Raw genomic sequence first — 41,712 nt, 5'->3', positions numbered from 1 at the left:
GCTTTGAATCGCGCTCATAGGCGATCTGCGCGTTTGTCGCCGATGCCTGGTATTGCTGTAGCGTTGCAATCTGCTGATCGGCAAGCAGCTGGACGATGAGATCGCCTTTCTTGACATCCTGGCCGTCTTGAAAGCCGATCTTCTGGACGATGCCCTGGACCTGGGCCGAGAGATTGGCGCCTTCGACCGCATTGAAGCTGCCTATCGATTGCAGCGTGGTTTGCCATGGGCTCGTTGCCGCCGTAATTGTGGAGACCGTCTGCGGTGGTGCCTTGAGATTAGCCAGATACGCCGCGATCATGCGGTTCTTGAAGGCCTGGAAGCCGAAAATCCCGCCCAGGATCAGGCCTATGACGATCAGCATGATCACCATGCGTTTTATCATGACTGGTAACTCTATTTTTCGGGAACAGGTCGCTGGGAATTCTGATTGCGTCGGCTCTGGCGAGGTTTACGAGGGACCCTTCCGCGCCAAAGTTGTCGCATCCTTACCGGCGCCTGCGATCGGCGCCTGCTTTGAAAGCGATTTTGTTCGGAATTGGTGGGATCGCAGGGAACAATACCCTTACGGCAATGACCACCACTGAACGACGCCTTTCGGCCGCCGGGGGCAGCATCGACTTCTTCATGATTGAAGCTGGTGGCGTCCAAATCGGCCGTCCTCAGCAAACAGACCAGTCAAACGTCATTCGCACGCCTCTGCTTCTGATTCAGCACGAGTTTTTACGATCCGAATTCCGATAGCCAATTTGCTATGTCCGAACCATATTTAGTAGAGTCCTGAATAAAGGCAATAATGGTACCGAAACAATCATCGCCCGGACGCAAGGGCGTGCGGCCTTTTCTCATGGCCCACGGCGACTTGTATATAACAGCATGGTTGAGATGTGAACATATTCGCGCCACTGCCCGGTGAGTGCATGAAAGCACGGCATCTATCGTTGACAACTCTTTTATGCCTGGATATTTAGGCAAAAAGCAAGATATCTAGGCATACGGCTAGATATCAAGGCAACCAACCAGGTGCGGAGGCAAAGATTGGCCCGTTCGGAACGAGAGAGCGCGATACGCAACCCTCTTACCGCCATGCTCGGTGTCGATTCGAATATCAGGGTTCTCCGCGTTCTGTCGCAGCATGGAGGAATGCTGGCATCTTCTGAAATCGTCCGGGGAAGCCGACTATCTCGTGAAAGCGTCCGGGCCGGACTTCTCGCGCTCGAGGTTCTTGGGATTGTCTCCTCAATGGGGTCGGGGCGTTCGAAGGTGTACCGCTTTAATGACAGCCACTATCTCGCTCCAACGCTGTCGGCGCTGTTCAAAGCAGAGAGCGAGCGCTTTGCGGCAATCCTGGAGACTTTGCGTCAGAGTGCCGCCAAAAGGCCTGTCTTCAGTCTTTTCGTATACGGCAGCGCCGCCCGAGGAGACGACGGACCGGACAGTGATCTCGACATCGGCATCATCGCCCGAGCAGACCATCTGGCAGGAGTAGTGGAAGGCCTTCGAGAGGAGCTTAGGGATGCGGCGGAGAAATTGGCCTTCTTCCCCAACGTGGTCGGGCTGGATTTTGATGATGTCGGACGACTTGCTGAAAGCGATGATCCGTGGTGGAAAAACGTAAAGCAGGACGCGATCGTCATTTCCGGGAAGCGCCCCGAGGACGCAGTGCCGCTTCAGAGGGCGACGCATGGCTAGGATTGGATCTACCAAAAAGAAAGACGCCGCTTTTGCTACCGGTAGACTCCTGATCGCCCGCGGGTTTCTTAAAGACGCGCGCAACAGCAACCTCGTCGCCGATCCAGGCGACATCGGGAACCCGTCTATGTCGACGGTTATCAACTGTGCGATAGCGTATTCCGACGCCTTGACGGCCAAGTTTCGCGGGGAAATCAACCAGGGAGACCATCAGGCTGTCATCAAACTCTTGCGGGCAGCTCTGGGTAAAGCCCTACCTGCGAAGCAGGAGGCAAATCTGCGTGCACTTCTCGAGCAAAAGGACGAAGTGCAGTACGGATCGAGGGCCAAGACACGAAATGACGCTGAAAGGGCGCTGGAACGCCTGGAAGAATTCGCTGCATGGGCTGAGCAACAATTCATTCTTTGAGATGTGCGGCAACGCGAATTTGCGAATTGCGGACATTTCTATGTGCCGGTTGACGCCGCGAGTTCTAGAGCAATTCCAGGAAAAGTGCGCAGCGGTTTTCCGTCCGGAATGCGTAGCAAAACAATAAGATAGGGCGTTTTCGCGATTCGAAGAAAAGCGGAAATGCTCTAGCGAAACTTCCCAGTCGGTGCAGCAGAAAGTCGATCCTATCTTATCAGACCGAGCCGAATGGCGATCGCGATGGCATTGGTTGTATTTTTTGCTTCAAGCTTATCGCGAACCGAGCGCAGATGCTTTTCGGCACCGTGATGGGTGATGCCCATCCTCACCGCGATCTCATGATCCCGCAAGCCATCCGCTGCCAATTGCAGCGCACGTCTTTCCCTGAGCGTGACACCTTTCAGCAACGGAAGCTGATCCAGCTCCTTGAGTTGGAGGGCACGATCCACGGCAAAGGTCGCCAGCAATTGCAGACCGCCGCGCTCCTGCTCCCTGATCTCGAGATGCTCGCCGCCGATGGAAAAGCCTATCAGGGTCCCATCGAAAGTTTGCAGGGCGATGGTGAAACCCTCGCGCAAACCAAACTCTCCGGCCTCCCCCATGACATCGCGCGCCATCACGTTCTGCAGTCTCTGGCCCTCTATGTCCCGCCAGAAAAAGGGCGCATGCCGCTCCTTGACCATGTGTATCGTCGGATCGTGGCGCAGATAGTCGTTGCTGAAATAACGGGAGATCCAATCGGTCGGCCATGCATTGAGAAGAATATGGCCGACCTGCTGCCGCTTCGTGTCGCCGATCGGCGGCATTGTGCCCGCCAGCACATGTGTCGCGCCGAAGCGGCCGATATAGACAAGCACCAGCCGCAGGATATCGGCTTCGGTCTGTGCTGCCTCCATGGCCGCTATCAAGGCCGTCGTTTCTTCAAGCAGATGCGGTGGCATCGTTTCCGCGGAAGGTGACGAGGAATGCGTCTTCATACTGATCTCACAGACTGTTCGAAAGCTGAGAAGGATTGTTTATATTAAACATTCCTCATTGATTATGAATGCCTCAAGGGAGGGGAAATTGGAAGGGCCAAACCTGTCTTCGATACCTCCCGATATGCAGCAATTCACTGCAGAACGGGCGATGCCAGCGGGATGCGTCAGGCGCTCCAGCACGACGCTGAGCGGCCGTGCTGGAGGGCTATTTTATAGGGGAATGAGGCTGCATATCGAATAGCCGATGTGCGCATGCCGCTAAAGCATCCGATGGCATTCCATCTAAGCCGCGCGACGGCGCAGGTCCGTCTTCAGGGAACGAAGCTTCGCCAGTGTGCGCTCATCGAACGATGCGGTGACAGCGACGACATCCTCTCCTGAAATCGACTGCGGTAATCCGAGCGCGCTGACCCGGAAATGAAGCTGCAGTAGCCGAAGGATCCAAAGCGGCTGCATTTCGATGATCACGGTATTGATATTGTTTTCCAAACCCCATTCGACAAAACCCGAAAGCAGCGTGTTGGAAACCGCGCTCAGGGCACGTCCATGTTCTCTGTAGGCCGGCTCGACACAATAGCGCGTCCATTCCCATATGTGCCGGCCGACAGGCCTCTCCTGTTCGCAAAGCTGCGGCAATACCTCGGACAGGAGGTGGGGTTTGATGGAGGGCAGCATTCGCTGATATCCAAGAACCTCGCCTTCATTGATGAAAAGCATATGCACGGCGTCCGCCGTATCGAATTGGTCGGTCTCGCGACCATCGGCACGCGTCAGATCACTCCATCCGCGCTCCTCGACGAATACGCGGTGCCGCAGGCGAAATGCCTGATCCATCTCGTCCTGATAGTCGTGCATGTTCCGGTCGGTGATAATATGAAGCATCTCTACAGCTCTCCTGTTTGGGCAAGCTGATCATCGAACCGTTTCACGATCACCACAGGTACGGAAAAGCGTACCTCACGAAATCAGACCCTTTCGCAGAGCAACGGCAATAGCGTGATTGGTATTGCGCGAACCAAGCTTTTCACGGCAGGAGCGCATGTACTTGTCGATGGCGTGATCCGTGATTCCGAGGCGCGAGGCGATCTGCCGCTCTTTCCAGCCTTCGGCCGCCAGCTGAAGAACCTCACGTTCCCGTGCCGTCAATTTAAGGACGCTGCTGTTTTGCTGAGTGCGTCGGATCCGCAAGGCGCGATAGACCGCAAAATTCGCAACAAGCGCCAGATTCTTCTTGTTTTCCGGCGCGAGCTGCAGCCGCTCGCCGGCAATCGAAAAGCCGACATGTTCAGGCCCCAGGCTCGGAAGCGTCATGGTGAACCCCTCGGCAAGGCCGAACTCCTTGGCTTCGCCCATGACCCGCATACCGGACCGAAGTCCGGCGACTTCGTCCTCATCCCAGAAAAAGCTTTCAAGCCCTTCACGTACCAGCGTGATCGTCGGATCCTTGAAGAGATAGTTCTGAGAAAAATAGCGAGCCGACCAATCATTCGGCCATGCATTGATCAGGACATGGCCTATCTGCTGGCGTTTGGTCGCGCCAATCTGGGGCATGGTGCCGACCAGAACATTGGTCGCGCCGAACGGCTCCACATATCGAATGACGACCTCGGCCAACTCCTCCTGAGTTGTGCAGGCCTCGAGCTCGGCCAGAAAATACTGTGTTTCCTCAAGAGTGCGAGCCGGAAAAATTGGATTGCCGGGCAATATCCAGTGGTTTGACATAATGACAATCTTCGAAGTTTCACGATGAAGCAAGAAACATGGCCACGACACCGGCCAGAAACTTCGGGCAGTGTATTGGTGATTATTTGTTCGTATATTCAACAATATGGTCTTATCAACGCGACCATGACAAGATGGCGTCACGCAACGCGCCTGACGCAGCTAGGCCGAAGTACTTACTATACACTTCGTACGGTCGCTTGGCGACCGGCGCCGATGCAAATGAGACATGCGTCGAACCCGGAGAACGACATCGGCTCTCCCTATTTGAATTCGCGCTAGGCATCCTTCCATTTGGAAAATGTGGCGGCCTGCCCGCGCAAATTCCCATCGCGATCCACAAGCTGCCAGACGATGCCGTCCTCGATCCAAAAACGACGCCCGGATTTTGCGATCCGCAGCCCGCGATAGTCGGAAATAAAGCCGTCGCGCGTCACCGCGTCCAACAGCCGTTGGCGCTCCGCACGATCGGGAAGCTCCGCCGAAAGCCGCGAGGGGAGCGTCACGAACTCGTCCCACGGATATTCGAAGCAATTCTGCGCAGCCTTGTTAGCGTAAACGAAACGGGGGTCGGCATCCCTATTGTGGGCGAGGACCACGAAAGGTGCGTCACGATAGAGCCAATCCGGCCCGGCCCCTTCATCCACAAGGGCAACACCGACGATGCGGCGAAAACTGTCCGTTAGAAGGTCAAAGAACGCATCATCGACCGACAAATCCACGGCCTTGTCTTCAGTTTCGCCTGCCATCAATCCCATCCTGTCACTCGGTGCATCGACGGTGCGATACTTAGCAAAATACCATGAAGATCAAGGGGTGAGAGCCGGTCCTTTATGGGCCGGCTTGTGGATTGTTAGCGCAGGTCGCTCAGGGGCAGACGGAACGCCGACAGAAATCGGTGACGACATCGACCAGTTTCTGCCGGTCGACGGTCGATCCCTCGGCCAGACAGTCATCGACGGCGCTGTGCATGGCATTGAACTGCATGACGGCCGAGAGCCGGGCGTCAATGAAGGAGAAGGCTTTAGCTTCCTGCCCTTCGAGCAGGAAGGATGAAAGGCGGGCGACCAGCGGGTTGGCGCGTTTCATGCCTCGTTTGGCCGGATGGAATTCATGGAAAACCAGATCGTGCAGCGCGACCTCGTCGAGATAGCCGACCACACATGACCCTATCCAGACATCGAGCCGATGCATCCAGCTGCCGGAGGACGCAGCCGCGGCAGCCGCGTCGATCTTTTCGCAAAAGCGCTCGATGAAGCGCGCCTTCAGAGCGGCAAGAACGTCTTCCTTCGTCTGGAAATAGAGATAGAAAGTGCCCTTGGCGACATCGGCGGCCTCGACGATTTCCGCAACGCTGGTCGCAGCAAAGCCCTGCTCCAGGAACAGGCGCTGCGCGGCGTCCATCAGTTCCTCCCGGCGGATTTCCGGGGGCTTGGTGCGCGGGCGCGGGCGTTCTGTGGTGGTCACAGGCTTTTCCTCATCTACAGTCTATCGATGGCAAGGCCCGCCGGCCGAAGAATGGAACTGCATAGCCATTCCGCAGCGGGCGCAGCCTTGTTGAAGATTTCTAGCGGCATATGAAGCGGAAGACGAGCAAGACTTTGCCGCACGCCGTCAGCCGTCGCCGCCGGAACGACGACGGCAATGCCGAGAAGAAACTGATGAAGGGCGTCGCGGGCAATCCCGATCCGCTGCACCGCCATAGCCAGAATGGCCGTATCATCCGCAAGCAGCGGTCCGTATGCCGAGATCAACAGAAGGGCGAACGGCTTTTCGTATCCCAGCCAGCGCTCGAGGGTATCGAAGCCCGATCCCACCCCAGCGGCGTCCAGCTTCGCCTCCGCGATCACAATCGCCAGCGGCCAATGCGTCTCGTCACAATCGGGTAATAGCGTTTTGAATGCCATCATGACGGCCTGCACAAATCGGTCAGGCTCCGCAGCACACGTCCCATGCTCACCGGCCTTCTTTGCGCCGCGGAAACGGAGGCGAGCCACATCGTCGCCTCGTTGACCTCATCGAAGATCTGCGCGGGGACGCCATAGAGCTTTTCGGCATTCATCCGGCTCATCTCCTCCGCGGCATCGCCGGGCACGACGGTCGCCATGCCGATCACCAGCCGCTTGATCCGCTCGCCGTTGGATTGAAGCCAGACCTTTGCCTGCCTTGCACCGCCCTCGGGGCGCTGGATTGCATCGGCATCCGTGAAGACGTGCAGGGTCGAAAAGGGTTCGCCGCGGTCAAGCCACGACGTCCAGTCGGAGAGGAACGCAAGCTGTTCTTCGGGCGACATCGAACCACGGGCGGCAGACAGCACAAGCGGCCATTGGCTAAGATCGTGACGGATCATGACGCGGATTTTTCCTAAGCGATGAGGGAGGACAGGCGCCACTCCGCGCCGACGCTCCCAACCCATGAACAACGACTACCATTCGAACCTCTCCAGATTCCGATAGTGAAGATTTATGACTGACCGTCGGTCATTTGTAAAGAGCGTGGTTGGACGACTGCCAATTTCTTAGGATTTTTCCCTCTGTGGTTGTCCATGCAGCGAGCGGTCAAGGCGACTAAAGGCTATGTATGCCGCGCGACTATGCGGGGACGTATGTCAACCTGATCACGTCTTTGCCAATGCGATCGCTCGCCACAAGGCGGAGCGGCGGCCGCGGGCCGGCGAAGAACGGCTTGCCTCGGCCAAGCACGACGGGATGGAGGTACAGTCGATATTCGTCAACGAGACCAAGGTCGGTCAGACTTCGTGCGAGCTCAGGTCCGGCAACTTCGATCTCCCCATTCAGTCGAGCCTTCAGCCCGCGTATCGTCACCTCGATGTCTTCAGCGACAAGAGTGGCGTTTGAGCCGACTGATTTCAGCGAGCGTGACACGACCCATTTCGGCCGGCTCCGCCACGCTGCCGCATAGTCGCGTTGTTCCTCGTCCCATTCGGAATGATCTTCATCCCAATACCGCATCACCTCGTACATGCGGCGACCATACACAATGCCGGCAAGGCCGCGCACGTCGTCGATGAAATGACGAAAGAGCGTGGCGTCGGGCGCAAATTCCGTGTGGTCGACATAGCCGTCCAGGGACTGGTTCAAAGCGAACACCAGCTTTGCCATGCCGCAAGACCTCCCCCGAACTCCTCACAAGGCTCGGGCCGATGCTACGTAGAAATAGAATCGGTTACAATCTATAGGGCTCCGCTTTCCAGCTTCTACCAAGGGCCGTGCTGCCAATCATTACTTTTATAATTGATTGACCGGTCGGTTTATGCAAGAATTTTGCAGTTGCCGTGGGAAGGCGACGGGGAGGAAACATGTCCGATTCCGACACCATTCTGTCGGCACTTGCCGATGGCGTTTTGAGCCTCACGCTCAATCGACCCGACAAACTCAATTCCTTCAATGAGGAAATGCACCTTGCGCTGCGCGCCGGTTTCGAGCGCGGGCACAAGGATGCGGAGGTACGTGCGGTTCTCCTGACGGGAGCGGGCCGCGGCTTCTCGGCAGGCCAGGACCTTGGCGACCGCGACCCGCGCAAGGGAACGCCGGATCTCGGCCACACGATCGAAACCTTCTACAATCCGCTGCTCCGCCTCATCCGCAGCCTGGAAAAACCTGTCGTCTGCGCAGTCAACGGCGTGGCGGCCGGCGCCGGCGCCAATATCGCCTTTGCCTGCGACATCACGCTTGCGGCACGCTCGGCCCGCTTCATCCAGGCTTTCGCGAAAATCGGCCTCGTGCCGGATTCCGGCGGCACCTGGAACCTGCCGCGCCTTGTCGGCGAGGCGCGCGCCAAGGCGCTGGCGCTGACCGCCGAGCCTCTGGACGCGGAAACGGCGGCCAGCTGGGGCCTGATCTGGCGCGCGGTGGACGACGACAAGCTGATGGAGGAGGCAAAGGCTCTCGCCCTCCGGCTCGCCGCCGGCCCGACCAAAGGCCTGGGCCTGACGAAGCGCGCCATCCAGGCGGCGGCAACCAATTCGCTTGACGAACAGCTCGATCTTGAGCGCGACCTGCAGCGCGAGGCCGGCCGCAGCGCCGACTATGCCGAGGGCGTCGCCGCCTTCCTCGAAAAGCGCAAGCCGGAGTTCAAGGGGCAATGAGCGCGGCTGGCAGCATTTCGCCGCAGTCGCTTGCGGAAGCCTGCGCCAGGGCCATGTGGGACGAAGACAACGCCACCCGTCACCTCGGCATGGAGCTGCTTGCCGTAGCCCCCGGTAAAGCGAGCCTTTCGATGGCGATTACCGAGGCGATGACGAACGGCCACGGCACCTGCCATGGCGGCTACATCTTCACCTTGGCCGACTCGACCTTCGCCTTCGCCTGCAACACCTATAACCAGCGCACCGTCGCCCTGCACTGTTCGGTGACCTACATCGCGCCGGCTTTCAAGGGAGACTGGTTGACGGCGACGGCACGGGAGGTGTCGCGCCGCGGGCGAGGCGGCATCTACGACATCGCGGTTACCAATCAGGAGGGCGAGCAGATCGCGGAGTTCCGCGGTCACTCGCGAACGGTCAAGGGCGCACTTTTGCCGGAATAGAGCAATTCCAGGAAAAGTGCGCAGCGGTTTTCCGTCCGGAATTGCGGGAAAACAAGGAGATAGAGCGTTTTCGCGATTCGAAGAAAAGCGGAAATGCTCTGAGGTTCGCGGCGGCAGCGCCTGGGATTTTTGGAGGAGACATTCATGGAAAACCTTTCGCCACGTCCCGGTGAGCTTGAGGCGATCGAAACCGCCTCGCGCGACGAGATTTCCGCGCTGCAGCTCGAACGCATGAAATGGACGCTCACTCACGCCTACGAGAATTCACCCTTTTATAACAAGCGTTTCGATGAGCTGGGCATACATCCGTCCGATCTCAAGACTCTGTCCGATATCACCAAATTTCCTTTCACAACCAAGAAAGATCTCCGCGACACCTATCCCTTCGGCATGTTCGCCGTTCCGCGCGAAAAGCTTGCCCGCATCCACGCATCCTCCGGCACGACGGGCAAGCCGACCGTTGTCGGCTATACCGCCAAGGACGTCGAAACGTGGGCAAGCCTCGTTGCCCGCTCGATTCGCGCCTCCGGCGGGCGGGCGGGTGACCTGGTGCATATCGCCTATGGCTACGGCCTCTTCACCGGCGGCCTCGGCGCGCATTACGGCGCGGAGAAGCTCGGCTGCACCGTCGTACCGGTGTCGGGCGGCATGACGGAACGGCAGGTCGCGCTGATACAGGATTTCAGACCGCGCATCATCATGGTGACGCCTTCCTACATGCTCTCGATCCTCGACGAATTCCGCCGGCAGGGCCTCGATCCCAGAGAAAGCTCGCTCGCCGTCGGCATCTTCGGCGCCGAGCCATGGACCAATGCCATGCGCGAGGAAATCGAGCACGCCTTCGACATGCACGCCGTCGACATTTACGGCCTGTCGGAAGTCATGGGTCCGGGCGTCGCCAACGAATGCGTCGAGAGCAAGGACGGACTGCACATCTGGGAAGACCATTTCTATCCGGAGATCATCGATCCGGTTACCGGCGAAGCATTGCCTGACGGCGAGATCGGCGAGCTGGTCCTCACCACACTGACCAAGGAAGGCCTACCGATCATCCGCTATCGCACGCGGGACCTGACGCGGCTGCTGCCCGGCACGGCTCGTTCGATGCGCCGCATGGAAAAGGTGACCGGCCGCTCCGACGACATGATGATCCTGCGCGGCGTCAACGTCTTTCCGACGCAGATCGAGGAGCAGATCCTGAAATGCCGCGGGCTCGCGCCGCACTTCCAGATCGAACTGACACGCTCCGGCCGCATGGACGACATGACCGTTCATGTGGAGTGCACGCTGGAGGCGGCGGACGAAACCGCGCGAAATGTTTCGGCAAAGGAACTTACCCACCACATCAAGAGCGTGGTCGGGGTCTCGACGAAGATCACCGTGCATCCGCCGGGCGGCGTCGCGCGCTCCGAAGGCAAGGCGAAACGCATTGTCGACAACCGCCCAAAAGAATAATCGAGACATCCGGCGGGATAGCCTGGCAAGCATTTGATTGTATATGGGAAGGATCGGCCGCTAGACACGGTCACGGGCAATCGGGAATGAGCAGAGCAGGATTACATGGCACGCACGCGCGCAGTTGATTTCGAGGAAAAGCAGCGTGGCATCTTGGCAAGTGCCGCGGCTGTTTTCGCCGAGATGGGCATGGAGAAGGCGTCCATGTCGATGATCGCTTCGCGTGGCAATGTCTCGAAAGCGCTGCTCTACCACTACTACCCCGGCAAGGACGCGCTGATCTTCGACATCGTGCAAACGCATCTGACGGAGCTGGAAAGCGCGATCGAAACGGCGGATCGCACCGATGTTACGCCGCAAGAGCGGCTGCGTCTGCTGGTGAAGGCCGTGCTGAAGAACTATGAAGGTGCCGACAACGAACATAAGGTGCAGCTCAACGGCACGCATGCCCTATCGGAAGAGCAGCTGGCGGAATTGCGGACGATCGAACGGCGTATCGTCAGGCGTTTCTCCACCGTCATCGAGGATCTCAATCCGGATCTCAACAAGAACCGGCCGCTGCTGATGCCGGTCACCATGTCGCTCTTCGGCATGATGAACTGGGTCTATATGTGGTTCAGGCCGAATGGGCCGATCACCCGCGACGAATATGCCGATATTGCCACCACCCTCATCCTCGAAGGGGTCAAGGCCGTCCGTTGAGGCGCCGTTGACGCAGCCGGTCAGTCGCCGAGCTTCATCCTTTCAAGAATAAGCGGATCGTATTCCGGCGCCCGAATGCGGCGGCGATCCGGCTCTGGCGCAGTCAGTGGCTCGATGGCCACCAGCTTCTCCTTCGCCTCCAGCGCTAGGCGCTGATAGATGGAGGTGCCCTGGCGCTTCCAGGCGATCTCTTCCTGCGTCAACTCGCGCACGACACGCGCCGGCGAGCCGACAGCGAGGCTGTTTGCCGGGATTTCGGCGCCGGCCTTCACGAAGGCCATGGCGGCCACGATGGCATTTTCCCCGATGACGGCCTCGTCCATGATGACGGCATTCATGCCGACCATGGCATTGGCGCCGATGCGACAGCCATGCAGCACCGCGCCGTGGCCGATATGCCCCGCCTCGCCAATGACGACCTCGAGATTCGGGAAACTATGGACGACACAGGTCTCTTGCACATTCGAGCCGCGCTCGAGCACGATACGCCCGAAATCACCCCGCAGCACGGCACCCGGCCCGACATAGCAGGCCGGGCCGATGATGACATCGCCGATGACGGTTGCGGCTGGGTGCACGAAGGCTGCCGCATCGATGACCGGGATCACGCCGTCATAGGAATAGATCTGCGCCATTCAGTCGGCTCCCAAACCTTCCACATCGCGACCGGTTTCGGCCACCGCTTCCATCCGTTGCGCGAACTCGCGACGCAAGGTGCGGCGAAGCTGGGCGGCCTTGTGCCGGCGGATATCAACCGGCGTGACTGGCACCAGTTCCGGCACACGCACCGGCCGGCCGGCTTCATCGACGGCAACCATGGTGAAATAACAGGAGTTCGTGTGGCGGCGCTGGCCGGAGCGGATATTCTCCGCTTCCACCCTTATGCCAACCTCCATGGAGGTACGGCCGGTATCGTTGATCGAGGCGCGGAAGGTGACCAACTCGCCGACATTGATCGGCTCCTTGAACAGCACCTGATCGACCGACAGTGTTACCGCATATTGCTTGGAATAGCGCGACGCACAGGAGAAGGCGACGCGATCGAGCAGGTTCAGAAGGGCGCCGCCATGCACCTTGCCGCTGAAATTCGCCATGTCCGGCGTCATCAGCACGGTCATTTCCAGGCGGTGCGGGTCTTGCTCGATTGTCGTCATGCGCTCACTCTCTCGTTTTCGCCACCATCGTCAGAACGTCATATTGCGCGACGACAGCGTCCAGCTGGTTCGTTACCTTGCAATCCCAGCGCACCTCGCCATGTTCGGCATTGATGCGGGGATTGATCTCCTTGCAGGTCAACTGCACCTGGAGCGTATCACCCGGATTGACCGGTGTCAGGAAGCGCAGATTGTCGACACCGTAATTTGCAAGAACCGGGCCGGGAGCCGGATCGACAAAGAGGCCGGCCGCGAAAGAGACGATGAGATAGCCATGCGCGACACGGCCCTCGAAGAACGGATTGGCCTTGGCGGCCTCTTCGTCCATATGGGCATAGAAGGTGTCGCCGGTGAAACTGGCGAAGTGCTCGATATCCTCGAGCGTCACCTTGCGTGTGGCTGTGATGAGCTGATCGCCGATCTTCAGCTCGGCGAGCGATTTGCGGAAGGGATGCTCGCTGTCGCGGCGGGCATCCGCGCCATCCATCCAGCGGCCCGTAACAGCCGAAAGCAGGCGCGGCGTGCCCTGGACGGCGGTGCGTTGCATATAGTGCTTCACGCCACGGATGCCGCCGAGTTCCTCGCCGCCGCCGGCACGGCCGGGCCCGCCGTGAACCAGGCCCGGCAAAGGTGAACCGTGGCCAGTGGAACTCTTGGCGCTGGCGCGATTGCCGATCATAACGCGACCATGGAACGGCGCGAGACCAAGAACCACGTCCTCGGCGAAACGGGGATCGTTGGTGAAGACGGAGGCAACAAGGCTGCCCTTCCCACGCCGCGCGAGATCGACCACCTCTTCCGCCGTATCATAGGGCATGACGGTGCTGACCGGGCCGAAGGCTTCGACGTCGTGAACGGCGCGTGCCGAGCCCGGCTTGTCGCAATAAAGCAGCACCGGATTGAGAAAGGCGCCGGCGCTTACATCGCCGGATAGGACGCGCGGATTATCGGGATCGCCGCCGACGATCTCCGCATCGGCTGCGAGGTCGCGGATGCGCGCCCGCACTTCCTCACGCTGGCCGAGGCTTGCGAGCGGCCCCATGCGAACCGTCTCATCGGCCGGATTGCCGATCACCGTCTTGCCAAGGCGATCATTCAGGGCCGATATCAGCGCTTCGCTATAGGCGCGGGGCGCGATGACGCGGCGGATCGCCGTACATTTCTGGCCGGCCTTGACTGTCATCTCGCGCGCGACCTCCTTGACGAAGAGGTCAAACTCTTCCGTGCCGGGGGCCGCATCGAGCCCGAGGATCGCAGCATTGAGGCTATCGGCCTCCATGGTGAAGCGCACGGAATTTTCGATAATCGCCTTGTGCGTCTTCAGGCGCTGGCCGGTTGCTGCGGACCCAGTGAAGGTCACCACATCCTGGCCTTCAACGTGGTCAAGAAGATCGCCGACCGAGCCGCAGACGAGCTGCAGCGCGCCTTCCGGCAAAAGGCCGGTCTCGATGATGCGGCGAGCCATGAGTTCGGTCAGATAGGCCGTCTGGCTCGCAGGCTTGACGATGGCGGGAACGCCGGCCAGCAAGGTCGGCGCGAGTTTTTCCAACATGCCCCAGCAGGGGAAGTTGAAGGCGTTGATATGGACAGCGACGCCCTGGAGCGGGCTTAAGATATGCTGCGCGGAAAAGCTCTGATCTTTGGAAAGCGGCTCCACATCGCCATCGAGCAGCACGCGCGCATTCGGAAGCTCGCGCCGGCCCTTGGAGGCGTAGGACAGCAGGGTGCCGATGCCGCCTTCGATATCGACCCAGCTATCGGCCCGCGTGGCTCCCGTTGCCGTCGAAAGCGCGTAGAATTCTTCCTTCCTCTCAAGCAGCGCCTGGCCGAGCGCCTTCAGCATCGCGGCGCGCTCATGGAAAGACATGCGCCTGAGCGCCGGGCCACCCTTGTCGCGGCCATAAGCCAAGGTCTGCTTGAAATCGATGCCCGAGGAATCGATTGATGCGACCGGTGCGCCGGTCGATGCATCGAGCAGCGCCACACCTTCCCTAGCACCGACGACCCACGTGCCGCCGACATAGCTTTCAAGCCGGCGCGGCTGGTTTGCCATGATGTTCATCCGAGTGTCCTTCCGTCATCTTTTCCCGCAATCCCGAACGGAAAATCGCCAAGCGCTTTTCCCGGAATTGCTTAAGCCAATCCAAGCGCAGACAGCTGCGCATCGACATCGGCCTGCCATTCGGCCAGCAAAGTTTCGTTGGGCTGATGGCGCAGGCCGAAGCGCGACAATGTTTGGAAGCGAGCCGAGCCGGCATGGCCGAAACTCGCGGCAACGCGGGGATACCAATAGGCGACCGAAGCCCGCGCCTTCGCCCGCCCTTCTTCATCGGCGACGATGCGGGCAAGACCGGCCGCGCCGAGCTCCGCATGCCGTTTTTCGCGCGGCAGGATGGCGCGGAAGACTTCGGCGAGCGGCTGATAGGAGACGCGCACCTGTTCCTTCAGCTGTAAGACGCTGGCAGCACCCATCAAAACATTCATGACAACCGCGTCCACCCAGCCTTCAAGGGGATAGTGGAACACGGAAAGCCGCATGTCGCCGCCCTGCCTGACAGCGCCGATATCGGCCTCGCGGGAAAGCCGCACCGCCCAGGGATGGTGGACGGCATAGCGGCCGCCGTCGACGCCGAAAGTCTCCATAATCCTCAGGACCTGGCCGGCATGGTCGGCCTTTTCCAGCACTATGCGCGCAGCGGAAATGCGTTCCTGAATCCCCGGCGCGTCGTTGATGATGTCGGCGAAGCCGGCGGAACCGGCCAGCTCGCTATCGACGAAGCTCGCCATCAGTCGCAAGAGTTCGCCGCGATAGCGGGGAGGCACGTTGTCGGGCGAGGAGAGCATCCCACCCTCCTCCAGATATTGCTCGATCGGCATCATCTCGGACATCTCGTTCCTCCCTTCGACGCGGCCCTATTGATCGTAGCTGACGACGATCCGGTCGGTGAGCGGGTGGCACTGACAGGTCAGCACATAGCCCTGGCGCACCTCGTAATCCTCGAGCGCGTGGTTGACCTCCATCTCGACCTCGCCCTCGAGAACCTTGGCCCGACAAGTGGAGCAGACCCCGGCCTTGCAGGCGTAGGGCACGTCCATCGTGTTTTCGAGTGCGGCGTCGAGCAGGCACTGGCCGTGCTTGGGAAACTTGAAGACACGTGTTGTGCCGTCGAGCGTGACGGTCGCCTCGCAGCTCGTCTCATGATCGGCGGTGGCAGCACTCTCCATCTTGCGGCGGACGCGGCCTGGCTGCGAGGAGGCAAAGAGCTCGAACTTGATCTGGTCGTCGCGCATGCCGTGCTCGCGAAGCGACGCGGCGATCGCCAGCATCATCGGCTCGGGGCCGCAAATAAAGGCGGTGGCGGCCGATTTCACATCGATCCAGCTCTTGAAGAGCGCCTTGCATTTTTCCGCATCGATCCGGCCGGTGAAAAGATCGATCTCCTGCGCCTCGCTTTCGAGAATGTGCAATATCGACAAGCGGCCAAGATAGAGGTTCTTCAGATCGTCCAGTTCCTCGCGAAACATGATCGAACTGACCTGCCTGTTGGCATAGACCAGCGTGAAGATCGAGCGCGGCTCGCGCGCCAGCACGGTCTTGATGATCGAGAGAACCGGCGTGATGCCGCTGCCGCCGGCAAAACCGAGATAGTGCCGTGCCACATCCGGCTCGATCGCGGTGAAGAAAGCGCCCATCGGCGGCATGGCTTCCAGCGTATCGCCAGCTTTCAGATTTTCATTGATCCAGGTCGAAAAGCAGCCGCCATCGACCCGCTTGATGCCGACTTTCAGCACGCCCTCATCCTTGCCGGCGCAGATCGAATAGGAGCGGCGCAGTTCCTCGTCATCGAACTTGCGGCGGAAAGTCAGATATTGCCCCTGGGTGAAATCGAAGACGGCCCGATCCTCCTCGGATGGCACAAGCGTGACAACGACCGCATCGCGCGTCTCGCGGCGCACTTCGGTGACGGTCAGGGGGTGGAAACGTGCCATGGATGCGAGCCTCGTCCTTTAGGCTTAAATGCACTTGAAATAGTCGAACGGCTCCAGACAGTCGGTGCAGCGATAGCCCGCCTTGCAGGGCGTCGAGCCGAACTGGCTGATCTTTTCCGTATTGGCCGATCCGCAACGCGGACAGGCGATGATGAGATTGGCGCGGCCGGCAAGCCGGTCGATACGCTTCATCAAGATGCCATCGGCGGCCGTGCCATCGATCGGCGGTGCGATGCCGTAGGCGCGCAATTTCTCGCGTCCCTCGGCACTGATCCAGTCCGTCGTCCAGGCGGGCGACAGCCGGCGCTCGAGGCGCACCCGGTCGACACCTTTTTCGGCCAATGCCCGCTCGATATCGAGATTGATTATCGTCGTGGCGGGACAGCCCGAATAGGTCGGCGTCACGGTGACAACAAGCGTATCGTCCTGCCAGCCGACGTCGCGGATGATGCCGAGATCGGTTAATGAGATCACCGGAATTTCCGGGTCAGGCACCTCCGACAACCAGTGCCAGACTTCCTTGACCGAAGGATGAAGTGCGGTGGCCATTTCCGCCTCCTACCAGGTCGCGCCCGGATAGGCGCGCTGCAGGAACTGCATCTCGGTCAGAATGAAACCGAGATGCTCTGTGTGAACGCCGCGCCGGCCGCCTTTGTGTATGTAGCCATCCGCCGGACGCTCAAGCGTCGCTTCGGCAAGCGCATCGGAGACGATCTCGTCCCAGCCGGGTTTGAGACTTTCCAGTTCCGGGATCACACCGGCCTCTACCAGAGCCGCATCGGCAGCATCGCCAATGAACATTTCGCCCGTGAAGGGCCAGAGATCGTTGAGCGCCTCCTGCATACGGCGATGGCTTTCTGCCGTGCCGTCGCCAAGGCGGATGATCAGGTCGCGGCTGCGGTCGAGATGATAGGAGACTTCCTTGAAGGCCTTTTCGGCAATCTCGGCGACGCGTCGGTCGGTCGAGCCCTTCAACGCTTTCAGCATCAGATAATGCCAGGCGTCATAGAGGAATTGCCGCATCAAAGTCTTGCCGAAATCGCCGTTGGGGCGCTCGACGAGCAGGATATTGCGGAACTCGAAACCATCGCGCAGATAGGCAAGATCATCCGCCGAGCGGCCCCTGCCTTCCACCTCGCCCGCAAGAGCGAGCCAGAGCTGCGTCTGGCCGATGAGGTCGAGCGCGGTGTTGGCGAGCGCGATATCCTCCTCCAGCGCCGGTCCGCGGCCGCACCATTCGGAAACGCGATGACCGAGGATCAACGTGTTGTCACCGATGCGCAGGAGGAATTCTACGAGAGCGGCCCGGTCGACCACCGGCTCAAGGGCAGCGGTTACCATCACATGTGCCCCACTTCATCCGGAATGTCGAAGAAGGTCGGATGACGATAGACCTTCGAATTGGAGGGGTCGAACAGTGGGCCTTTTTCCGAAGGGGCGCTGGCGGTGATCTCGGAAGACCGCACCACCCATATGCTGACGCCCTCGTTGCGGCGGGTATAGACATCGCGCGCATTGTTGATTGCCATCTCGGCATCAGGCGCATGCAGGCTGCCGACATGGCGATGGTTGAGGCCGTGCTGACCACGAATGAAGACTTCCCAAAGCGGCCATTCACTGGACATGTTTCTCACTCCCTGAACTTTCGGGCCGTCTATTCGGCGGCGGCCTTTGCGGCGGCGCGGCGCTCGGCCGCTTTCTCGGCATGGGCCGTCAGGCCGTCGCGGAACCACGCACCATCATCCCAGGCCTGCCTGCGGGCATTGAGGCGCTCCGCGTTGCAGGGGCCGTTGCCGGCGATGACGTTGAAGAATTCTTCCCAATCGGGCTCGCCGAAATCATAGCCGCCCTTTTCCGCGTTCCATTTGAGATCCGGATCGGGGACGGTCAGGCCGAGATATTCGGCCTGCGGCACGGTCTGGTCGACGAATTTCTGCCGCAGCTCATCATTGGAATTCTGCTTGATCTTCCAGGCCATCGACTGGGCCGAATGGACGGAGGCATCGTCCGAAGGGCCGAACATCATCAGCGACGGCCACCACCAGCGGTTCAAAGCATCCTGCACCATGGCCTTCTGCGCCGGCGTGCCCTTCACCATCTTCATCAGGATGTCGAAGCCCTGGCGCTGATGGAAGCTTTCTTCCTTGCAGATACGGATCATTGCCCGCGAATAGGGGCCGTAGGAACAGCGCTGCAGGGGTACCTGGTTCATGATGGCAGCGCCATCCACCAGCCAGCCGATCGCGCCGATATCGGCCCAGGTCAGCGTCGGATAGTTGAAGATCGAGGAATATTTGGCCTTGCCGGAATGCAGCTGCTCATACATCTCGTCGCGGCTGATGCCGAGCGTCTCGGCGGCACAGTAGAGATAGAGGCCGTGGCCGGCTTCGTCCTGCACCTTGGCCAGCAGGATGGCCTTGCGCTCCAACGTTGGGGCACGGGTGATCCAGTTGCCTTCCGGAAGCTGGCCGACGATTTCGGAATGGGCGTGCTGGCTGATCTGGCGGATCAACATCTTGCGGTAGCCTTCCGGCATCCATTCCTTCGGCTCGATCTTCTGGCCGGCATCGACGCGTTCCTGAAAGGCGCGCTCCTGAGGGTCCATCTCGTCGAGGGAACGGATGCGGGCGCCATCGGTTTTCACCATCTGTGCATACATCGATCTTCCTCCGTCCTGGCGCCCTCCGGCGCGCTCGCCTCAGCCAAGCCGAGGCTCCACGGCATCGCCAGTATAGGCCTGTTTCGCGCTCTCCTCCACGAAACATCGATCCGAGCGCAAGCGCATTAACCGACCGATCGGTCATTGTATTAACATGCGATATATCACAGTACAAATGAATTTTTCGAGTTTTCTGTGACATTCAATATCATGAAAGCACGCTGCGGGGCGTCCACCTCGCTATGTCACTGAGCGGATTGGTCTTTCAGCGGGACTTGAGGTGATAGAGCCGTTTTTGGCTTGCCGGCGTCGTCTCTCGAAGCTTGCCCGACCCGTTCACAAAGCGGCGACCGACATAGCCATCAGCCGTTTTTGACAGGCGCAAATAAAGTTCGGCAAACAGCCGCCGCGCCTCCTCGCCCGGCCAATCGGCCGGCAGCGCAGACTTGGGAAGATGCGGCTCGCGCAGCATGATCAGGCGGTATTGATAGACAAGAAGCAGCCGCGCGATCAGGCAGTCGAATGGCGAAAGGGCCGCACAATCGCCGACGCGCTGCGAAAACGCGCGGAAGCGGACTACGAATTCACGATAGGCTTCCGCGAAGTGCTCTAGGTTCCAGGCCTCCTCCGCAAGCTCCTTCAAGGCGCTGGTCTCGGTCGCAAGCTCGGCGTTGAAGATAACGACGCGATCCGGCAAGGGCGGCGCGGGGTGCGTTCCCATCGCAAGACGGGGGCTGAGCCTCGCAAAGCCGTCCCGCTCGAGCCCTTGCATGATCTCCTCCGGAGCGGGGCCATTGATCAGGACGAATTGCCAGCGGACGGCAGGCTCCGGCCCATAGAAGAGACTGGCAGCCTCGGTGAACTCTGCTTGAGCAGCATCCGTCAGCCGGTAGTAGCTACGGCGTCCTTCCCGCTCCCCGGCAAGCTGGCCGGCCGTGACCAGTCGCGACACGGCGGTGCGAACCAGCGTTTCGGTGATGCCGACGCTCTTGCATGTCTCGATGAGATTGCCGATCCAGACGACGCCGCCCCGCGGCTCGACGACATCGCCATAGATCGTGACGATGAAACTCGCGGCCTTGACGGGCAGATCGATGAGAAGCGCCGTGACCGCTTCGTTCAAATCATCGCCGAGTTTGACGTTATCAGCCGACAATCCAACCCTGCTCCGCATCTGCAATCGTTAGGGTCTATTAACGTGAGATGCTCACCATGTTCAAGGCGAGCGCAGGCCAGAGGCTTCTACCGCGTAACATTCGTCGGCAGCGCGGTGGTGTATTTGACGCATTTCAGCGAGAAGTGCGACGACGAGCTCAGCACCGCCTCATGCGTCAGAATACCGCGCATCAAAAGCCCTTCATACTCCCGGACATCGGCAACGACGGCGCGGATGAGATAATCCCATTCCCCCGACATGGAATAGCATTCGAGAACTTCACGATAGCTCGCGATGAATTGCTCGAAATCGCGGCGGGTCGCGGGATCATGGGTCTTCATCTTGACCTGGCAGAAGACATTGAGGCCTTTGCCGATCTTGTCGGGATCGACGAGGCGGACCGTCCTGCCGAGCACGCCTTCGCTCTCCAGCGCCTTTATTCTTCGCCAGCAGGAGGCAGGCGACGCACCGACCTTCTCGGCCAGTGCCGCCTGGCTGATATCGCCCTCTTCCTGCAGCACGCGAAGGATCGCTCTGTCGACGTGATCAAGGTTGAAATCTTCCATTCAAAAATCCGTTATTTCTGAATTAAAGCTATCAAATACTAGGTCAATTCCTATGAGATTGAAAGGAATAACGCGGCCGCTTGAATTAGAATCATGGGACCGGATGCAGGAGGAGCAAATGTCCCAACTGGCGATAAGAAAGCATGAGCGCAATGCGCCCGACGACCGTATCGACTGGCGCAGGGTCGCCCGCCTCATCCATCTCTCAAGAGCCCTCGATGAGCTGGAAGAGAAGCGTCTCGTTCCGGAAAAGAAGGTTCTCTACCAGTTTTCCGCGCGCGGCCACGACATGGCGCAAATCCTTCTCGGCATGCAGCTGACCGGCCTGCACGATGCGACCTGCGGCTATTATCGCTCGCGGCCGCTTCTGCTTTCGCTCGGCGTCGATCCTGCCGATGCGCTCGGCTCGGCCATGGGGCGCGCCGGCGGCTATTCCGACGGGCGCGATATCGGCGTCGTCTTCAATTATCCCAACCTCTCCGGTGCCTCGGCACTGCCGATGTGCGGCGGTGTCGGCGCCCAATATACGCCGACCGCCGGCTGGGCGCAGGCGATGAAATACTACGCGACCACTTTGGGGCGCGAAGAGTATGCCCGGGATATCGGCGTCGTCCTCGGCGGCGACGGCTCAGTCGCCTCGAACGGCTTCTGGGCGGCGCTCACCGCTGCAACGACGCAAGCATTGCCGATGCTGTTTTTCATCGAAGACAATGGCTTTGGCATTTCGGTTCCTTCAACTGTGCAGACCCCGGGCGGAAATATCGCCGCCAATCTCGCCAGCTGGAAAAACCTTGCAATATTCGACGGCGACGGCTGCGACCCGGCCGAGGCTGCACACCTCGTACAAGATGCGGTCTCCTTCGTTCGCGAAGAGCGCAAGCCCGCTCTCTTGCGGCTGATGGTTCCGCGGCTCGAGGGCCACAGTTTTCAGGACACGCAGACCTACAAGAGCGAGGAAACCCTGAGGCGCGAGTGGGCGCGCGATCCGCTACCGCGCCTAAAGGATTTTCTCGTTCCCGCCATCATGCCGATCGAGGAATGGGATGCGTGCGAAAGCAAGGCCCGCGATATGGCCGAAAGCGCCCGTGCAGCCGCCGAGGAGCGGCCCCTTGCCGACCCCTCTTCGGTGACCCGCCATGTGTTTTTCGATGGCGACATGCAGACGATGGGTGGCCAGCATCCCAATGGATATGTAGCTCCGGCGACAACGGATGAACCCGAGACCTCCGGCCCGCGCATCAACATGGTCACCGCCATCCGCAGAACGCTCGAACATGAAATGGCGATCAACGAGCGCGTCGTCATGTTCGGCGAGGATATCGGCCCGAAGGGCGGCGTCCATGCCGTGACCCTCGGCCTACAGGAGAAATTCGGCAACGAACGGATTTTCGATACCTCATTGTCCGAGGAGGGGATCATCGGCCGCGCGGTGGGTATGGCGCTCGCCGGGCTCGTGCCCGTCCCCGAAATCCAGTTCCGGAAATATGCCGAGCCGGCCACCGAACAGCTGAACGACTGCGGCACCATCCGCTGGCGCACCAACAATCGCTTCGCCGCCCCCGTCGTCGTGCGCATGCCGGGCGGCTTCTTCAAATGTGGCGATCCCTGGCACAGCCAGACCAATGAGGTGGCTTTCGTCCATCAGCCCGGCTGGAAGGTCGCCGTTCCCTCGAATGCCGAGGATACCGTCGGCCTGCTGCGCACCTCGATCCGCGGCAACGACCCGGTCATCTTCTTCGAACACAGGGCCATGCTCGATCATGCATGGGCGCGCCGCCCCTACCCCGGCGACGATTTCGCGCTGCCCTTCGGTAAGGCGAAGCTGACGCGGACCGGCAACGACATCACCATCGTCACCTGGGGCGCCATGGTGCACCGCTGCGAGGAAGCAGCCGAAGGCATCTCCGCCGATGTCATCGATCTTCGCACGCTGATGCCGTGGGATCAGGAGACCGTGCTCGCCTCGGTCGCCAAGACGCACCGCTGCCTCATCGTCCATGAAGATCTCGAGACCGGTGGCTTTGGCGCCGAGATTGCCGCCGTCATCGCGGACAAAGCGTTCATGGATCTCGATGCCCCCGTCTCCCGCCTGACCATGCCGGATATTCCAAGCCCGCATAACCCCGTCCTGTTGGAATGGGCCGTGCCTTCGACGGAACGGATCGCCAAGCGCATTGCCGAAATCCTGGAGTTCTAGGAATGACGAATACCGTCGAGATCACGGCTCCGATCGAACAGGAAGGTACCAAGGCAGTCGTCCGCAACTGGCTGAAGCAGATCGGCGATCATGTCAGGGAAGGCGATGCGCTGGTCGAGCTGGAAACAGACAAAGTAACCCAGGAGATCGCGGCGCCTTGCGACGGCATCTTAAGCGAAATCTCCATGACGGATGGCGATGACGCCGCACCCGGGGCGATCCTGGGACGAATGAGCGTCGAGGCGATCAGCATTGCATCGAAACAGACTGCTGCTCCACTGCCGATGCAGCCGGCTTCGACCGTGACCGCCTCCAGCTATTACTCGCCTGCCGTTCGCAGGGCCGCCGAGGAGTACGCAATCGATCCCGCCTCCCTGAAAGGCAGCGGCAAGGGCGGGCGGGTCACGCGCGCCGATATGGATCACGCGCTCGAAGCCGGTCAGTCCCATCAAGCCGCGACCGAGCAACCTTTCCCAGCAACTCCGGTTGATGGCAAATCCCGGACCGTACCCCATTCGGCCATGCGGCTCGCAATCGCAAGGCACATGGCCGAATCCCTTGCGACGGCACCGCAAGTCACCGCGGTCTTCGAGGCGGACTTCACGGCAATCACACGCCATCGCGAAAGCCATAAGGAGCGCCTGAAAGCCGAGGGCGTGAACCTGTCCTATACCGCCTACTTCGTGGCGGCGTCCGTCGCGGCCATGAAGGCGGTGCCGGAGGTAAACGGCCAGTGGCACGATGATAGCCTCGAGATATTCGAGGACATCAATATCGGCGTAGGCATCGCACTGGGCGACAAAGGCCTGATCGCACCCGTGATCCGGCAGGCGCAGAATCTTCCGCTTGAGACCATTGCCGCCCGCCTGCAGGACCTGACGAACAGGGCGCGATCCAATGCGCTCAAGGCCAACGAGCTGAAGGGTGGAACCTTCACGATCTCAAATCACGGGGTTTCCGGCTCGCTGCTGGCATCGCCCATCATCATCAACCAGCCGCAATCGGCCATCCTCGGCATCGGCAAGCTGGAAAAGCGTGTCGTCGTGCGGGAGGTCGATGGCGTCGATACGATCCAGGTCCGTCCCATGGCCTATGTCTCGCTGACGATTGACCACCGCTCCCTGGACGGCCACCAGACGAATGCATGGTTGGCGGAATTCGTGCGGGTCCTTGAGGATTGGCCCCAATAGGGGAAGGGAGGAACCAATGAACAAGACAGCATTCTTCGGTAGCCTGACGGAGCAGAAGCCGGATCCGCTGCTGGAATTGATTGCCAAGTTCGCCGCCGATCCGAGAGCTGGAAAGATCGACCTTGGCGTCGGCGTCTATCGCGACGAAACGGGCCGCACTCCGGTCATGAAGGCCGTCAAGGCGGCCGAGCACCATCTCTGGGAAACGCAAGGATCCAAATCCTATATCGGCTCGGAGGGAGATCCAGCCTTCCTACGGACGCTGGCTCTCGAAACCTTCGGCGAGCGCCACGGCGGCAGGCGGCTCGCCGGAATTCAGACGCCGGGTGGCACCGGCGCGCTGCGTCTGGCCGCGGAATTGCTTGCGCTCGACAAGCGACGGAAGATCTGGATCGGCACGCCGACATGGGTCAACCATCAGGCGATCTTTGCCGCGGTCGGCCTTCAGGCCGAAACCTATCGTTTCTTCGACATCGGCAAGCAGTCCGTTCTGATCGACGACATGCTGGCCGCCCTGCGGAACGCCGCACCCGGTGACGCGGTGCTGCTGCAAACGAGCTGCCATAATCCGACGGGCGCGGCACTATCACCGCAGAATTGGCGCGATATTGCGGACGTCGTCGCCGCCAAAGGATTGCTGCCCCTCTTCGACAATGCCTATCAGGGCCTCGGGCGCGGCCGGGTCGAAGATGCGGCCGGCATGATTGATGTCATCGAATCCGTCGGCGAAGCGATGGTTGCCGTATCCTGCTCGAAATCCTTTTCGCTCTACCGGGAGCGCACCGGCGCCGTCTATCTGTTCGCGGATCGGCAGGCATCATTGAACAAGGGCATAAGCAATCTCACAGGCTATGCCCGCGCGAGCTACTCCATGCCGCCGGCGCACGGCGCGGCCATCGTCGCGGCAATCCTCCAGGAGCCGTCCCGCCGCCGGCTCTGGGTGGATGAATTGAACGACATGCGCATCCGCATAACGGAAATCCGCCGCGCGGCCGCAGAGGCCTTTGGTCGATTTCTTCCGGAGCTTGCCCATATGAGCGGCGAGGAGGGCATGTTCTCCCTGCTGCCGATCTCTCCCGAAAATGTTCTGAAACTCCGGGCCGAACACGGCATCTACATGCCGGACTCCGGAAGGATCAATGTTGCAGGCATGCGGGTCGAGGACGTGGCGTCCGTGGCCCAATGCATCGGCCCCTACCTGGCTTGAAAATGCGCCGCAAGCGGTCAAGCGTTTCAGATAAGCGCTTGACCGCTTCGTTGGAATTGTGTCAGCCGGCGACGATCTCTTCGAGCGCCATCGCGGCACCCAGCAGCCGTTCATCCCGGTTCTTCGGAGCCGACAACAGGAAGCCGACCGGCATGCCGGCCTCGCCCGTTCCGCAAGGCAGGGATACGCCGCACCAATCAAGGAAGTTGCCGATCAAAGTATTGCGCAGCGTCCTGCCATTGACCTTTGCGAACAGCTCGTCATCGGCTTCCAGGGGGCCAAGCGCGGGCGCGACATGGGCGACCGTCGGATAGGCGACGAATTCGTTCGGCCCAAGCGACGCCTCAACCTCCCTGATCAGCCGCTCGCGCACCTTGAGCGTCTCCAGATAGCCGACCAAGGTGATCTTCTCGCCCAGGCGCGTGCGCGTCACGACACGCCGATCCATGGCTTCGGCCTCCGGTCCCGCCAGCCGGCGGTGATGCAGCGCAAAAGCCTCGGCGGTTACCAGCGGCCCATTCTCGGCCATCACGTCAAACAGCTTTTCGAAGGCCGGAAAAGCGACCCGTCGTATCTTGACGCCGGCGGCACTCAAGCGCGCCAGCGTCGCCTCGAAAGCCGCAACGACACCAGCCTCGGCATTGTCCATGACGACATTCGTCGGCACCACAATCGAAAGCCCGGCGGGATAGGCATGCTCGACCTCGGGCACGAAACGGCCGCGCATCGCCGCATCGATCCAGATGGCATCCTGAACGCTGCGGCACAAAGGTCCAAGCGCGTCGAGGCTGTTCGCCAGCGGAAAGACGCCGGCCATGCTGTAGCGGCCGCGGCTTGCCTTGTAGCCGACAAGACCGTTGAAGGCTGAAGGTATGCGCACCGAGCCGCCCGTATCCGTACCGATCGAGACCGGTACGAGACCTGCCGCGACAGCGACGGCGGAACCGGAAGACGAACCGCCCGGGATCCGCGCGACGTCCGAGGCCAAAGGATTGAGCGGCGTGCCGTAATGCGGATTGAGACCAAGGCCGGAAAAGGCGAATTCGCTCATATTGACCCGGCCGACGGCAACCATGCCTGCCCCCTTCAGCGCCTTGACGACATCGGCATCGTCATGGGCAGGTTCGGCATCCGCAAGCACGACCGACCCGGCCGTCGTCGGCAGGCCGGCGATTGCAAACAGGTCCTTCCAGGCGACGGGAATGCCATCCAGCAGCCCGCGCGAGCGCCCCTCGCGCAATCGCTTGGACGAAGCTGCCGCCTCCTCTTTCGCACGCACCTCCAGCAGCCGCGTGAAGATTGCCTGATCCTTGTAGGTCCGGATCGTATCCAGGCTCTCCTCGATCAGCGCGACCGGATCGAGGCTGCCGGACTGGATCAGTACCGACAATTGCGCGATCGATTTGCCGAGATGTGTCTGTGTCATTGACCCTACTCTCCTTAGCCGCCGACAAGCTGCATCCAGCGGCGCACTAGATAATTGTGTTCATCCATTGTCGTATTCCAGACGGCAATGCAATTGGCGCGCTGCCAATAGGAGCCGCCACTGCGCGCCGAGCCCTTTCTGATCCGCGTCTGCCCATCCGGGCCGGGCAGGTCCTCGGTCGCGGAAGCGCCCTCGTACCAGTAATCCCATTCCGCCTGCGTCATGAATTGGCGGGAGCGCTGTGGCGTCGAAATATAATAGCCTTGACGTGCAACGACGGCGCCCGGCCATCCGGATATCCACCAGTTCAGATAGTCGTAGGCGACATCGAGCAGGCGACCGCTTAGGTGTTTCGAAAGGCACAGGCCACCATGCCAGGCGCGATAACCCTCCGCCGGCACCGCCTGCTCGACCGGCACACCCTTCGAATTCAGGATGCCGATACCGGGCGACCACATGCTTTGGACGCTGGTTTCGCCGGCGATCATCAGCCGCGCCGCATCCTCGGCGGTTTTCCAGAAATCCCGAAAGAAGCCGGTCTTCTTGCGCTCCTCCAGGAGATCGATCAGCTGATCGATCTCCTGGATGGACATATTGCCGATATCGTCGAACGACATGAGACCGGCAGCCTGCGCGGCCAGCGCCGCATCGAAAATGCCAATGGCCGGTTCGTCCACCAGGGCCACCCTGCCAGCCCAGCGCTCGTCGAAAAGCGCGCCCCAGGAATGCATGCCGACGCCATTTGGCGCCAGATCGGTGCGATAGGCGAAGCTGTCGAAATTATGCGTGGTCGGCAGCATCGAGATGAAGCGCGACGGCGTATCGCCGAGAGCGAGGTTGGGCTGAACGAAGAGCTTGCGCGCCGGCACGTCGCCAAGCCCCATTCGGGGATTGGGGCCGATATGACCGGTCTTTGTCAGATCGTTGACCTCATCCCAGAGGACAATGCGTTGGGTGTCCACGGGCTGGATCGCGCGCCAATGCCAGACGATATCGAGATTGTGGAAGCACTGATCGTAGATATCGTAGGTTTCCGGCTCGCGCGCCGCCTTGTACTGTGTCGTCAGGAAGTCGTTGTTGTCGAACGTCACATCGATACCGAGATCGTCCTGCGCGCGCAGACGCAGTTCCTCCAGCAGCGAAATCGCGGTGCCTAGCACGCGCAGGCGCGGCCGCCCCGCCAGATGCAAAGCGGGAGCGGACAGAGTTTTTGCGACGGATTGGTGCTTGTTCATGGATGGACCGGTTGTCTCATTGCGCCGCGACGATCGGGTAGGATGCGGCGGACGGCATCTGCGGCATGCGCGCCAGTGTGAAGGCTTCGAAGGAGCGTTTCAATAGAGCGCCGTCGAGCCCGTCGAGAATAAAGACCAGGCGCGACCTGCGATCTTCCGAAGGCCAGCCGTCCATATGCACCGGCGTGTGAACCAGATGCTGGACGCCATGAACCGCTACGGGTTGCTCCTCACCGCTGAGATTGAGTATGCCTTTCACCCGCAGCACACGATCGCCATGCCGATTGAGCAGCATGGTCAGCCAGAGGCCGAAGGCGGTCCAATCGATGGGCCGGTCAATACTGAGCGCAATCGAGGAGATCGCGGCCTGATGCGGCGCGCCGTCCGATGAGACGAGCTGCACCGGCTCTTCACAGTAGAAGCCGCTTTGCGACAGGCTGCCGCTTGGCGAGACGTTACTCTGGACGGCGACCAGCGATGAGAGATCGAGATCCGGATCGGCTGCCATCAGGATCGGAGCATCGGGATTGAGCCCGCGAAGGCGAGCCTGAAGGGCCTGTCCGTCACAGCCCGTATCAAGATCGGTCTTGGTGAGGATCAGCCGATCCGCAACGGCCGCCTGCCTGTTGGATTCGATATAGGTGTCGAGCTGGCGCAGCCCATTCACCGCATCGACAGTCGTAATCACGTTGCCGGCGCAGAAATGATGCCTGAGCACCGGATCGGCCTTGATGGTCGACAGCACCGGGAAGGGGTCGGCAAGACCCGTGCTTTCGATGATGACGCGCTGGAACGGCGGCAACAGCCCGCGCTCCCGGCGGGAATAAAGCTCCTTGAGCGCGGCGGCGAGCTCACCGCGCACCGTGCAGCAGACGCATCCGGAGCGCAGCAGCACCATCTCGCCCTCGACGCTTTCAACGAGATCGTGGTCAAGCCCGATCTCGCCGAATTCGTTGATGAGTACGGCGGTATCGGCGAAGGCGGGATCAGCCAGAATGCGCTTGAGCAGCGTCGTCTTGCCTGAACCGAGGAAGCCCGTCAAAAGATTGATCGGCAGAAAGCCGCTTGCCTCAATCGACATACCGAGCCTCCATCCTGGCGATGAAAGCACCGTCAAGCGGATCGCAGGGCCGGCCGACGAGCCTTTCGGCCGCCGGCCAGAGATGGCCGAGATCTTCGATGATCTCGCTCCTGCCCGTTCGCGTCGACAACACGAAGGACGCGCCCTGCCAATCGGTGAGGACAAGGCCGAAGCCCGAGAGCATCTCGTTGGCGGCCCGCACGCGCTCGGCACGCTCGCGCCGCCGGTCGGGACTGGCGTGATTGCGCGTGAACACGCCCGGTCGTGCTGCTGCATCGGTCCAGTGCTCGTTGCCGCCGAGCACGCCGCACAGTGAACACATGGCGATCGCCTCCTTCCGAAGTATGCTTCCGGCGCCAGCCTAGCCGGCTATTTCTTGCGCGGAAAGCGCGCGGCGAAATCGTCGGCGATCTCGTTCATCGTGACGAACTTCACGCCCGGATGCTTGATCATATGCGCATAGAGCCGCTCGAGCATCATCAGCACCTGCGGCCGGCCCGCGACATCGGGATGGATGGTGATCGGGAAGACGGCATAATCCATCTCGCGATAGACCCAGTCGAACTGGTCGCGCCACATCTGCTCGATGTGATGCGGATTGACGAAGCCGTGGCTGTTCGGCGATTTCTTGATGAACATCATCGGCGGCAGATCGTCGAGATACCAGGAGGCGGGGATTTCGATCAGGTCGGTTTCCTTGCCGCGCTTCAACGGCACCATCCATTCCGACGGCTTGCGCGAATAGTCGATCTTCGTCCAGCTGTCGCCGACGCGCACATAATAGGGCGTGAAGTCATTGTGCATCAGCGAGTGATCGTACTTGATGCCACGCTCCAGAAGCAGCTCGTTGGTCACATTGGAGAACTCCCACCAGGGCGCGACATAGCCCGTCGGGCGTTTGCCGGAAAGTTTTGTCACCAGCTCGATGCACTTGTCGAGGATTTCAGTCTCCTGCTCGCGCGTCATGGCGATCGGATTTTCGTGGCTGTAGCCGTGGATGCCGATTTCATGGCCGGCATCGGCCACGGCCTGCATCTGCTCCGGGAAGGTCTCGATTGAGTGGCCGGGAATAAACCATGTCGTCTTGATGCCAAAGCGTTCGAAGAGCTTCACCAGCCGCAGGCTGCCGACTTCGCCGGCAAAAAGGCCTCTCGAGATATCATCGGGAGAATCCTCACCGCCGTAAGAGCCGAGCCAGCCGGCCACAGCGTCGACGTCGACGCCAAAACTGCACAAGATTTCCTTTGCCATGGGATGACCTCCTTCAATTTAAGTTTTCTGTAATCAGTGAGCCGGGATGACGGTCGCGTCGGCCGGATCCCAGGTGAGCATGACCTCGGCGCCTACGGGAAAGGCACCGGGCCGGTATTTGTCGACATGCGCCTCCAAGGCGAGGCCTCGGCCATCGGGCAGGCTGACGCCGATCTGGGAGATATGGCCGACAACGTCGAAACGCTCGACGCGAGCGCCGACCACATTGCCGCCGAAGGCTCCGGCGAGATCGCCGTGCAGCGAGCCGCCCGCCGCATGGACCTCGATCGCCTCCGAAGGGATGACGATATTGACCTTGCTGGAAAGGCCGCCATTGGCGCAGCCCGACAGCGTGCCGAACGAGGTCGAGACGAATGTGCTGTCGGCCTCAGCGCCGGCGACCTCGCCCTCGAAGATGGTATTGCGGCCGATGAACTGCGCGACGAAAGGCGTATCGGGGCGCGTATAGAGCTGATGCGGCGGGCTGATCTGCTCCACCCTGCCTTGGTTCATGACGACGATGCGGTCGGACAGCGCCAGCGCCTCCGACTGGGCATGCGTGACGAAGACGAAGGTCACTCCGAGCTTCTTCTGCAGCAATTTGAGCTCGTTCTGGATCGCCTTGCGCAGATTGGCGTCGAGTGCGCCCAGCGGCTCGTCGAGCAGCAGCACATCCGGCTCGACCACCAGGCCGCGGGCAAGCGCGATGCGCTGGCGCTGGCCGCCGGACAACTTGTCGGGCTTGCGCTCGGCGATATCCTCCAATGCGAGGGTGGCGAGGATACGGTCGACCCGTGCATCCCGCTCGGCCTTCGGCATGCCCTTGACCTCGAGACCATATCCGACATTCCGCCGCACGGTCATATGCGGAAAAAGCGCATAGTTCTGGAAGATCATCGATGTCGGCCGCTTCTGCGGCCTAACGTCGTTCATGCGCTCGCCCTTGATCATCATGTCGCCGGAAGAAATGCTTTCAAAGCCGGCGATCATGCGAAGCGTCGTCGTCTTGCCGCAGCCCGACGGGCCGAGGAAGGCGATGAATTCGCCTTTCTTGATCGAAAGATTGAAGTCTATGACCGCGGGCGTGCCATTGTCATAGACCTTGCCGACACTGATGAGTTCCAAATCATACATCACGAGAGATCTCCGGGCGTGGGCGAGGAGGCGGCATCGCCTCCTCGCGCGACATAGGATGGATGGCAGACGCCATCGGATCAGGCGTTGAGGAATTCATCCCACTTCTGGACGAGATGGTCGTATTCGTCCGGCCACTGGTGCCAATAGGCAACGTTCTTGGCGCGCTCTGCCAACGAGCCGCCATCACGCAGGTCGCCTTCCTTGATGCCGCGCTCGGCGGCGCCGACCCATGGCTTGCCCTCATACCAGAAGGCATATTTGTCCGGCGCCATGACCTTCTGGATATTGGTCGACGGCGAATAATACCCCTGTTCGGAAACGGTGATGCCGGGCTCGCCGGAGAGCCAGTAATCGGCATAGGCGATCACGGCTTCCTTGTTCGGCGTGCCTGCGATCATCGACGGGCCGATCGCCCAGCCGCGATAACCTTCCTTCGGGACGGCATATTTGCACGCCTTGCCCTGGGCTTTGACCGCCATGACCGCCGGCTGCCAGGCATCGCAGACGACCATCTCGCCCGATGCCATCAGGTTGACCAGTTCGCCGAAATCGCCCCACAGGGCGCGGAATTGCCCGTCCTTCTTCTTGGAGACCAGGAACTTCGCCGCTTCGTCGATTTCGGCTGCGCTCGGATTGCCCGGATTCTTGACGTTCGAAAGCCCGAGCGTGTTCATCGCCATGATGGCCTGGCCGAAGGCGATCAGCGGATCGGTGTTGAGGCCGGACTTGCCTTTGAACTTCGGATCGAAGATCGCCGACCAGGTGTTGGCTTCTTCGGCGGAGAGAACATCCGGATTGTAGCCGATGGAGTCGTAGTTATAGACGGCAGGCACCATGTTCAGCGTGGTCTTGGCCTCATCGGCCCAGATCTGGCCGACGATCTGCTGCTTCGGCCCCCACTTCTCGGAAGGCGTCGTGAAGGTGTCGCGGATATTGGCCCAGTTCTTCAGGGAAGCAGCAGGCACCGGCTCGACATTGTTGGTCATGACGATCGACGGCAGGCGCTCACCGATGATCTCCCAGCAATCGTAATCCTTGGAACCGGAAAGGATCTTGGTCTGCGCGTCCGGAAAGGTCGCTGCCGTGCCGGAGGTCTGCCCGACGCCGCTCGCCTTGCGAAATTCGTCGAGGATACGCTCCTGGACGGTAACCGAAAGGCCGATGGTGCGCAGCTGCTCCTTGGCAAGGTTGGCAGCCTGCGCGTAAGCCGCCCGCGACGACAGGAAGGGCGTGCCGCCCCCGATCGCGAGCGCCATCACGCCGGCGGAATGCTTCAACAGAGAGCGTCTGTTCAATTCCATTTTGGACATCTTGTGTTCTCCAGTGCTGATTGCTGTTCCCTGGACCCTTGGTTGGGCCTGCTTCATTGCCGTATCGCCCTCCAGCCGTTGCCGGACCGATGGCGATCAGTACCGCCCCACGAGGAGGCCACCATCCACGACCAGAACCTGGCCGGTCATGTATCTCGCGCCGTTCGAGGCGAGGAATGCGATTACGTCGGCGATGTCCTCCGGCTCGCCCAACCGGCCCATCGGGATGAACTCGGCCGCCTTTTCCGCGCCGGCGGGACCGAGCGAGTTTTCCTCCGAAAGAAGCTGGGCGGTGCGGATATAGCCCGGCGCAATGCCGTTGACCCTGACGCCGTCCTTCGCCAGCTCGACGGCAAGCCCGCGCACCAGCCCGACGACGCCGGATTTCGCCGCCGAATAATGGACATGCTCGTCCCAGCCATAGGCCACGCCCATGATCGACGAGAGGGCGACGACGCTGCCGGATCTGCGGGCGCGCATGCCCGGTATAGCGGCACGCACCAGCTTGAAGATGCCCTTCAGGTCGACATCCATGGTCAGGTCCCACTTGTCGTCTGTGAGCTTGTCGAGGGGGGTCCGATGCGCGATACCGGCATTGGCAACGATGATGTCGATCTTGCCGAAGCGCGCCTCGACATGGGCGACGAGCTGGTTCGCCGCTTCCGTCGAGCGGACGTCGTAAAGGTGGAACTCGGCCGAACCGCCGGTGGAAAGAATGTCACGAACGGTCTGCTCGCCTTCCTTTTCAAGGATATCGGTAACGACGACATGATCGCCCAGCGCAGCAAACGCTTTCGCCGTCGCCTGGCCGATGCCGATGCCAGCGCCTGTGACGATGACGACCCGCCTGTCTAAACTGTCCATCTGTTTTTCTCCTTCAGAGCATCACGTCGCCGGAATTCGGGCCGAGGGTCTGACCGACGAAGAGGCTCGCGGCCGGCGAAGCCAGAAACGCCACCGTCGCAGCTACTTCCTCAGGCTCGCCGAAGCGGCCGAGCGGCAATTCGCGCTTCTTGCGTTCGCGCCATTCCTCGGAAAGTTCCTGCACCAGCGGCGTATTGATCGGCCCCGGCGCCACGGCATTGACGCGAACCCCACGGTTCGAGACCTCGCGGGCGAGCGCCTTGGTCATGCCGATGATCGCAGCCTTGGCGCCAGAATAATGAACCAGCTCGATGCCGCCGATCTGGCCGAGCTGGGAGGCGACATTGACGATGACGCCCTCGCCGCGCGCCAGCATCGACGGCAGGACGGCCTTGGTCATCAGGAAGGTGCCGCGCACATGCACGGCAAACATCCGGTCGAAATCCTCCAGTTCGAGGTTTTCGAATGCCGCTTGATGCGCGATGCCGGCATTGTTGACGAGAAGGGCGGCGTCGCCGTGCGAGGCCTTGGCAGCGGCACGGATAGCCGCCACATCCTCTGGCCGCGCAACGTCACCGGCGATCGCGGTCGCCGCGCCGCCCGCCCTAATGATTTCCCCGGCAACCGCCTCAGCCCGTTCGCCCGAGAGGTCGTTGACCAGAACCGCATAGCCGTCGGCGGCGAGGCGCAGCGCAATGGCGCGGCCGATACCCGAGCCGGCGCCGGTGACGATGGCGGACACTCTCTCCGCCATCATGCGTCCTCCTGAATGCGAACACGCTTGGCGCGTCTGACCGACAGACCCATCAGGATCGCGTAGGTGCCGAGGAGCGCGAAGGAAAACAGCGTGGTCAGGACGCCGAACGCAAAGACGTTTGGATGCACCTCGACGGAGAAGGTGCCGTAGATGGCAAGCGGCAGCGTCAGCTCGCGGCCGGAGGCGAACAGGGTGCGCGAAAACTCGTCATAGGAGAGCGTGAAGGCAAAGAGCATGGCCGAGAGCACGCCAGGGAAGATCAGCGGGAACGTGACCTTGCGGAAGGTGCGCGCCGGCGTGACGCCGAGCGACCAGGAGGCCTCCTCCATGCTCGGATCGAACCTGTTGAAGATCGCAAGCATGACAAGGAAAGCGAAGGGGAACGTATAGACGACATGCAGGACGAAGGCCGTGCTCCACCAGTGCCGGTCGATGCCAAAGGCGTTGGCGACAAGGGCCATGCCGAGACCGACCAGCACACCCGGCACCATCATGCCGAGAACGATCAGATAAAAGGCGACGCCCGAGCCGCGAAACTTGCGGCGAAAGGCCTGCGCGGACATGACGCCGAGCACGGTCGAGACGATCATGGTCATCAACGCCAGAAAAAGCGAGCGGATCAGCGCCTGGTCGATCGGCAGCGGCGCGATGCGCGAGGGTGGCGTCAGCCCGAAGAGATGCCGGTACCAATAGGTCGACCATTCGATGATCGGAAATTGTGGACCGCCCTCGGGCCCGGTCTGGAACGACAGGATCGCCAGAACCGCTAGCGGTCCGTAGAGAAAAATCAAAAAGAGGGTCGTATAGACGCCCAGGCCGAACTTGATGCCGCCAGCATTCATGATCAAAGCTCCTTTCTGAGGTCGACGACCTTGAGCAGGGCCGCGACAACAGCACCCATGATGATCGTCAGCACAACGCCGGCGACCGCGGCAAAAGCCCATTTCAGCGAACCGACCTGGGTGACGATGATATTGCCGAGCAGATTGACCTTGCGGCCGGACAGGGCGGCGGAGGTCGCGAATTCACCAAGAACCATGACGGAGACGAAGATCGCGCCCACCACCACACCCGGCATGGAAAGCGGCAGGATGATCGTGCGGAAGATGCGCCAGAAGCCCGCACCGAGATCCTGGGCCGCTTCGATGACCGAGGCATCGATACGCCCCATCATGAAGGCGATCGGCCCGACCATGAAGACACAGTAGATCTGCGTCATGCCGATGATGACGGACAGCTCGGAAAACAGCAGCACTTCGATGGGCTGATGCACGATGCCGAGATTCATCAGGATGATGTTGATCGCACCTTCCGTGCCGAGCATCGGCCGCCAGGCAAGCACGCGGATCAGGAACGACGTCCAGAACGGAATGACGCAGAGCACGAGAAGCACGGTCTGCGGCGTCTTGTTCTTGATGAGGAGCCCGACGAAGAGCGCTGCCGGATAGCCGACAACGAGCGTCGAGACCAGCACGAGCAGCCAGATGCGGATCGTCGTCCAGAGCGCCCCGAGATAGGTGGAGCTCGTCAGGAAGGTGACCCAGCTCTGCAAGGTCAGCGTCGGCTCTATCTTGAAGGTCGTCTGCGTCCAGAAGGAAACATAGACCATCATCAGCATCGGCAGGACGAGGAAGGCGACCATCCAGATCATGCCCGGCGCAAGAAGCCAGAATGTTTTGCTTGATTTGCGGCGCACGGCAGCACTTTCCTGAACGGCTTCCTCGCTTGTCGCAACCATGGTCATGTCTCGTTCTCCTTGGAGCCGGGGAAGAGTTTCGAGGGGCTCAGATCAACCGAAGACCCCACATCAACCGAAAACAAGGGCATCCTCCTTCTTCCAGACGAGCGCATAGCGATCCTTCTCGACAAAGGCCGGCGGGCGGGCATGGCTCAGATGGGACTCGACCTCGAAGACGTGACCGCCATCGAGCGCAAAGAAGGAATTGACCGCCGCTCCAGAATATTCGCTGGCGATGAAATCGCCCTCGATGCGCACTTCGTCATCCGAGAGCGTGGCATCGCGAGTGCGGATCGAAATACGGTCGTAGCGGATCGCATAGGCCGGTTGCGGCGCCGTCCGGCGCGATGCATTCAAGGGAAACCGACCCGACGGCCCGACGAAAGCATCCTCGACAACGTTGCCGGCGAAAAGATTGTAGCAATTGAGAAAGCGGGCGACGGCCGCAGTGGCGGGCTGATTATAGACGACATCCGAGGCGGCGGCCTGGGCGATGCGGCCGCGATCGAGCACAAGCACCACATCGCCCATCGCCAGAGCCTCGCTCTCGCTGCCGGTAACATGCAGGAACGTCACACCGCAGCGCTCACGGATGATCTTGAGCTCGCTTCGCATGCGGCCGCGTAAGTTGGCATCGAGCGCACCGAGCGGCTCGTCCAGCAGCACCATCTTCGGCTCCGTCACCAGGGTGCGCGCCAGGGCGACGCGCTGGCGCTGTCCGCCCGAAATTTGGGTAACGGCGCGATCGTCAAATCCCTTGAGGCCGACCAACGACAGCATATCCTGCACCTTCGCGGCCAGGGCGCGGGGATCGGTTATGGGATCGACCTTGCGGTTGCGCAGGCCGAAGGCGACGTTTTCGGCCACCGAAAGATGCGGAAACAAGGCGAAGTTCTGAAAGACGAAGCCGATGCCGCGATCGTGCGGCTCGACACCATCAAGCCGCTTGCCGTGAAAGAGGATCGAACCGGCATCCGGCTCCTCGAAGCCGGCGATGACGCGCAAAAGTGTCGTCTTACCGGAGCCGCTGGGGCCGAGCAGCGAGATATAGGCATTGTCGGGCAGAGAGAAATCTATCCTGTCGAGCGCGGGCGCCGCGCCATAGGACTTGGTGACTTGGCTGAGCTGAAGAACGGTCGACACCGATTTCCTACCAGTTTCAAGGCAAGGACCATCCTTCAGGCAAAGCACCGCCATCTCCAGGATCGCATCGATCCGGACACCAGACGTCGATCTGCATTCGCGCATGATCACATGCGCGTCAAAGAGATGTTCCTTGGCGTTTCAAAGAGTTCCACCTACGGCGCTTCTGACGAGCGCCTTGATGATGAGAGCATTGCATAAATGATTTTTGTATTCAATAGACTTTTTCTGAAAAGTCGAATTGAAAATGACGAATGAGCCGGGAGGCGCCTAGCGGTAAAAGCGAGAAGGCGAGCTAATTTCAACCCACGCGCAAATTTGCCGTCAAAATCCCTGCCGCAAGCGCAGCTTGGCGGCGCTCACGCCAAAAAGACATTCCACAAAATACGCCCCACGAACTCCGCTCGCTCACGCAGATCGCCGTGACCGCTACTAAAATCAGAGATCAAGAATATATTTTGTATTCAATAATCATTTATTTTTGCGCTATGTTGGTGCGACAAAACGCGTAAGAGTGAGGCATCAGAACGACGTGAGTCCATTGCATCAGATGACCGAAAACCGTGCGCGCCCCAATGCGCAAAAGCGCTATGAGATCGCCGAGGACGTTCTGCGTGGCAATATCGAGGCCAACACGCTGCCGCCGGGCGTGGTGCTGCTCGAAGGTCCGATCGCCGATATCCTGCAGATTTCGCGCGCGCCCGTGCAAAGAGCGCTGCAGACGCTGGAAAGCGAAGGACTGGTGCATCGCTTCAACGGCCGCGGCTATCTCGTCGGGCCTGCCGGCCAGGGCATCGAGCCGAACCGCACCGATATCAAGACGCTCGGACTGACGATACCGCGCCATGCGGACGAGGCCTTGCAGAGCCGCGCTTCCTGGGAGCGCATCTACAATACCGTAGAGGCGGATGTCGCCGGCTGTGTCGTCTTCGGCCAGTACCGCATCATCGAGATCGAGCTTGCCGACCACTTCAACGTCAGTCGTACCGTCGTGCGCGATGTCCTCACCCGGCTGCGCGAACGCGGTCTCGTGCGCAAGAACCAGTCGTCCCACTGGATCGCCGGCCCGCTGACGGCGCAGATGATCAAGGATCATTACGGCCTGCGCGGCATGCTGGAGCCGCAGGCGATGGTCGCCGGCGCAGGTCGGGTCGACCGTGAACGGTTGAACGAGCTGTTTCTGCGCCTTTCCGATCTCGAGCGGCACGAACCGGGCGATCATCTTGCGGCGCTGGAAGCCATCCAGGCGGACTTCATCGAGATCTGCATCCTTGCAACGCCGAACGAGCGGCTGAAGGAATCCATCCGCAACAATCTGCTGCCTGTCACGGCGACGGAAAGATTGTTGCGGCGTCTCGGCCTGCCCGGCGATCCCGCCATCATTATGGAGCTGCGCCTGATCGCGGAACTGCTGCTGCGAGGGGCGGTGAAGGCGGCGGCGGCGATGATGGAGAACCATCTCGAAGCCTCGGTCGACCGCACGATCGCGCAGATGAAAATCGTCGCCATCATCCCCGGCCCCGGGGTGACGGCCGCTTATCTCACCCGCGTTCTTGAGTGAGACGCAAGCCGTCTCCGCTATATTCTGTCTATTCGGAAAGCGAGAGAGCGAGAAGGCGGCCATCTGTTTGACCCTTTATGCCAGAGCCGCACGGAGGCGTGCAAGCAAGGCCTGCCGGTCCCCGCGCGCCGCCAGCGCCTCATCCATCGTGACCTCCGCGAACTGTGTCGGTGTATGCGGCTGCAATTGCGCGATCAGGTCCATGTCGGCCGAGATCACCGTTCCCAGCATGAAGTAACCACCGCCGGAAACGGCATCGCGATGCAGGATGATCGGTTCCGTCCCACCGGGCACCTGGATCGAGCCATAGGGATAGCAGCTGTCGACGATGTTGGAGGGATCTGAGCCCGCGCCGAAGGGCTGCTTGCGCTCGACGAATTCGAGCTTGCGGCCACCGCGGAAGCGATACCCCATGCGATCGGCCTCCGGCGCCACCTTCCATTGGTCGGCAAAGAAGTTGCTCTTCGTCTCCTCGGTCAGCCGGTCCCAGTAGAGGCCTGGCAAGACCCTGAGTTCGGCCGGGGTGCCGGGCTTGCGGCGCAACTCTTCGGCAACGGATCGGCCCGCGCTTGCCATGGAGCCGGAACCGACAGGAAGCTCGTCTCCAGCAGCGATGGGTCTGCCTTTGAAGCCGCCGAGAGCGCCGATCGCATAGGTCGACCGACTGCCGAGCGCTTGCGGGACGTCGATGCCGCCCGATACCGCAATGCAGATCCGCGCACCCGATTTCAGGAAGTCGAAGCTTACCGTCTGCCCTGCCCTGACCTTGAGCGCTGTCCAGCCCGGCTGGGGTTCACCGCCGATCCTGACGGGCATGTCGGCACCGGTGACCGCAATCAGCGCATCGTCGACAAATTCGAGCTTCGGCCCCATGAAGACGGCCTCAAGCCCGGCGGCACCCTCGTCATTGCCGACGAGAAGATTTGCCGCCCGCATGGCGTAGCGATCCATGGCGCCGCCGATGGGAATGCCGAGATGGAAGTAGCCGGGCCGCCCAAGATCCTGAACGGTGGTCGAAAGGCCGTGATGAAGAACCTTAATGGCCATGCAGCGCGCCCTCCAGCTTGGCGTTGTAGCCGTCGATATCGGCCTGGTATTGCCTGAGATCGAATTTGACCTCGCGGATCGGCGGCGCGAAGCGTCCCTTGTCGACATCTTCGACCGCCTGGTCATAGCCGTCGCGATCGATCGGCCGGAATTTCACGATGTCGCCGGGGCGGAAGAACACCATGAAATCGCGCAGATAGCTCGTCGATTGCGTGGGATCGAAGATCGGCATCGGCGTGATGCCGAACATCTGGTAGCCGCCTGCGCCGCGTACCGAATAGATGCAGCCGAAGCAGCCGCCATGTCCCACCGTCAACCGTGGCGTGTCGGTGCGCGGACGCAGATATTTCGGCACTTCGATCTGCCGCTGCCGTTCCACCATCTGATACATGAACGGCAGGCCGGCAACGAAGCCGACCATGGAAACGAACCATGGCGATCCGGCATGGGCCGAGATGAAATCCTCGACCGCTCCATAGCCGTTAATCCCAGCGGCATAGTCGAGATCGGTGCCCGACGGCTCCTGATGCCGTTCGCGGAAGCGCATCAGCGTCTCATGTGTCCACGGATCGTTGTAGAAGACCGGGATTTCGACGATGCGGGTGGTAATGACGGGTTCCGCCTTTTCGGCCGCTCCCTCGATTGCCTTGACTTCGCGCAGGAGATCGTCCGGCTTGATCAGGTCCGGATCGAACTTGATCTGAAAGGAAGCATTGGCGGGGCAGATTTCCGTTACGCCCTTGATGGCGCTCTCGCGCACCCCCTTGGCCATCGACAGGCTTTTGAAGAAAGCTTCGAGGGACATCTCGTCGCTGCATTCGACGAAGAGATGTTCGTCACCTCCGAATGTAAAGCGAGCAGGCATCAGGCAACCTCCGCTGACATGCCGTCAACCGCGGAAAAATCGGTCTCCAGCCAGGATTCGAGAAAACGCGTGTGGAATGCGCCCTTGCGCACCGACGGGTCGCGGGCAAGCGCGAGGTGTAGGGGGATCGTCGTCGGCAGCCCCTCGATCGTCAGGTTGGAAAGGGCGGCGGCCAGCCTGTCGAGGCAGGCATTGCGATCTTCTGCCCAGACAATCAGCTTGCCGAGAAGCGAATCGTAGAAGGGCGGCACGGTATAGCCGGCGTAAAGCATCGTATCGAAACGGATGCCCTCGCCTTCCGGAATAGACAGCCTCGTCACCGTACCGGGCGCAGGCAGAAAGCCCTTGGCCGGATCCTCGGCATTGATCCGGCACTCGATGGCGTGACCACGCACCCGAATATCGGACTGCGACAGCGACAGGGGAGCGCCGCCCGCGACCTTGAACATTTCCTGCACCAGATCGATGCCGGTAATCATCTCGGTCACCGGATGCTCGACCTGGATGCGCGTGTTCACTTCGATGAAATAGAACTGCCTGCTATCCTCGTCGTAGAGATATTCGACCGTGCCCGCCCCGCGATAGCCGACTTCGGCGGCAAGCGCTACGGCGCTGGCGCACAGCCGCTGCCTGACGTCATCGGGCAACTGGAAGGCCTGCGCTTCCTCCC

45 protein-coding genes and 1 pseudogene (1 of these 46 cut by a window edge) are annotated in these 41,712 nt (G+C 60.8%); 11 read left to right on the top strand and 35 right to left on the bottom strand.

What is annotated here, in order from left to right:
• A pseudogene (locus ACPYOP_RS17895) lies at positions 1-364 on the bottom strand (efflux RND transporter periplasmic adaptor subunit); the annotation flags it as partial.
• Between ACPYOP_RS17895 and ACPYOP_RS17890 the strand changes: the two are divergent.
• From ACPYOP_RS17890 to ACPYOP_RS17880, 3 genes are all read left to right on the top strand, one after another.
• Positions 351-587: a hypothetical protein gene (locus ACPYOP_RS17890; protein ID WP_481411708.1), complete on the top strand. Its 237-nt coding sequence runs from the start codon at positions 351-353 to the stop codon at positions 585-587. The pseudogene ACPYOP_RS17895 and the gene ACPYOP_RS17890 sit on opposite strands and share 14 nt — an antisense overlap.
• Before the next feature lie 451 nt (positions 588-1,038).
• Positions 1,039-1,692 (top strand): nucleotidyltransferase family protein, encoded by a 654-nt coding sequence (locus ACPYOP_RS17885; protein ID WP_481411707.1) that lies wholly within the window; start codon positions 1,039-1,041, stop codon positions 1,690-1,692.
• A complete protein-coding gene (locus ACPYOP_RS17880) occupies positions 1,685-2,101 on the top strand; it encodes a hypothetical protein (RefSeq protein WP_481411706.1) in 417 nt (138 codons plus the stop codon). The genes ACPYOP_RS17885 and ACPYOP_RS17880 overlap by 8 nt, the downstream gene beginning before the upstream one ends.
• 206 nt (positions 2,102-2,307) lie before the next feature.
• Here ACPYOP_RS17880 and ACPYOP_RS17875 read toward each other — a convergent pair whose 3' ends face one another.
• The 8 genes from ACPYOP_RS17875 to ACPYOP_RS17840 form a co-directional block, all read right to left on the bottom strand.
• Positions 2,308-3,078 carry a helix-turn-helix transcriptional regulator gene (locus ACPYOP_RS17875; RefSeq protein WP_481411705.1) on the bottom strand — a complete coding sequence of 257 codons (771 nt, stop codon included), beginning with the start codon at positions 3,076-3,078 and terminating at the stop codon, positions 2,308-2,310.
• 285 nt (positions 3,079-3,363) lie between these two features.
• Positions 3,364-3,963: an acyl-homoserine-lactone synthase gene (locus ACPYOP_RS17870; RefSeq protein ID WP_481411704.1), complete on the bottom strand. Its 600-nt coding sequence runs from the start codon at positions 3,961-3,963 to the stop codon at positions 3,364-3,366.
• Between the two features lie 75 nt (positions 3,964-4,038).
• Positions 4,039-4,947: a helix-turn-helix transcriptional regulator gene (locus ACPYOP_RS17865; protein WP_481411703.1), complete on the bottom strand. Its 909-nt coding sequence runs from the start codon at positions 4,945-4,947 to the stop codon at positions 4,039-4,041.
• Between the two features lie 134 nt (positions 4,948-5,081).
• A complete protein-coding gene (locus tag ACPYOP_RS17860) occupies positions 5,082-5,561 on the bottom strand; it encodes an MEKHLA domain-containing protein (RefSeq protein WP_481411702.1) in 480 nt (159 codons plus the stop codon).
• 109 nt (positions 5,562-5,670) lie between these two features.
• Complete coding sequence (locus ACPYOP_RS17855; RefSeq protein ID WP_481411701.1) at positions 5,671-6,270, bottom strand: TetR/AcrR family transcriptional regulator; 600 nt, start codon at positions 6,268-6,270, stop codon at positions 5,671-5,673.
• A 14-nt stretch (positions 6,271-6,284) separates the two neighbouring features.
• Positions 6,285-6,713 (bottom strand): hypothetical protein, encoded by a 429-nt coding sequence (locus ACPYOP_RS17850; RefSeq protein WP_481411700.1) that lies wholly within the window; start codon positions 6,711-6,713, stop codon positions 6,285-6,287.
• Complete coding sequence (locus tag ACPYOP_RS17845; protein ID WP_481411699.1) at positions 6,710-7,153, bottom strand: hypothetical protein; 444 nt, start codon at positions 7,151-7,153, stop codon at positions 6,710-6,712. Before ACPYOP_RS17845 ends, ACPYOP_RS17850 begins: the two co-directional genes overlap by 4 nt.
• A 241-nt stretch (positions 7,154-7,394) precedes the next feature.
• Positions 7,395-7,925, bottom strand: a complete 531-nt coding sequence (locus ACPYOP_RS17840) for a dihydrofolate reductase family protein (RefSeq protein ID WP_481411698.1) — start codon at positions 7,923-7,925, stop codon at positions 7,395-7,397.
• A gap of 197 nt (positions 7,926-8,122) precedes the next feature.
• On the opposite strand from ACPYOP_RS17840, the gene paaG reads away from it, so the two are divergent.
• The 4 genes from paaG (at position 8,123) to ACPYOP_RS17820 (ending at position 11,508) form a co-directional block, all read left to right on the top strand.
• Positions 8,123-8,911 (top strand): 2-(1,2-epoxy-1,2-dihydrophenyl)acetyl-CoA isomerase PaaG, encoded by a 789-nt coding sequence (gene paaG / locus ACPYOP_RS17835; RefSeq protein WP_481411697.1) that lies wholly within the window; start codon positions 8,123-8,125, stop codon positions 8,909-8,911.
• Positions 8,908-9,351: a hydroxyphenylacetyl-CoA thioesterase PaaI gene (gene paaI / locus ACPYOP_RS17830; RefSeq protein ID WP_481411696.1), complete on the top strand. Its 444-nt coding sequence runs from the start codon at positions 8,908-8,910 to the stop codon at positions 9,349-9,351. The genes paaG and paaI overlap by 4 nt, the downstream gene beginning before the upstream one ends.
• Positions 9,352-9,495: 144 nt before the next feature.
• A complete protein-coding gene (gene paaK / locus ACPYOP_RS17825) occupies positions 9,496-10,806 on the top strand; it encodes a phenylacetate--CoA ligase PaaK (RefSeq protein WP_481411695.1) in 1,311 nt (436 codons plus the stop codon).
• A gap of 105 nt (positions 10,807-10,911) precedes the next feature.
• The gene (locus ACPYOP_RS17820) at positions 10,912-11,508 is read left to right on the top strand and encodes a TetR/AcrR family transcriptional regulator (RefSeq protein WP_481411694.1); all 597 of its coding nucleotides are present in this window, start codon (positions 10,912-10,914) and stop codon (positions 11,506-11,508) included.
• 20 nt (positions 11,509-11,528) lie between these two features.
• On the opposite strand, the gene ACPYOP_RS17815 is transcribed toward ACPYOP_RS17820, so the two are convergent.
• The 11 genes from ACPYOP_RS17815 to ACPYOP_RS17765 all read right to left on the bottom strand — a co-directional run bounded on the left by ACPYOP_RS17815 (position 11,529) and on the right by ACPYOP_RS17765 (position 21,033).
• Entirely contained in the window at positions 11,529-12,143 is a 615-nt protein-coding gene (locus tag ACPYOP_RS17815; protein ID WP_481411693.1) for a phenylacetic acid degradation protein PaaY, read from the bottom strand.
• Positions 12,144-12,662 (bottom strand): acyl-CoA thioesterase, encoded by a 519-nt coding sequence (locus tag ACPYOP_RS17810; protein WP_481411692.1) that lies wholly within the window; start codon positions 12,660-12,662, stop codon positions 12,144-12,146.
• A 4-nt stretch (positions 12,663-12,666) separates the two neighbouring features.
• Entirely contained in the window at positions 12,667-14,724 is a 2,058-nt protein-coding gene (gene paaZ / locus ACPYOP_RS17805; RefSeq protein WP_481411691.1) for a phenylacetic acid degradation bifunctional protein PaaZ, read from the bottom strand.
• A gap of 71 nt (positions 14,725-14,795) precedes the next feature.
• Positions 14,796-15,551, bottom strand: coding sequence for a Phenylacetic acid catabolic protein (locus ACPYOP_RS17800; protein ID WP_481411690.1), 756 nt, complete (start codon positions 15,549-15,551; stop codon positions 14,796-14,798).
• Positions 15,552-15,575: 24 nt separating this feature from the next.
• On the bottom strand, positions 15,576-16,652 hold the full coding sequence (gene paaE / locus ACPYOP_RS17795; RefSeq protein WP_481411689.1) for a 1,2-phenylacetyl-CoA epoxidase subunit PaaE: 1,077 nt from the start codon (positions 16,650-16,652) through the stop codon (positions 15,576-15,578).
• 24 nt (positions 16,653-16,676) lie between these two features.
• Positions 16,677-17,201: a 1,2-phenylacetyl-CoA epoxidase subunit PaaD gene (gene paaD / locus ACPYOP_RS17790; RefSeq protein WP_481411688.1), complete on the bottom strand. Its 525-nt coding sequence runs from the start codon at positions 17,199-17,201 to the stop codon at positions 16,677-16,679.
• A 9-nt stretch (positions 17,202-17,210) separates the two neighbouring features.
• Positions 17,211-17,993 carry a 1,2-phenylacetyl-CoA epoxidase subunit PaaC gene (paaC, locus tag ACPYOP_RS17785; protein ID WP_481411687.1) on the bottom strand — a complete coding sequence of 261 codons (783 nt, stop codon included), beginning with the start codon at positions 17,991-17,993 and terminating at the stop codon, positions 17,211-17,213.
• The gene (paaB, locus tag ACPYOP_RS17780; RefSeq protein WP_069061017.1) at positions 17,993-18,277 is read right to left on the bottom strand and encodes a 1,2-phenylacetyl-CoA epoxidase subunit PaaB; all 285 of its coding nucleotides are present in this window, start codon (positions 18,275-18,277) and stop codon (positions 17,993-17,995) included. Before paaB ends, paaC begins: the two co-directional genes overlap by 1 nt.
• A gap of 29 nt (positions 18,278-18,306) precedes the next feature.
• Entirely contained in the window at positions 18,307-19,311 is a 1,005-nt protein-coding gene (gene paaA, locus ACPYOP_RS17775) for a 1,2-phenylacetyl-CoA epoxidase subunit PaaA (RefSeq protein ID WP_481411686.1), read from the bottom strand.
• Positions 19,312-19,576: 265 nt separating this feature from the next.
• Positions 19,577-20,467 carry a phenylacetic acid degradation operon negative regulatory protein PaaX gene (gene paaX, locus ACPYOP_RS17770; RefSeq protein ID WP_481411685.1) on the bottom strand — a complete coding sequence of 297 codons (891 nt, stop codon included), beginning with the start codon at positions 20,465-20,467 and terminating at the stop codon, positions 19,577-19,579.
• A gap of 86 nt (positions 20,468-20,553) precedes the next feature.
• Positions 20,554-21,033, bottom strand: coding sequence for an Lrp/AsnC family transcriptional regulator (locus ACPYOP_RS17765; RefSeq protein ID WP_481411684.1), 480 nt, complete (start codon positions 21,031-21,033; stop codon positions 20,554-20,556).
• A 118-nt stretch (positions 21,034-21,151) separates the two neighbouring features.
• On the opposite strand from ACPYOP_RS17765, the gene ACPYOP_RS17760 reads away from it, so the two are divergent.
• The 3 genes from ACPYOP_RS17760 to ACPYOP_RS17750 are packed head-to-tail and all read left to right on the top strand — an operon-like array spanning position 21,152 to position 25,627.
• Entirely contained in the window at positions 21,152-23,230 is a 2,079-nt protein-coding gene (locus tag ACPYOP_RS17760; RefSeq protein WP_481411683.1) for a transketolase C-terminal domain-containing protein, read from the top strand.
• 2 nt (positions 23,231-23,232) lie between these two features.
• A complete protein-coding gene (locus ACPYOP_RS17755) occupies positions 23,233-24,420 on the top strand; it encodes a dihydrolipoamide acetyltransferase family protein (RefSeq protein ID WP_481411682.1) in 1,188 nt (395 codons plus the stop codon).
• Between the two features lie 16 nt (positions 24,421-24,436).
• Complete coding sequence (locus ACPYOP_RS17750; protein ID WP_481411681.1) at positions 24,437-25,627, top strand: aromatic amino acid transaminase; 1,191 nt, start codon at positions 24,437-24,439, stop codon at positions 25,625-25,627.
• A 61-nt stretch (positions 25,628-25,688) separates the two neighbouring features.
• On the opposite strand, the gene ACPYOP_RS17745 is transcribed toward ACPYOP_RS17750, so the two are convergent.
• The 12 genes from ACPYOP_RS17745 to ACPYOP_RS17690 all read right to left on the bottom strand — a co-directional run bounded on the left by ACPYOP_RS17745 (position 25,689) and on the right by ACPYOP_RS17690 (position 37,569).
• Positions 25,689-27,053 (bottom strand): amidase, encoded by a 1,365-nt coding sequence (locus ACPYOP_RS17745; protein WP_481411680.1) that lies wholly within the window; start codon positions 27,051-27,053, stop codon positions 25,689-25,691.
• 14 nt (positions 27,054-27,067) lie between these two features.
• Entirely contained in the window at positions 27,068-28,288 is a 1,221-nt protein-coding gene (locus tag ACPYOP_RS17740; protein WP_481411679.1) for an ABC transporter substrate-binding protein, read from the bottom strand.
• 16 nt (positions 28,289-28,304) lie between these two features.
• Positions 28,305-29,369 (bottom strand): CobW family GTP-binding protein, encoded by a 1,065-nt coding sequence (locus ACPYOP_RS17735; RefSeq protein ID WP_481411678.1) that lies wholly within the window; start codon positions 29,367-29,369, stop codon positions 28,305-28,307.
• Entirely contained in the window at positions 29,359-29,691 is a 333-nt protein-coding gene (locus tag ACPYOP_RS17730; protein WP_481411677.1) for a hypothetical protein, read from the bottom strand. Before ACPYOP_RS17730 ends, ACPYOP_RS17735 begins: the two co-directional genes overlap by 11 nt.
• A gap of 47 nt (positions 29,692-29,738) precedes the next feature.
• Positions 29,739-30,620, bottom strand: coding sequence for a polysaccharide deacetylase family protein (locus tag ACPYOP_RS17725; RefSeq protein ID WP_481411676.1), 882 nt, complete (start codon positions 30,618-30,620; stop codon positions 29,739-29,741).
• 33 nt (positions 30,621-30,653) lie between these two features.
• Positions 30,654-31,757: an ABC transporter ATP-binding protein gene (locus tag ACPYOP_RS17720; protein ID WP_481411675.1), complete on the bottom strand. Its 1,104-nt coding sequence runs from the start codon at positions 31,755-31,757 to the stop codon at positions 30,654-30,656.
• Positions 31,758-31,834: 77 nt separating this feature from the next.
• Entirely contained in the window at positions 31,835-33,067 is a 1,233-nt protein-coding gene (locus tag ACPYOP_RS17715) for an ABC transporter substrate-binding protein (protein WP_481411674.1), read from the bottom strand.
• Positions 33,068-33,163: 96 nt separating this feature from the next.
• A complete protein-coding gene (locus ACPYOP_RS17710; protein WP_481411673.1) occupies positions 33,164-33,931 on the bottom strand; it encodes an SDR family NAD(P)-dependent oxidoreductase in 768 nt (255 codons plus the stop codon).
• A 13-nt stretch (positions 33,932-33,944) separates the two neighbouring features.
• Complete coding sequence (locus ACPYOP_RS17705; protein ID WP_481411711.1) at positions 33,945-34,685, bottom strand: SDR family NAD(P)-dependent oxidoreductase; 741 nt, start codon at positions 34,683-34,685, stop codon at positions 33,945-33,947.
• On the bottom strand, positions 34,685-35,530 hold the full coding sequence (locus tag ACPYOP_RS17700) for an ABC transporter permease (RefSeq protein WP_481411672.1): 846 nt from the start codon (positions 35,528-35,530) through the stop codon (positions 34,685-34,687). Before ACPYOP_RS17700 ends, ACPYOP_RS17705 begins: the two co-directional genes overlap by 1 nt.
• Before the next feature lie 2 nt (positions 35,531-35,532).
• A complete protein-coding gene (locus ACPYOP_RS17695) occupies positions 35,533-36,432 on the bottom strand; it encodes an ABC transporter permease (protein WP_481411671.1) in 900 nt (299 codons plus the stop codon).
• Positions 36,433-36,495: 63 nt separating this feature from the next.
• Entirely contained in the window at positions 36,496-37,569 is a 1,074-nt protein-coding gene (locus ACPYOP_RS17690) for an ABC transporter ATP-binding protein (protein ID WP_481411670.1), read from the bottom strand.
• Between the two features lie 550 nt (positions 37,570-38,119).
• Here ACPYOP_RS17690 and ACPYOP_RS17685 point away from each other — a divergent pair.
• Entirely contained in the window at positions 38,120-39,130 is a 1,011-nt protein-coding gene (locus tag ACPYOP_RS17685; RefSeq protein ID WP_481411669.1) for a GntR family transcriptional regulator, read from the top strand.
• 75 nt (positions 39,131-39,205) lie between these two features.
• Here the strand turns inward: ACPYOP_RS17685 and ACPYOP_RS17680 are convergent, their stop codons facing one another.
• The 3 genes in view from ACPYOP_RS17680 to ACPYOP_RS17670 are tightly spaced (each overlapping or abutting the next) and all read right to left on the bottom strand, a layout consistent with a single transcriptional unit that may run on beyond the window.
• Positions 39,206-40,177 (bottom strand): 5-oxoprolinase subunit C family protein, encoded by a 972-nt coding sequence (locus ACPYOP_RS17680; RefSeq protein ID WP_481411668.1) that lies wholly within the window; start codon positions 40,175-40,177, stop codon positions 39,206-39,208.
• Complete coding sequence (locus ACPYOP_RS17675) at positions 40,167-41,042, bottom strand: 5-oxoprolinase subunit B family protein (protein WP_481411667.1); 876 nt, start codon at positions 41,040-41,042, stop codon at positions 40,167-40,169. The genes ACPYOP_RS17680 and ACPYOP_RS17675 overlap by 11 nt, the downstream gene beginning before the upstream one ends.
• Positions 41,042-41,712 carry the end of an acetyl-CoA carboxylase biotin carboxylase subunit gene (locus ACPYOP_RS17670; RefSeq protein WP_481411666.1) on the bottom strand. The gene runs 715 nt beyond the window's last position, so only the last 671 of its 1,386 coding nucleotides appear in the window; its start codon lies off the right edge, out of view; its stop codon occupies positions 41,042-41,044. The genes ACPYOP_RS17675 and ACPYOP_RS17670 overlap by 1 nt, the downstream gene beginning before the upstream one ends.

Source organism: Rhizobium sp. KNZ2-6A, from assembly GCF_056755475.1.
This window is presented reverse-complemented; position numbering and strand designations above follow the sequence as displayed.

Bases quoted from the DNA above. Each gene is read 5' to 3' on its own strand.
- ACPYOP_RS17840 (WP_481411698.1), bottom strand. From the start codon at position 7,925: ATGGCAAAGCTGGTGTTCGCTTTGAACCAGTCCCTGGACGGCTATGTC.
- ACPYOP_RS17760 (WP_481411683.1), top strand. From the start codon at position 21,152: ATGTCCCAACTGGCGATAAGAAAGCATGAGCGCAATGCGCCCGACGAC.
- paaG (WP_481411697.1), top strand. From the start codon at position 8,123: ATGTCCGATTCCGACACCATTCTGTCGGCACTTGCCGATGGCGTTTTG.
- ACPYOP_RS17735 (WP_481411678.1), bottom strand. From the start codon at position 29,369: ATGTCGATTGAGGCAAGCGGCTTTCTGCCGATCAATCTTTTGACGGGC.
- ACPYOP_RS17675 (WP_481411667.1), bottom strand. From the start codon at position 41,042: ATGCCTGCTCGCTTTACATTCGGAGGTGACGAACATCTCTTCGTCGAA.
- ACPYOP_RS17820 (WP_481411694.1), top strand. From the start codon at position 10,912: ATGGCACGCACGCGCGCAGTTGATTTCGAGGAAAAGCAGCGTGGCATC.
- paaA (WP_481411686.1), bottom strand. From the start codon at position 19,311: ATGTATGCACAGATGGTGAAAACCGATGGCGCCCGCATCCGTTCCCTC.
- paaI (WP_481411696.1), top strand. From the start codon at position 8,908: ATGAGCGCGGCTGGCAGCATTTCGCCGCAGTCGCTTGCGGAAGCCTGC.
- ACPYOP_RS17860 (WP_481411702.1), bottom strand. From the start codon at position 5,561: ATGGGATTGATGGCAGGCGAAACTGAAGACAAGGCCGTGGATTTGTCG.
- ACPYOP_RS17890 (WP_481411708.1), top strand. From the start codon at position 351: ATGACGATCAGCATGATCACCATGCGTTTTATCATGACTGGTAACTCT.
- ACPYOP_RS17765 (WP_481411684.1), bottom strand. From the start codon at position 21,033: ATGGAAGATTTCAACCTTGATCACGTCGACAGAGCGATCCTTCGCGTG.
- ACPYOP_RS17755 (WP_481411682.1), top strand. From the start codon at position 23,233: ATGACGAATACCGTCGAGATCACGGCTCCGATCGAACAGGAAGGTACC.
- ACPYOP_RS17700 (WP_481411672.1), bottom strand. From the start codon at position 35,530: ATGAATGCTGGCGGCATCAAGTTCGGCCTGGGCGTCTATACGACCCTC.
- ACPYOP_RS17800 (WP_481411690.1), bottom strand. From the start codon at position 15,551: ATGTCCGAGATGATGCCGATCGAGCAATATCTGGAGGAGGGTGGGATG.
- paaE (WP_481411689.1), bottom strand. From the start codon at position 16,652: ATGGCACGTTTCCACCCCCTGACCGTCACCGAAGTGCGCCGCGAGACG.
- paaD (WP_481411688.1), bottom strand. From the start codon at position 17,201: ATGGCCACCGCACTTCATCCTTCGGTCAAGGAAGTCTGGCACTGGTTG.
- ACPYOP_RS17810 (WP_481411692.1), bottom strand. From the start codon at position 12,662: ATGACGACAATCGAGCAAGACCCGCACCGCCTGGAAATGACCGTGCTG.
- paaC (WP_481411687.1), bottom strand. From the start codon at position 17,993: ATGGTAACCGCTGCCCTTGAGCCGGTGGTCGACCGGGCCGCTCTCGTA.
- ACPYOP_RS17725 (WP_481411676.1), bottom strand. From the start codon at position 30,620: ATGGCAAAGGAAATCTTGTGCAGTTTTGGCGTCGACGTCGACGCTGTG.
- paaZ (WP_481411691.1), bottom strand. From the start codon at position 14,724: ATGAACATCATGGCAAACCAGCCGCGCCGGCTTGAAAGCTATGTCGGC.
- ACPYOP_RS17745 (WP_481411680.1), bottom strand. From the start codon at position 27,053: ATGACACAGACACATCTCGGCAAATCGATCGCGCAATTGTCGGTACTG.
- ACPYOP_RS17710 (WP_481411673.1), bottom strand. From the start codon at position 33,931: ATGGACAGTTTAGACAGGCGGGTCGTCATCGTCACAGGCGCTGGCATC.
- ACPYOP_RS17880 (WP_481411706.1), top strand. From the start codon at position 1,685: ATGGCTAGGATTGGATCTACCAAAAAGAAAGACGCCGCTTTTGCTACC.
- ACPYOP_RS17845 (WP_481411699.1), bottom strand. From the start codon at position 7,153: ATGATCCGTCACGATCTTAGCCAATGGCCGCTTGTGCTGTCTGCCGCC.
- ACPYOP_RS17680 (WP_481411668.1), bottom strand. From the start codon at position 40,177: ATGGCCATTAAGGTTCTTCATCACGGCCTTTCGACCACCGTTCAGGAT.
- ACPYOP_RS17695 (WP_481411671.1), bottom strand. From the start codon at position 36,432: ATGACCATGGTTGCGACAAGCGAGGAAGCCGTTCAGGAAAGTGCTGCC.
- ACPYOP_RS17705 (WP_481411711.1), bottom strand. From the start codon at position 34,685: ATGGCGGAGAGAGTGTCCGCCATCGTCACCGGCGCCGGCTCGGGTATC.
- ACPYOP_RS17850 (WP_481411700.1), bottom strand. From the start codon at position 6,713: ATGATGGCATTCAAAACGCTATTACCCGATTGTGACGAGACGCATTGG.
- ACPYOP_RS17685 (WP_481411669.1), top strand. From the start codon at position 38,120: ATGACCGAAAACCGTGCGCGCCCCAATGCGCAAAAGCGCTATGAGATC.
- ACPYOP_RS17740 (WP_481411679.1), bottom strand. From the start codon at position 28,288: ATGAACAAGCACCAATCCGTCGCAAAAACTCTGTCCGCTCCCGCTTTG.
- ACPYOP_RS17875 (WP_481411705.1), bottom strand. From the start codon at position 3,078: ATGAAGACGCATTCCTCGTCACCTTCCGCGGAAACGATGCCACCGCAT.
- ACPYOP_RS17870 (WP_481411704.1), bottom strand. From the start codon at position 3,963: ATGCTTCATATTATCACCGACCGGAACATGCACGACTATCAGGACGAG.
- ACPYOP_RS17750 (WP_481411681.1), top strand. From the start codon at position 24,437: ATGAACAAGACAGCATTCTTCGGTAGCCTGACGGAGCAGAAGCCGGAT.
- ACPYOP_RS17815 (WP_481411693.1), bottom strand. From the start codon at position 12,143: ATGGCGCAGATCTATTCCTATGACGGCGTGATCCCGGTCATCGATGCG.
- ACPYOP_RS17730 (WP_481411677.1), bottom strand. From the start codon at position 29,691: ATGTGTTCACTGTGCGGCGTGCTCGGCGGCAACGAGCACTGGACCGAT.
- paaK (WP_481411695.1), top strand. From the start codon at position 9,496: ATGGAAAACCTTTCGCCACGTCCCGGTGAGCTTGAGGCGATCGAAACC.
- paaB (WP_069061017.1), bottom strand. From the start codon at position 18,277: ATGTCCAGTGAATGGCCGCTTTGGGAAGTCTTCATTCGTGGTCAGCAC.
- ACPYOP_RS17715 (WP_481411674.1), bottom strand. From the start codon at position 33,067: ATGTCCAAAATGGAATTGAACAGACGCTCTCTGTTGAAGCATTCCGCC.